Genomic DNA, 56,812 nt, shown 5'->3' on the forward strand with positions numbered 1-56,812 from the left:
TGCACGCAGGTGAAGAGCGCACCCAACACGACGGTGAGGATCAGGCCGTATTTCAGGCCCTGACGATCGTTCTCAAGCAGCGCGTGGTGCGCCCAGGTCACGGTGGTGCCGGAGGTGAGCAGGATCAGCGTGTTCAGGAGCGGCAGATGCCAGGGATCGAAGGTCTCGATGCCCTTTGGCGGCCAAGTGCCGGGAACGGAGCAGGCGCCGGCCTGGGTGCCGAGGCCGCAGCCGAACACGGCATCGCGGGTGGCATGGACAGCGTCCGCGGGGAACAGCGCCGCGTTGAAATAGGCCCAGAACCAGGCCACGAAGAACATCACCTCGGAGGCGATGAACAGGATCATGCCGTAGCGATGATGGAGCTGCACGACGCGGGTGTGGTCGCCCTTGTACTGGGCTTCCTTGATCACGTCGCCCCACCAGCTCGCCATGGTGTAGAGCACGCCGACGGTACCGACACCGAACACGATCGGCGCAGCCGAGAACATGTGATGCATCCAGGCGATCGCGCCGACCGCCATGATGAAGGCCGACAGCGAGCCGACGGCCGGCCAAGGAGAGGGATCGACCAGATGATAGTCGTGATGCTTGGTGTGCGCCGTTGCCATTTGCGGTCTCTCTCCTCAATCCCGTGCCTATCAGGCACTTATCCCCTTGTGTCCAACCCCCGAGCCACGAGCCCAGCGATCAGAGATTTCCCTTGCGTTTGTCGCGTTCGCCGGATGCCAGCGGCTTCACCACGGGATCCTTCACCGGATAGAACGTGTAGGACAGCGTGATCGTGCTCAGCCCGTCATTCTCGTGGTCGTCGGCGATCGATGGATCGACGTAGAACACGACCGGCATCTCCCGTTTCTCGCCGGGCGCCATGGTCTGCTCGGTGAAGCAGAAGCAGTTAATCTTCTGGAAATATGACCCGACCGTCAGCGGCGCGACGTTATAGGCGGCCTGGCCCGCGGTGGTGCGCGCGGCCTGGTTGGTCACGGTGTAGTAGATGGTCGTGACCTGACCGATGTTGACCTCGATCTCGCTCTGCTCGGGCTCGAACTTCCAGGGCAGGCCCGGCGCGACGTTGGAATCGAAACGCACCGAGATTTTTCGCGCGATCGGGCCGGTCGCCGGCGCGGAGGTCGCGACCTGGGTGGTGCCGTTGAAGCCGGTAGCGCGGCAGAACCAGTTGTAGAACGGCACCGCCGCGTAGGATGCCCCCACCATCAGCGCCACCACGCCGCCGCAGATCGAGGCGACCACCACATCGCGACCCAGCCCGCGGCGCTTGGCCGGCTTGGCGCTGACGTCCTGCGATATGGTCGGCTCGTGATCCATCTTCCTACATCGGCCGCACTAGAACTGCCGGTCCCTTGACCATGGTGACGGCGAAGAACAGCACCACGAGCACGCCGAGCGCCAAAGCAATGGCGATCGAGCGCTGACGACGGCTCTTCTTCTGCGCCTCGGTGAGGACGATTCCATCTGGCTCGGGTTTGTCGGCCATCCCTGCCTCATGCGCCCCATGCCATCGGAGCAAGCGCCCGGAACACGACCTCGGCCAGCAAGGTTGCGAATAGCGCGAACAGATAAAGGATGGAGAAGGCAAACAGCTTGCGGGTCGCGCGCAGCGACTGGCTGCGCTCGCGGCGCATGTAGACGTTGATGGCGAGCACCAGCATGCCGGCACCAAGGATCAGCGAGACGATGCCGTAGATGGCGTCGAAATAGCCGAGCGCCCAGGGCGCGGCGGCGACCCCGATCAGCACGATGGTGTAGAGCAGGATCTGGAGGCGCGTCGCGTCGGGACCGGCGACATTGGGCAGCATCGGAATGCCGGCACGGGCGTAATCGTCCGAGCGGAATAGCGCCAGCGCCCAGAAATGCGGCGGCGTCCAGAAGAAGATGATGGCGAACAGCAGCAGCGGCTCGACGTCGACCGTGCCCGTCACGGCGGCCCAGGCCACCACCGGCGGCAGCGCGCCGGCGGCGCCGCCGATCACGATGTTCTGCGCGGTCCAGCGCTTCAGACACATCGTGTAGATCACGACGTAGAAGAAGATGGTGAAGGCGAGCAGCGCGCCCGCGATCCAGTTGACGAGGATGCCGAGCGTCATCACCGAGAAGAAGGCGAGCGTCATGCCGAACGCCATCGCCTCGGGACGGGTGATGCGGCCGCGCGGGATCGGCCGGTTCGCCGTGCGCGACATCTTGGCGTCGATGTCGCCTTCGAGCGCCATGTTGAGCGCGCCGGAGGCACCGGCACCGACTGCGATGCAGAGCAGCGAGGTGATCGCCAGCACGGGGTGGAAATGCCCGGGCGCCATCGCCATCCCGACCAGCGCGGTGAAGATCACCAGCGACATCACCCGCGGCTTGAGCAGCGCGATGTAATCGCCGACCTCCGCTTCGGAGATGCGGGGATTGATGTCGATGGCGTTGTGGTCGAGGACGGACACTTAATTCAACTCGCTTCGTGAAGAGCCGCGGCGCCCGTCACGGGCGCCCCGGACGATGACTTACTGCACGCGAGGCAGCACTTCGAACTGGTGGAACGGCGGCGGCGAGGACAGCGTCCACTCCAGCGTGGTTGCGCCCGCACCCCACGGATTGTCGCCAGCCGGCACCTTGCGGGCGAAAGCGTCGATCACGCAGTAGAGGAAGATCAAGACGCCGAAGCCGGAGATGTAGGAGCCGACCGAGGAGACCAGGTTCCAGCCCGCGAACGCATCGGGATAGTCGACGTAGCGGCGCGGCATGCCCGACAGGCCGAGGAAGTGCTGCGGGAAGAACACCAGGTTGACGCCGATGAAGGTGACCCAGAAGTGCAGCTTGGCAAGCCACTCATTGTACATGTAGCCCGACATCTTCGGGAACCAGTAGTACCAGCCGGCGAAGATCGCGAACACGGCGCCGAGCGACAGCACGTAGTGGAAGTGCGCGACGACGTAGTAGGTCTCCTGGAGCACGCGATCGACGCCCGCGTTCGCCAGCACGACGCCGGTGACGCCGCCGACCGTGAACAGGAAGATGAAGCCCACGGCCCAGATCATCGGCGCGCGGAATTCGATCGAGCCGCCCCACATCGTGGCGATCCAGGAGAAGATCTTCACGCCGGTCGGGACTGCGATGACCATCGTGGCGGCGACGAAATAGGCCTGCGTCGCCGAGGACATTCCGACCGTGTACATGTGGTGCGCCCACACCACGAAGCCGATGCCGCCGATCGCGACCATGGCGTAGGCCATGCCGAGATAGCCGAACACGGGCTTGCGCGAGAAGGTCGAGACGATCTGGCTGATCATGCCGAAGCCGGGCAGGATCAGGATGTACACCTCGGGGTGACCGAAGAACCAGAACAGGTGCTGGAACAGCACGGGATCGCCGCCGCCGTCGGGCGCGAAGAACGTCGTGTGGAAATTGCGGTCGGTGAGCAGCATGGTGATCGCACCGGCAAGCACCGGCAGCGACAACAGCAGCAGGAACACCGTCACCAGGATCGACCAGACGAACAGCGGCATTTTGTGCAGGGTCATGCCCGGCGCGCGCATGTTGAAGATCGTGGTGATGAAGTTGATGGCACCGAGGATCGACGAGGCACCGGCAAGGTGCAGCGACAGGATCGCGAAGTCGACGGCCGGGCCCGGATGGCCCGAGGTCGACAGCGGCGCGTAGATGGTCCAGCCGGCGCCGACGCCGTTGGCGCCCGGCTCGCCCTCGACGAAGGTCGAGCACAGGAGCAGCGCGAAGGAGGCCGGTAGCAGCCAGAACGAGATGTTGTTCATGCGCGGGAACGCCATGTCCGGCGCGCCGATCATCAGCGGCACGAACCAGTTGCCGAAACCGCCGATCATCGCGGGCATGACCATGAAGAAGATCATGATCAGGCCGTGGCTGGTCACGAAGACGTTGTAGGTGTGCGTCTCGTGGAAGATCTGCACGCCCGGATACATCAACTCGGCGCGGATCGCGATCGACATCGCCGCACCAATGAGGCCGGCGATGACCGCGAAGATCAGGTACATCGTGCCGATGTCCTTGTGGTTGGTCGAATAGACGTAGCGCCGCCATCCGGTCGGATGGGCGTGCTCGTCATGATGCGCGTGATCGCCGTGTGCCGCTGCGCTCGTTGCCATTTTCAAATCCTGCCTTGCGTCCCATTCGGACCTTATGCGGTCCCGCCCTTCATGTCGCTTTCAGTCCCTCGAGCCTGCGCCCGGCGCTTACTGCGTCGGGCCGGCCGCGGAGGCGTAGGTGCTGGTGCCGCCGCTCGCAAATTTTTTCTTCGCGGTCTCGACCCAGGAGGCGAACTCCTGGTCGTCGACCACGCGGATCGCGATCGGCATGAAGGCATGATCCTTGCCGCACAGCTCCGAGCACTGGCCGTAATACATGCCGGTCTTGGTGGCCTTGAACCAGGTCTCGTTCAGCCGGCCCGGAATGGCATCGATCTTGACGCCGAAAGCCGGCAGCGCGAAGGCATGGATGACGTCCGCGCCCGTGGTCTGGACCCGAATCACCTTGTTGACCGGCACCACCATCTCGTTGTCGACGCCGAGCAGGCGGGGCTGCTTGTCCTGGGCCATCAGCGAGTCGAACTCGAACTTGCCGTTATCAGGATAGGCATAGGACCAGTACCATTGCTTGCCCGTCGCCTTGACGGTCAGATCCGCCTTTGGCACGTCGAGCTCGAGGAACAGGAGGCGGAACGACGGCACCGCGATGCCGACCAGGATCAGCACCGGAACCAGGGTCCACACCACCTCGATCAGCGTGTTGTGGGTGGTCCGCGACGGCACCGGATTGGCCCTCGCATTGAACTTGATGACCACGACCACGAGCAGCGCCAGGACGAACAGCGTGATCAGGGTGATCAGCACGAACAGGAAGTTGTGGAACCAGACGATGTTGTCCATCACCGGCGAGCCGGATTGCTGGAGCGTCCACTCCCACGGCGCCGGTTGCCCGAGCTCGGCGAATGCCACACCGCCCGTCGCCAGCGTCAGACCCGCCACGGCCAATCCCAGCAACTGCCGGCCCATCCGGCCCATCGACATCCTCATGCCGTTCGCGCTCCCCTTACGAAATCACCCCACGTGCATTCCCCTGTTTCCGGGAAACGCTTATTCGATCCGCCCGTCTGACAAACCGCCGCGCAAGAATACCTCTAAGAGGAATTGGGGCCAGATCGCTAGAACGCCGTAATCAAGCCTCTCAAACCATAATTCTTGATCTATCGCAATGCAGTCTTGGGCCTCATCTGCCAGGCATCACCCGCAAGATATTTCCTAGTAACATCAGACAAAAATGCCGTTTCCCGGCACGCTGCGACTTGACAGCGGAATTGCCCGCGGTAGGCACTGGCAAACAGCCGCGCAGGATCCTGATTCGTGCGGGCGATGGTGGCGCGCGGCGGCGCGGAATTTGCTTGGGAATTGCCTTCAAGACGCCGTCATTCCCGTATCAGTCCGCCAGGTGCGAGCGACCCAGGCGAGCAGAGGGACCGACCCGATGGGGCTTTCGAGATGCATGGCAAGGCAGGCTGGCGGCCTCACGATGCTGGCCGCCCTGCTGGCGGTTGCCTTCCTGGCGCTGCCCGGTCTTGCCCATGCGCAGGGCGCGGTGCGCTCCGTCCATGGCGACTGGCAGATCCGCTGTGACACGCCGCCCGGCGCCCAGACCGAGCAATGCGCCCTGATCCAGAGCGTGGTGGCGGAGGACCGCTCCAATGCCGGCCTGACCGTGATCGTGCTCAAGACCGCCGACCAGAAGAGCCGCCTGATGCGGGTGGTCGCCCCGCTCGGCGTGCTCTTGCCCTCCGGCCTCGGCCTCAAGCTCGACAACCAGGACGTCGGCCGCGCCGGTTTCGTCAGATGCCTGCCTAACGGCTGCGTCGCGGAAGTGGTGATGGACGACAAGCTGCTGGGCCAGCTCCGCAGCGCCAAGACTGCGACCTTCATCATCTTCGAGACCCCTGAAGAAGGCATCGGCTTCCCGCTCAGCCTGAACGGGCTCGGCGAGGGCTACGACAAGCTGCCGTAGGACGGCTCGACGACCGGGCGATTCTATTGTTTCCGTAATGTGAGGCTTGGCGCCCTCGCGGAACCGGTCCGAAACCATTATCTTGCCCCACATCCCCCGATAATGGACGGACGCATGACCAACCCTGCCACAACCTCCCTGCTCGACCGTGCCAATCTCGACCGCGACCAGGTTCGCAACGAGGTCGCGCGCGGGCTTGCCGGCGCCGACGATGGCGAACTGTTCCTGGAGTACAGCCAGACCGAAGCGCTGATGTTCGACAATGGGCGGCTGAAGCAGGCGACCTATGACACCTCGCAGGGCTTTGGCCTGCGCGCCGTCAAGGACGATGCGGTCGGCTATGCGCATTCCTCCGACGTCTCGCTGCCGGCGCTGATTCGCGCCGCCGATGCAGTCGCAGCCGTGCGCGGTGGCTATTCCGGCAGTTTTGCCGCCCCGCCAGCGCATACCAACGTGCGGCTTTACAGTGACGACAATCCGCTCGATGCCCCCGGCTTCGAGACCAAAGTAAAGCTGCTCGCCGAGATCGACGCCTATCTGCGCGACAAGGATCCGCGGGTGCGGCAGGTCAGCGTCAGTCTGGGCGCGACCTGGCAGGTCGTCGAGATCCTGCGGCCCGACGGCGAGAGCTATCGCGACATCCGCCCGCTCGTGCGCGTCAACATCTCTGTCGTCGCCGGCCAGGGCGACCGCCAGGAGAGCGGCAGCAAGGGCTATGGCGGTCGCGCCGGCTATGGCGAATTCATCGAGAGCAGGTCCTGGCGCGAAGCCGCCGACGGCGCGCTGCGCGAAGCGCTGGTCAATCTGGAATCAATTCCGGCTCCAGCCGGCGAGATGGACGTCGTGCTGGGCGCCGGCTGGCCCGGCGTGATGCTGCATGAAGCGGTCGGCCACGGCCTCGAGGGCGACTTCAACCGCAAGAAGACCTCGGCCTTTGCCGGCCTGATGGGCCAGCAGGTCGCTGCCAAGGGCGTCACCGTGGTTGACGACGGCACCATCGCCTCGCGCCGCGGCTCGCTCTCGATCGACGACGAGGGCACGCCGACCAATCGCACCGTGCTGATCGAGGACGGCATCCTGGTCGGCTACATGCAGGACCGCCAGAACGCGCGCCTGATGAACATGAAGCCGACCGGCAACGGCCGCCGCCAGGGCTACGCCCATGTGCCGATGCCGCGCATGACCAACACCTACATGCTCGCGGGCGACCGCGATCCCGCCGAGATCCTCGCCTCCGTGAAGAACGGCGTGTTCGCCGCGAATTTCGGCGGCGGCCAGGTCGACATCACTTCGGGCAAATACGTGTTCCAGTGCACCGAGGCCTACAAGATCGAGAACGGCAAGCTGGGGGCGCCCCTGAAGGGCGCCATGCTGATCGGCAACGGGCCGACCGATCTGCACCGCATCCGCATGGTCGGCAACGACCTCGCACTCGACACCGGCATCGGCACCTGCGGCAAGAACGGCCAGGGCGTGCCTGTCGGCGTCGGCCAGCCATCGCTGTTGATGGAGCGCATTACAGTAGGTGGAACGGGCGCATGAGCGTGGAAGAAAAGGTGACTGTCACCACCAAACGGAAGAGCAGCGGCTGGGGCGGGCAGCTGATGCAGCTGGCCGGCATCGTCGCCGCCGTGTTCATTGCCAAGGGCGCGCTGGCCGAACCGTTCTACGTGCCGTCAGGCTCGATGGAGCCGACGCTCTTGATCGGCGATGCGCTGCTCGCCTCGAAATTCCCCTATGGCTACGGCACTTCGTCGCTGCCGATCCAGATCAACCTGCCGGAGACCGGCCGCGTCTTCGCTGAGACGCCGAAACGCGGCGACGTCGTCGTGTTCCGCTGGCCCGGTGATCGCTCGCAGGCCTGGGTCAAGCGTGTCGTCGGCTTGCCCGGCGACCGCATCCAGATGCGGCAGGGCCAGCTCTTCATCAACGACCGCCCCGCTGAGCTGAAGCCCGATGGCGTTGGCGCTGCCGAGGACGACAATGGCGGCCGCGAGCCCGCCTACCGCTATATCGAGACGCTGCCGAACGGCGTGTCGCACCTGATCTTCAAGATGCGCGACAACGGCCCGCTGGACAACACGCCGGAAGTGACGGTGCCAGCAGGCCATCTGTTCGTGCTCGGCGACAACCGCGACAACTCCGCCGACAGCCGCGTGCCGCTGCGCTCCGGCGGCGTGGGCCTGTTGCCGATCGACAATCTGGTCGGCCGCGCGGACGCCGTGCTCGGCTCCTGGGATCTCGGCATCCGCGGCCAGCCGGTGTGGACCTGGCTCTCCGGCTTCAGGCTCGCGCGGTTCTTCACCGCCGTGCATTGAGACTCCTCATCTCACGATGAACCGTGACGAATTCCTCGCACTTGCGCTGAGAAATCCCGTCAACGTCGCGATCATCGATGAACTGCATCGCCTCGCGCTGCCGGATGCATGGCTGGTCTCTGGATGCCTGGTGCAGACAGTGTGGAACGTGCTCACCGGCCGCGCGGTCGATCACGGGATCGCCGATTACGACGTGTTCTATTTCGACTCCGACACCTCATGGGAGGCGGAAGACGCGGTGATCCGGGATGTATCTGCGCGGCTCGGTCATCTCGGCGTCAAGGTCGAGACCCGCAACCAGGCGCGCGTGCATCTTTGGTATCCCGGCAAGCACGGCCTGCCCTATCCGCCCCTGACGCGCGCGTCCGATGGCATCGACCGCTTTCTCACGCAGAACACGCAAGTCGGCGTGAGACGCACAGATGATGGCCATGAGGTCTACGCACCGCACGGCTTCGATGATGTGGCGGCGTTGATTACGCGTCCCAATCCGGGCGCGAATTTCTCTGCGACGAACTATGCGGCGAAGGCTGCGCGATGGAAGGCGCTGTGGCCGGAGCTTACGGTGATCGCTGCGGAGTGAGGTGCCGTAGGGTGGGCAAAGCGAAGCGTGCCCAGCAACCCCGCGCTGGCGGGAAGATGGTGGGCACGGCGCTTCGCGCCTTTGCCCACCCTTGTAATAGCGCAATCAGATATTGTCGGCGTGTTCCGTGAGGAATGGCCTGCCGCGGCTGCAACCCGCGGCAGGCCGCTGGCGATCGGATCGCGCCCACCCTGAGCAGTTTGTGGCTGCCCCGTAGCAGGATCGCGCCAGCACCTTCATCGGACCCGGATGGTTGCCGGAACAATCAGGTTCGCTTCACAAGGCAGGGTCGACGAAGATGGCACAGACTAGCACGACGACAGCGGGAATCGATACGTCCAAGGCGAAGCTCGACATTGTAGTTCATGGTCGAGACGAGGGTTGGGAGGTCGCCAACGACCTTCCCGGTTGGCGGAAGCTGGTGCAACTGCTGACCAAAGCTGGCGTCAAGCGAGTCGGGATCGAAGCGACCGGCGGTTACGAGCGTGGGTAGTGGAGCATTTGCGTGCGGCCGGCGTCATCGTGCTGGTGCTGCAGCCGATCCAGGTCAAGGCGTTCGGCCGCTCCCGATTGCGTCGCGCCAAGAACGATACGCTGGATGCCGCGCTGATTGCTGCCTGCGCGGCATCGCTCGAAGAGGTGAGGAGTGCGCCGGATCCGCGCTTGGCGGAGCTCGCCGAGCAGCTCACCTTCCTCGAGCAGATCGAGGACGACATCAAGCGCTTCAAGACCCGGCTCGAGCATCTCGATAAGCCTGGGCTACGCCGCATCGTGCTGGATGACATTGCCCGGTTGAAGGCAAGGCGGCTCTCCCAAATCCGTCACATCGCCAAGCAACTACGCGCTCACCACGATCTCGCTGTCCGCCTTGACCTCGTGATGAGCATTCCCGGGATCGGTGAGCGCACGGCACTGGCCCTCCTGGTCCGCATGCCTGAACTCGGCCGTGTCAGCCGGGAGGAAGTCGCAGCCCTTGCCGGGCTGGCTCCCTTCGACAACGATAGCGGGCAGTACAAGGGCCAACGCCGTATCGCCGGCGGCCGCGCTCGCCTGCGTCGCTCTCTGTTTGCGGCAGCCCTGCCTGCGGCCTTCCGCTGGAATAAGGCCGTCATGGCCCTCTATGCCCGCCTGACTGCGGCCGGAAAGGCTCACAATGCCGCTCTCATCGCATGCGCGCGCAAGCTGCTCATCTATGCCAACACCGTCGTGCAACGCGGAACGCCGTGGACTGAAAAACTCCTCGGCGTTTAATGGTTGCTACCGGGATCCTGCTTATCTCACCACGCCCGACGTGAATCCCGCCTTCCGCCGCGGCGGCTTGATTTCCTTTTTCAGGAAGCAGCGCGCCTCGCGCCCGGTGTAGCCGGGACGGGCATAGGTGAAGGCGCGGCATTTGTTGTCGGCGGTGCAGGCGGCCTTGCAGGCCTCCTCGCCTTCGCCGACCTTGAGCTCGAAATTGCGCAGGTCCCCACCCGGACGATCGATCGAGGTTTCCACGCCCTCGATGCGCGGCTCGATCACGCCGGCGCCGCGGACGCCGGAGATGCAGCAATTGCCCGGCACGCGCGCCGGCACCGTATTCTTGAGCCAGCACACCGCCGAGCCGCCTTCGACGTCGGGATAGTTGAAGCTCCAGGAGCGGCAGCGGCGGTCACGCTCGCAGAGCAGCGCACAATCCTCAGGGTCACCCGAGGTGACCGGCGTGTTGAAATAGTCGCCGCCCGGGCGGTCGAACGCCGTCTGCGCGGGCGCCGGCACGCTCGCAAACACGAGCGAAAGCAGCGCGGCGCATGCCACGACGCTTGCGATGACGCCCCCGGACAGGCGACCCTTCCCCATCGGAACAGCTTTCGAGTTATTGACGACGCTCAGGTTTTTTCAGCCGATCATTTGATGGCCGCAAACCTGTACGTGCGATGAACGCTCAGTTCCCGATCGTTAGCCTATTGGTCTAGAAAGCGTATTCCGCGTAGGCCGGTTCCACAGAACCCTTCCAGGGACCATTAAACTTGTCCAGCATCTCCTCGGCCGGCGTGCGGCCGGAATCGATGATGCGATCGAGCGGCTCCAGATGCCGGGTCTCGTCGCGGCCGAGCTGGTCGATCCGACCGCGCCGGCGCAGGCCGGCATGTGCCAGAACGAGGCACTCCTTGGCGATCTCGAAGAGATAGCGATCCCTGATCCGCGACTTGAAGCCGAAGCGCGGCACATCGTCGCGCAAGGCCTGACGTTCAGGCGCGCTCCAGTGCTTCACGATTTCCCAGGCAGCGTCGAGCGAGACGTCGTCGTAGAGCAGCCCGACCCAGAACGCCGGTAGCGCCGGCAACCGGCCCCACGGGCCACCGTCGGAGCCGCGCATCTCGAGATAGCGCTTGAGCCGCACCTCGGGAAAGATCGTCGAGAGATGGTTGGCCCAGTCCGACAGCGTCGGCCGCTCGCCGGGCAGATTGTTGTTGCGGCCGTCGAAGAAGGCGCGGAACGAGGAGCCCGACACGTCGATGTAGTCCTCGCCGCGCTTGACGAAATACATGGGCACGTCGAGCGCGTAGTCCACATAGCGCTCGAAGCCCATGCCGTCTTCGAACGCCCAGGGCATCATGCCCGAACGCGCATTGTCGGTGTCGCGCCAGATCTCGGAGCGGAAGGAGAGGAAGCCGTTCGGCTTGCCCTCGGTGAACGGCGAGTTGGCGAACAGCGCCGTCGCGACCGGCTGGAGCGCGAGCGACACTCGCAGCTTCTTGACCATGTTGGCTTCCGAGGAGAAGTCGAGATTGGTTTGCACCGTGCAGGTCCGGTACATCATGTCGAGGCCGTATTGGCCGACCTTCGGCATGTAGTTGGTCATGATCTTGTAGCGGCCCTTGGGCATCACCGGGATGTCCGCGCGCGACCAGGACGGCGTCATGCCGAGCCCGAGGAAGCCGATGCCGAGCGGCGTTGCGATCTCGCGCACTTGCGCCAGATGCGCCATCAGCTCGCTCTGGGTCTGGTGCACGTTCTCGACCGGCGCACCGGAGAGCTCGAACTGTCCGCCGGGCTCGAGCGAGATGGCACCGCCGCCGGTGACGTCGTAGAGGCCGATGATGTTGCCTCTCTCCATGATCGGCTCCCAGCCGAGCAGAAGCTTCATGCCCTCGAGCAGCGCGCCAATGCCGCGCGCTCCTTCGTAAGGCACGGGTCGATGGCCTTCGAGCGTGAACGGCGTCTTCTCGTGCTCGGTCCCCAGGCGGAATTCGGAGGGGTCCTTGCAGCCGGCCTCGATCCACGCGACGAGCTCGTCGCGCGATTGCAGTGGCGTCATATCGATCTGGTCTCGCGCCATATCAAACTCTAATCAAAAAGCGCTTCGACCGAACGCGCGGGTGACGGGGAGGGTCCGCGAACCCGCCGGGCGCGCGGACGTGCTGGTTTGCCGCGCGATCATCGCGACGGTGTGCTTTCGTTGACGTTGGCGACGGGCGGCAATTTCATCTCGCCGCACGAACAGCCTAGGCGATCAAGCAGACCACTGAGCTTGACGGCGTCGGCGTCCGATAGTTTCGAACCGACATATTTCTCGATTGCGGCTGAATAAGCGCCCCACATCCGCTTCTGTAACTCGCGGCCGGCTTCCGTGATCTCGACGAACTGGCCGCGCTTGTCGATCTTGCATTCGCGCCGCGAGGCGAGACCTTCGTCGACCAGGCGGTCGATCAGCCGCGAGGTCGAGTATTGCGGGATCAGCATCTGGCGTTCGAGCTCCACCGGCCGCAGCTCGCCAGAGGGGGCGCGGGACAATTCGAGCAGCGCGTCATACCAGGCGAGCGGCGGGAACCCCGCTTTCTTCAGGTCCTGCTCGACACAGTCGAGCACGCGGCTCTGCACCCGCATCAGGCGGATCCAGGCCGAAGTTGCCTCGGTCGATGGTTTGCGTTTCATGGTCGCGCTCAAGCTCGTCGCCCGCTCTTTACCCCATTCGATGCAGCTGCATCAATCTTGACTATTTCATGCAAGCGCATGTAGTCGTTCTTTCGCCCTCGCCAAGCGTCACGAGAAGGAAATTCCATGAAACTGTACTATTCGCCCGGCGCCTGCTCCCTGTCCCCCCACATCGCGCTCCTGGAAGCCGGCCTGCCCTATGAGCTGGTCAAGGTCGATATCCGAGCCAAGAAGCTCGAAAATGGCGAGGATTATCTGAAGCTGAACCCCAAGGGCCAGGTTCCTGCGCTGGGCCTCGATAGCGGTGAGATCGTGACCGAAGGCCCCGTGATTGTCCAGATGATCGCCGATCAGGCATCAAGCAAAGCGCTGGCCCCCGCCCGCGACAGTTCCGAGCGCTACAAGCTGCTCGAATGGCTCAACTTCCTCACCTCGGAGGTGCACAAGAGCTTTGGCCCGCTGTTCGCCCCGGCGCTGAACGACGAGGCCAAGGCCTTCTTCAAGGATCGCGTCATGGGCAAGCTGAAATATATCGACAGCCAGCTCGCTGGCCGCGACTACCTCATGGGCAAGCAGTTCACGGTCGCCGACGGCTATCTCTTCACGATGCTGACCTGGGGCGACCGGATGAAGTTCGACCTCTCGGCGATGCCCAACCTGACCGCCTACAAGGCCCGCGTCGCGGCGCGGCCGCAGGTGCAGGAAGCGCTGAAGAAGGAAGGATTGGTCCAGGCAGCGTAAGGCCAGACCACAACAGGCGAGATGATGAAGAGCCGGATCGATGATCCGGCTCTTTTGCTTGAACCGCTCAGGGAAACCCGGAGGTTCGAGATGTCTTGATATCAATTTTACGAGCATTGTCGGAGTTAACAATAGCTCTGCCTTGCGTGCTCGGCGGAGGTCACCATCCTTGTGAGAGCAATCCGGTTGGCTCTACTTCAGCTAGGGCCCGCGATGCGGGCCCCGAACTGGGAAGCTCTCGTGACAACCGTACTCCTCCTCTTGCTCGCGAGTGCAATCACTGGATTAGCGACGGGGCTATTCTTCCGAGTCTGGGCTTTGTCGCTGGTCTCGCCGGCGACCGCGATCCTTGCCGCAACCGTCCTTCAGACCTCAGGCTTCGGATTTTGGACCGGGATTCCGATCGTCGTCGGCTGTCTCGTTACCGGCCAGCTCGCCTATTTGGCGGCAACGTTCCACCTGCACAGAGGGAAGCTCTCAATGCAGGACGAGATCGACGGCGAACCAGGCGAGCATCGCCATCGCCATATCGAAGAAGAGAGCGAGTAGGGCCAGGCCGGCCCACGAGGGAATTTTTCTACGCCGCCGGAGGAGCCCGCGGCGCGGCCACAGCCGCCCCACCAGAAATAGCGGCGCGTGTCTTATCGCAACGCCGGCTGCGCTGTCTTGGGACACCGTCGGGATCATTGCGGGACACCTTCAATGCTAATGGTCATCCGGTGATTCATTAGCAAGAGCGGTGCCAGGGCGGAGCGAGCGTGGCTGGGATTTGAAGCGGCGCCGGTGACCCGATATCGGGCCGCGCATTCTCGCCGTTCGATCACGGAGAACAAAAAAAGGCCGGATCGATGATCCGGCCTTTTGTTTCTGCGCAGTCTGCGTAGCCCGGATGGAGCGAAGCGCAATCCGGGTAACTCCAGCATCCGAGGAGATGCTGTCCCGGATTTCGCTTTCGCTCCATCCGGGCTACTGGCTCTCTTAGGCCGCCGCCTTCTTCGGCGCGAACCGGCCGTAGAAAGTCTCGCCCTTCGCCGCCATCTCTTCCAGCAACTTCGGCGGGGTGAAGCGCGAGCCGTATTTGGCCTCTAACTTGTGGCAGAGCTCGACGAACTTCTTCGTGCCCATGAAGTCGATGTAGGACAGCGTACCGCCGGTGAACGGCGCGAAGCCGAAACCGAGGATCGAGCCGACGTCGGCCTCGCGCGGATCCGTGATGACGCGGTCCTCGACCGTGCGCGCGGCTTCCACCGCCTGCACCACCAGGAAGCGCTGCTTCAGCTCCTCGACGTCGAGCGTATCAGGGTCGAGCTGCTTCGGCTGCAACGCCGACAGGCCTGGCCACAGGCTCTTCTGACCCTTGCCCTTCTCGGGATAGTCGTAGAAGCCCTTGCTGTTCTTGCGGCCGAGCCGGCCCTGCTTCTCGACCATCTCGACCATCAGCTTCTTCTGGTCGGGGTTGATGGCGTTGGGGCCGAGATCGGCTTCCGTCGCCTTCATGATCTTGAGGCCGAGGTCGAGCGCGACTTCGTCCGACAGCGAGAGCGGGCCGACAGGCATGCCGGCCATCTTGGCGCAGTTCTCGATCATCGCCGGCGGCACGCCTTCGAGGAACATCTCGTTGCCTTCGGCGACGTAGCGGCCGACGCAGCGGTTGGCGAAGAAGCCGCGGCTGTCGTTGACGACGATCGGCGTCTTGCCGATCTGCCGGACGTAATCGAGCGCGGTCGCGAGCGCGACATCGCCGGTGTTCTTGCCGAGGATGATCTCGACCAGCATCATCTTCTCGACGGGCGAGAAGAAGTGGATGCCGACGAACTTGCCCTGGTCCTTGAAGCTCTCGGCCAACGAGGTGATCGGCAGCGTCGAGGTGTTGGACGCGAAGATCACGTCGGGCTTCAGGTATTCCTGCGCCTTGGCGAAGGTCTCCGCCTTGACCTTGCGGTCCTCGAACACGGCCTCGATGACGAGGTCGACGTCCCTCAGCGCGGCATAGTCCGCCGTCGCCGTGATGCGCGCGAGCAGCGCTTCGGCATCGCCAGGCTTGGCGCGGCCTTTCTTGATCTGCTCCTCGATCACCTTCTGCGCATGCGCCTTGCCCTTGTCGGCGCTCTCCTGGTCGCGATCGATCAGGACGACGTCGAGGCCGGCGCGGGCCGAGACGTAGCCGACGCTCGCGCCCATGAAGCCGGCGCCGATCACGGCGATCTTCTTGACCTTGGTGGGCGGCACGTCCTTCGGACGGCGGGCGCCTTTGTTCAATTCCTGCATCGAGAGGAACAGGCTGCGGATCATTGCAGCCGCTTCCTTCGAGCGCAGCACCGAGGTGAAATAGCGCGACTCGACGCGAAGCGCGGCGTCGATCGGCAGCTGCAGGCCTTCATAGACGCAGCTCATGATCGCGCGCGCGGCCGGATAATTGTCGTAGGTCTCGCGGCGATAGATGGCGTTGCCGGCGGGGAACATCATCATGCCGGCCTTGGAGAACACCGGGCCGCCGGGGAGCTTGAAACCCTTCTCGTCCCAGGGCGCGACCGCTTTGCCACCGCCCTTGATCCAGTCCTTGGCCGCCTTGATGAGATCGGCGGCGGGAACGATGGCGTGGATCAGATTCAGCGCCTTCGCTTTCTCCACCGTGACAGGATCGCCCTTGAGCAGGATCGTCATCGCGTCCTGCGGCGGCACCAGGCGCGGCACGCGTTGCGTGCCGCCCGCGCCGGGAAACAGGCCGACCTTGACTTCGGGCAGGCCGAGGCGGGTCTTGGGATTCTCCGCGGCCACGCGATAGTGGCAGCATAGCGTGATCTCGAAACCGCCGCCGAGCGCGAGGCCGTTGATCGCGGCCGCCCACGGCTTGCCGGAGGTCTCGATCGAGCGCAGCACCTGCGAGAAGCGGCGGCTCTGGTCGAACAGCATCTGGTTCGCCGCGGTCTCGCCCTGCTCCTTGAACACCTTGGCATAAGCCTGGTTCATGCCTTCGAGCATCGACAGGTCGGCGCCGGCGCAGAATGCTTCTTTCGCCGAGGTGATGACGACGCCCTTCACCGCGGCGTCTGCCGTGGTCGCCATGACGATGGCGTCGAGCTCGTTGGTCGAAGTCTCGTCGAGCACGTTCATCGAACGGCCCGGGATGTCCCAGGTGACGAGCGCGATGCCGTCGGAATCGGTCTCAACCCTGAAGTTCTTGTACGACATGTTGGTTGCTCCTCGGTGCCGCAAGCCGATGCCAGGCGCGGCGGTTGACTTAAGGTCTCGTAGGGTGGGTAAAGACGACTTTGCGCCGTGCCCACCCTCGTTTGCGGAGACAGCGGTGGTGGGCACGCTTCGCTTTGCCCACCCTACGGCAGCTCATTACACGCGCTCGATGATGGTTGCGGTGCCCATGCCGCCGCCGATGCACAGCGTCACCAGCGCGGTGGACTTGTTGGTGCGCTCGAGCTCGTCGAGCACGGTGCCGAGGATCATCGCGCCGGTCGCCCCGAGCGGATGGCCGAGCGCGATCGCACCGCCATTGACGTTGATCTTGGCGTTGTCGATGTCGAAGGCCTGGATGTAGCGCAGCACGACCGAGGCGAAGGCCTCGTTGAGCTCGAACAGGTCGATGTCCGACTTCTTCATGCCCGAGCGCGCAAACAGCTTCTCGGTGACGTCGACCGGACCGGTCAGCATCATCGCCGGCTCCGAGCCGATGTTGGCGAAGGCGCGAATCTTCGCACGCGGCTTCATGCCGTATTTCGCACCCGCCTCCTTGCTGCCGAGCAGCACGGCGCCGGCGCCGTCGACGATGCCCGAGGAGTTGCCGGCGTGGTGCACGTAGTTGACGCGCTCGATCTCCGGATGCGACTGCAGCGCGACGCCATCGAAGCCGCCCATCTGCGCCATCATCGTGAACGACGGCTGCAGCTGCGCCAGCGACTGCATCGTCGTCGAGGGACGCATGTGCTCGTCCTTGGCGAGGATGGTGAGGCCATTGATGTCCTTGACCGGCACCACCGACTTGTTGAAGCGGCCCTCGTCCCAGGCCTTGGCCGCGCGCTGCTGGCTCTGCACCGCGTAGGCATCGACGTCGTCGCGCGAGAAACCGTATTTGGTGGCGATCAGATCGGCGGAAACGCCCTGCGGCATGAAATAGGCCGGCACCGCCATCGAGGGATCCATCGGCCAGGCGCCGCCGGAGGCGCCGATACCGACGCGGCTCATCGATTCGGCGCCGCCGCCGATCACCAGCTCATGCTGGCCGCTCATCACCTGCGCGGCGGCAAAGTTCACGGCGTCGAGACCTGAGGCACAGAAGCGGCTGATCTGCACGCCGGGCACGGCTTCGCCGAGACCAGCCTTGAGCGCAGCGAAGCGCGCGATGTCGGAGCCCGCTTCGCCGACGGGATCGACCACGCCGAGCACGACGTCATCGACGGAATCCTTGGGCAGGTTGTTGCGATCCTTCAGCGCCTTCAGCGGCACGGTGGCGAGCGCAAGCGCCGTGACTTCGTGCAGCGCGCCGTCCGGCTTGCCGCGGCCGCGCGGGGTGCGAACGTGGTCGTAGATGAATGCCTCAGGCATGACGCCCTCCTGGTGTGATGTTCAGATCGATTGGGAGCGGGCAGCGGAAGCAGGCTCAGAACGCTTCCGCCGGCAATTCCATGATGGTGGCGCAGCCGGCCTGGATGCGCGCGAGATTGGCGGCGGTCTCCGGCAGCATCCGCTCCATGAAGAAGCGGCCGGTGACGAGCTTGGTCGAGAGATAGGGCGTCGCCCCGCCCTCGGCAATCTTCGCCTGCGTCACCTTCGCCATCTTCGCCCACATGTAGCCGAGCGCGACGAAGCCGAAGAGATGCAGGTAATCGGTTGCGGCAGCGCCCGCATTGTCCGGCTTCGCCATCGCGTTCTGCATCAGCCAGGTGGTGGCCTGCTGGAGATGGCCGAGCGAGGTCGAGAGCGGGGTGATGAAGGGTTTGAGCGCCTCGTCGCCGCCGTTCTCCTTGGCGAAGGCCATGACCTCGCCGAAGAAGGCCATGATGGCGCGGCCGCCGTCGCGCGGCAGCTTGCGGCCGACGAGGTCGAGCGCCTGGATGCCGTTGGCGCCTTCATAGATCATCGCAATACGCGCATCGCGCACGAACTGCTCCATGCCCTGCTCGGCGATGTAGCCGTGGCCGCCATACATCTGCTGCGCCTGCACCGCATTGGCAAAGCCGTAATCGGTGAGGAAGCCCTTCAGCACCGGGGTCATCAGGCCCATGTGATCGTCGGCGGCCTGGCGATCCTTGGGATCCTCGGAGCGGTGGGCGACGTCGCTCTTCAGCGCGGTCCAGATCACGAAGGCGCGCGCGGCTTCATTGAAGGCGCGGATCGAGAGCAGTGTGCGGCGCACGTCGGGATGCACGATGATCGGATCGGCTTGCTTGTCCGGCGCCTTGGCGCCGGTGAGTGCGCGACCCTGGATGCGCTCGCGGGCATAGGCGACCGCGTTCTGATAGGCGACCTCGGACTGCGCGAGGCCCTGCACGGCGACGCCGAGGCGAGCCTCGTTCATCATCACGAACATGCCCTGCATGCCCTTGTTCTCTTCGCCGATCAGCCAGCCGGTGGCGTTGTCGTAGTTCATCACGCAGGTGGAATTGCCGTGGATGCCCATCTTGTGCTCGATCGAGCCGCAGACCACGCCGTTGCGCTGCCCGACCGAACCATCGGCATTCACCAGGAATTTCGGCACCACGAACAGCGACACGCCCTTGATGCCGGCGGGCGCGCCCTCGATGCGGGCGAGCACGAGGTGGATGATGTTGGAGGCGAGGTCATGCTCGCCGGCCGAGATGAATATCTTGGTGCCCGTGATCTTAAAGCTGCCGTCGGCCTGGCGCACCGCCTTGGTGCGCAGCATGCCGAGATCGGTGCCGCAATGCGGCTCGGTCAGGTTCATGGTGCCGGTCCATTCGCCGGCGACCATCTTCGGCACATAGGTCTGCTTCTGTTCGGGCGTGCCGTGCACCAGCAATGCCGCGGTCGCGCCCATGGTGAGACCGCCATACATCGAGAACGCCATGTTGGCGGAGATCTGGAATTCGTTGACCGCCTGGCTCAGCGTCACCGGCAGGCCCTGGCCGCCATATTCCGTCGGCGCCGACAGACCGAGCCAGCCGCCCTCGACGACCTGCTTGAAGGCATCCTTAAAACCCTTCGGCGTGGTGACGCTGCCGTCATCGGCACGCTTGCAGCCTTCGAGATCGCCGACGCGATTGAGCGGCTGCAGAACCTCTTCGGCGAGCTTGGCGGCCTCGCCGAGGATCGCCTCGCGCACGTCGCTCGACGCGTCCGAGAAGCCCGGCAGATTGTCGTAGCGATCGATCTGGAAGACGTCGTTGAGCAGGAAGTTCACGTCTTCGACAGGGGCTTTATAGATCGGCATGGCGTTCTCCCGGCGTGGGGCTTGAAGTGGTGATGTCGTGTATTCCTGCGGCGCAGCCTTGCCCGCGAGCTTAGCGGGTTCCGCAACCTCAGGGCAGTGTCATGATTGGGCGGCAAGCTGCTCCGCCATCAGGCGATGCAGCATGTTGATGGCCTTGAGCGGACGCACCATCACCTTGAAATGGGTGATGCGTCCTTCGCTGTCGAAGCTGATGATGTCGACACCGTTGATCTCGATGCCGTCGATGATGGTCTTGAATTCGAGCACGGCGCCATTGTCGCTGCGCCATTCACCGACATAGGTGAAGCCGGGACCGCCAAGCACCTTCTCGGCGCTGGAGAGGTATTTGAAAGTGATGTCGCGCCCGCGCTGCGGGGTGTGCACGACGGGGCTTTCGAACACGGCATCCGGGTGCAGAAGGTCCCAGAGCGCGGCGCGGTCGTGAGACTTCATGTAGGCGTACCAGGAATCGAGGCCGGTCATTCTCAGGTGCCTCCCTAGGGCAAGGGCATAAATGCGAAAACAACCCCATGCACAGTAGCGAGAAGGTTGATTCCGCTGGATTTTCGGTCGGGGTCTTGGACCCCGTCCGCAAGCTGCCTCATATGCACATTGACGCATATGCGCCGATGCGCATAAAGTCAAGCAGGTTGGTCAGACCTAAAGGGAGGCCGGTCATGGCACTCGGCGACGCAATCCTCGCATGCCTGACGGAACGTCCGATGACGGGCTACGAGCTCGCCAAGACGTTCGATTCTTCGATCGGCTTCTTCTGGAAGGCCGACCATCAGCAAATCTACCGCGAGCTCTCCAAGCTGCGTGACCGCGGCTACATCCAGGGCCGCGAGGTCGTGCAGACGGGCAAGCCGAACAAGCTGGTTTATACGCTCACCCCCGAGGGCAGAACAGCGCTGCGGCACTGGGCCGCGCGACCAAGCACGCCGGCCTCGACCAAGGACGACCTCCTGGTGCGGCTGCATGCGCTCGACAGCATCGACATCGAGCCGCTGCGCACTGACCTGATGGCCCGCCTGGAGCATCACCGCGACCGCCACGCCAATTACGAGCGCATCCTGAAGAAGCGCTTTCCGGACGGCACGGCGGAAGGCCGGCTCGATCTCGGCAACCTGCTGCTGCTCCGCTTAGGGGCCCGGCACGAGCAGATGGTGGCCGATTTCTGCGAGGAGACGCTGGAGGCGCTGTCGGCGATGAGCGGCAAGGCAACGGTGGTGCCGATCGACGAGGGCAAGCGCGAGGGGAAGGGTTAAGTCGGGCACCCGCTCAGGCAGTCCCCTGAAGGCAACATGTGACTTGTAAGGCCCAGACCTCGTTTGAGGCGAGGGCATCCCGGACCGCGAATCGATCCGCCGGCGGCGCGGCTCACCGCGTCTGCGGAGGAGCGATCCCGCCGATGCGGGCCTTGAACTCGGGGCACTCGACCAGCGGCGTATGTGTGCAAATCGCAGCGTGCCTGAGGCTATCCCGCATGCGGGTCAGGCGAGAAATTTCCTGATCCAGTTCCTCGGCTCGTTCGGCCATTCGCGCGCGCAACACGGAGTCGCTCGGTGTCGCAACGAGAAACCGTCCGATTTGTGCGAGCGAGAACCCTGCCAGTCTCGCGCAGCTTATGAGCGCCAGCCGGTCCAGCGTCTTGGCGTCATAAGTGCGACGCAAGCCGTTGCGACCGCTCGACTCGATCAAGCCACGCTTTTCGTAGAACCGGAGTGCGGAGGGCGCGAGCCCCGATTGCCGGGCGACATCGGCGATGTCCAACAGCATCACATCCCTCTTGACTTGAACTGTACTTCAAGTGGCACGATCGCCGCCGTCACGTCAATTGAATTTCGGAGATTATCGTCATGACGTTGGATCCGCAGGTCGAAGCGCACCTCAAGCGGCTCGCTGGAACGGGCTTCGCCGATCTACACAAACTGCCCCCGGACCAAGTGCGCGCCGGAATGCGGCGAATGTCCAATGCTCTGGGCAAGCCCGAATCCGTCGCGCAGGTCGAGGATCGCGCGATCCAAACCGTCACAGGCGATTGCCGCATTCGCGTGTATCGCCCGGCCCCCAGCCAGGTCCGTCCAATCATCGTCTTCTTTCATGGCGGAGGCTTCGTGCTTGGCGATCTCGACACCCATGACGGACTCGCACGCGCTTTGGCCAATGCCACGGGCAGCGTCGTGGTTTCGGTCAACTATCCGCTCGCACCCGAAAACAAATATCCAGCCGCGCGCAACGCAGCCTACGCTGCGACCAAATGGATCGCCGACCATGCGGCCGAGATCGGCGGCGACGCCTCGCGGTTGGCGGTCGCGGGCGACAGCGCAGGAGGGAATTTAGCCGCGGTCGTCGCGCTGATGGCGAGGGATGCGGGAGCGCCCAAGATCGCCTTTCAACTGCTGATCTATCCGGATCTCGACTTCCGGCGATCAAACACGTCGATACGGGAGTTTGCCGGGAAATGGGGCAACATCAGCCGCGAAACGCAGGACTGGTTCATGAATCACTATCTCAACAAAGACGAAGAGAAGCTCGACCCTTTGGTGTCGCCTTTGCTTGCGCCAAGTTTGGCAGGCTTGCCTCGGACGTTCATCATCACCGCCGAGTACGATGCCCTCCGCGACGAGGGGGAAGACTATGGCCGGCGGCTCCAGGGCGCTGGCGTCGACGTTGTCGTGCGACGGTACGACGGAATGATCCATGAATTCCTGCGATGGCCGTTCGACGGCAGCAGGCAAGCATTGCGGGACGCTGCCGACGCCTTGGCGACCGCCCTCGGTTCCTGATCTTCGAACTGTCCGAGTGGAGCAAGCTGCCACCCGCTGCGCTCGAAGAGCACAGCGACCGCAGCCTCACACCCCCGGTTTCCGTCGCCCAACTTTAAGACACCCGCGCCGGCGTTCCTTAACTCGTTATTTACCGTAACAGGAAAAAGTCGGTTTTCGAGGCAGACGACCTGCGCCAAATTCGGTTGTGTTTACAACCGGGCACGCGTGGGGAGGCTGGAGGCGCCGGGTGGGCGCCGGAGTCGGAACCGGACAGAGTCATGAATTCGCGCGTATCGTGGAGTGTTGACGGCATCGATCCCTCCGTCCGGGAGCGGGCCGAAGCTGCTGCGCGCAGAGCCGGCATGTCACTCAACGATTGGCTGAACTCCACGCTCGGCGAGACAGCGCCACCGAACTTTCGCGGACCATACGACCAGCGTCCGCACCACATCCCGCAAGGACCGAGCCAGGAAAGCCGCGACGTCGCCGACATCCACCAGCGGCTCGATGCGATCACTCAGCAGATCGAACGGATTTCAAAGCCTGCCCAGCGCCAGGATACTTCGCGGCAGGACATGTCGCGCGAGCAGGGCGTCGCGCGCCAGCTCAACGATGCGATCTCGCGGCTCGATGCGCGGCTGTCGCAGATCTCGAAGCCGCAGCCGCAGCAGCCTCAGGCCCAGCGGCCAGCACCGTCACCGGTCGAGACGCGCCAGCGCCAGGCCGATGCGGTCGAGCGCGCGGCAGCCCAGGTCTATCGCAATTCGCCACCCCTGAGCCCCGCGTCCTTCGACGTCGCGGTCGCCGAGATCACGGCGCGACAGAGCGAGCTCGACGGCTTTACGCCCAGGCAGATGCCGCCACGCGCCGCGCCGTCGATTGCGCCGATGGCGGCGCCACCCGCCCCCGCCTACGCGCCGCCGCCCCCGCAGCCGGACTTCTCGTCGCTCGAGCGCCATCTGCTCAAGATCACGAGCCAGATCGAGTCGCTGCAGCGCCCTGACAATACCGAGCAGGCGATCACCGCCTTCCGCAGCGAGCTTGCCGAGATCCGCCACGCCATCACCGAGGCAATGCCGCGGCGCGCGATCGAATCGATCGAGAACGAGATCCGCTCGCTGCATCGTCGCATCGACGAGACCCGCTCCAACGGCACCGACGGCCAGGTTCTCTCCGGCATCGAGCGTGCGCTGTCCGACATCAAGCAGGTGCTGCGCACGCTCACGCCGGCCGAGCAACTCACCGGCTATGACGAGGCGATCCGCAATCTCGGCGCCAAGCTCGATCTGATCCTGCGCGCCAATGACGATCCCTCGACCGTGCGCCAGCTCGAAGACGCGATCTCGGCGCTGCGCAGCATCGTCTCCAATGTCGCCTCCAACGAAGCGCTCGCGCGTCTGTCCGAAGACGTGCAGCTGCTGTCGTCCAAGGTCGACCAGATCACCCGCGCCTCCGGCCCCAGTGACAGCTTTGCGGTGCTGGAGCAGCGCATCGCGGCGCTCACCGCCGCGCTCGAGACGCGGGAGCGGCCTCAGCCGTCCGAGAGCACCGAGCATCTGGAAGCTGCGATCCGCGCGCTGTCGGACCGCTTCGACCGCATGCAGGTCGGCAACGACTCGGCCTCGACCTTCGCCCATCTCGAGCAGCGCGTCTCCTATCTGCTGGAGCGGATCGAAGCCGCCTCCGATCCGCGCAGCGGCAATTTGAGCCGCGTCGAGGACGGGCTGCACGATATCCTCAGGCACCTGGAACGGCAGCAGGCGACCTATTCCGCGCTGGCCGAGAGCCGCAATTCGGCGCCGACTGCCGATTCCGGCATGGTCGATCTCGTCAAGCGCGAGCTCTCCGACATCCGCTTCAGCCAGGCCGAGACCAACCGGCATACGCAGGATTCGCTCGAAGCCGTTCACAACACGCTCGGCCATGTCGTCGACCGCCTCTCCATGATCGAGGGCGATCTGCGCGCGGTGCGCACCGCGCCGCCCGCCCCTGCGCCGCAGATGCCGATGCCCGCTCCGATGGAGCCCGCGCCGATGGCGCGCGAGCCGCGGCCGCCACAGCAGCAGCCGAAATACGATCCGAAGCCGGAGCTTCCGAACCCGGCCGCCGCGCATGCAGCGCAGGCCGCTTTCGTCGCCGCGCCGCGCGAATTCCATGCCGCTGCCCCCGCCGCGCCACCGCCGGTGCCGGCGGCGCCGCAAGTCACATCACCCTTGCCGCCGCGCGCGATCAGCGAAATCCTGGAGCCGCATACCGCGCCTGCACGGGCTGCGCTGGCGCCGGAATTGCCGCCGGATCATCCGCTCGAGCCGGGTACACGGCCGGGTGGACGCGTCGCCACGCCGTCGGAGCGCATTGCCGCCTCCGAGAGCGCGATCAGCGGAATTCCCACTGCTCCGAAAGAGCCGGTGTCGTCGTCGAGCTTCATCGCCGCTGCGCGCCGCGCCGCCCAGGCCGCCGCCGCGCAGCCAGAAAAGACCGGCCGCGCCGCCAAGGCCGGGGCCGATCGCTCCAAGGACAAGGGCAAGGACGGCGGTTCGACCATCACCGCGAAGATCCGCTCGCTGCTGGTCGGCGCGAGCGTGGTCGTGATCGTGCTCGGCACCTTCAAGATGGCGATGAACCTGCTCGATGGCGGCAGCGTGCCGCCAGCGCCGCAGGCCATGGAGAATACGTCGAGCCAGCCCCCCCCGCTGGCTCCCCCGCCCCCGGTCGAGAGCAAGCCCGCCACGCCCGAGCAGGTCACGCCGTCGATGACCTCGCCGACGCCGATCGGACGACAATCCCAGAACAATGCCGCGCCGACGCCGGCCGCCAATCCGGGCAGCTCGGCCTCGGTCGAAATCCCGCCCGCGCCTGCCGTGGCCCCGCCGCCACCTGCCTCCAGCGACGTCACTGGCGCGCTGTCGGGCACGAGCCGCGTCAAGCTCGGCCTCATCCAGGTGCCGCCGAGCGAGAAGCTGCCTGATGGCATCGGCGGTCCGGGCCTGCGCACCGCCGCGATGAAGGGCGATGCGACTGCGGCCTACGAGATCGGCGTGCGCTTTGCCGAGGGCAAGGGCGTCGCTACGAACTACGATGAAGCCGCCAAATGGTACGACCGCGCGGCGCAGGCCGGCGTGGTCCCCGCGACCTTCCGCCTCGGCACGCTCTATGAGAAGGGCCTCGGCGTGAAGAAGGACGCCGACATCGCCCGCCGCTACTACACGCAGGCCGCCGAGCGCGGCAACGCCAAGGCGATGCACAATCTGGCCGTGCTCGATGCCGACGGCGGCGGACGCGGCGCCAATTACAAGAGCGCAGCGCAGTGGTTCCGCAAAGCCGCCGATCGCGGCGTCGCCGACAGCCAGTTCAACCTCGGCATCCTCTATGCCCGCGGCATCGGCGTCGAGCAGAACCTCGCCGAATCCTACAAATGGTTCAGCCTGGCGGCAGCCCAGGGCGATGCGGATGCGGCGGGCAAGCGCGACGACGTCGCCAAGCGGCTCGATCCGCAATCGCTCGCCGCAGCCAAGCTCGCGATCCAGACTTTTAGCGCCGAGCCGCAGCCAGATGACGCCGTCAATGTCGCGACGCCCGCCGGCGGCTGGGACAGCGCGCCGCAGTCGAGCGCCAAGCCCGCACCGAAGCAAGTCGCGACCAAGCGCTCGGCCTCGGCGGCGCATTGAGCGCGGTCGCACTCTCCTCTTGTCGTCGCCCGGCTTGCCGCCTTCGCTGAAGCTTCGGCGGCCGAGCACCCTTGTGGCCCCGGCGTAGCCTTGGCGGAGCCGGGACCGGGCGACCCAGTATTCCAGAGACGCCGGTGTGGTGCGGAGAAGCCGCGGTGTACTGGATGCCCCGGTCAAGCCGGGGCATGAAAGCGGAGAAGGTGGACACTCAAGGTTCAGTCGATCGACCACGGGCTCGGTGCACCTCTCCCGCTTGCGGGAGAGATCGGCGCGTGCCGGGCGAGGCGAAGCATCGTCCCGCGCGCCGGGTGAGGGCTTTGTCCTCTTGGGGAGTCCCGCTGCGGAGGCACCCTCTCCCCCGCCCTCCCCCGCACGCGGGGGAGGGAGCGCACCTCCGTTGCGGCGACGATCACGGATATCATCACGCTCTCACCGCACCCATTCACCACGCCCAAAATTCCTGATCCACCCCTGCGGCGAATTCCGCTATTGAGGGGGGCGGCAATCGTTCCGACCTTCCCGCGAGCAATCCGCGTTAGTCGATCCGTCCCGCCCGGCGCGTGGTTCAATGCAGCTCTACCTTCCGATCGCCGATCTTCCGGTCAACGTCTTCCTGGTGCTCGCCATGGGCGCCGCGGTCGGCTTCGTCTCCGGCATGTTCGGGATCGGCGGCGGCTTCCTGATGACGCCGCTACTGATCTTCATCGGCATCACGCCGGCGGTCGCAGTTGCCTCCGTCACGAGCCATATCGCGGCCTCGTCCTTTTCGGGCGCACTGTCCTATTGGCGGCGGCGCGCGATCGATCCGGCGCTGGCGAGCGTCCTGCTCTGCGGCGGCGTCACCGGCACGGCGCTGGGGGTGTGGACCTTCACCCAGCTCCGCGCGCTCGGCCAGCTCGACCTGATGATCGCGCTCTCTTACGTCGTGCTGCTCACCACCGTCGGCAGCCTGATGTTCTCCGAAGGCCTGCGCGCCCTGATGCGGACCCGGCGCGGCGCGGTGCCGCCGCGCCGCACCCACAATTGGATCCACGGCCTGCCGCTGAAGATGCGGTTCAAGCGCTCCAAGATCTACCTGTCGGTGATTCCCGTGGTGGTCGTCGGCATCGTGATCGGCTTCATCGGCGCCATCATGGGCATCGGCGGCGGCTTCATCCTGGTGCCGATCATGATCTATCTCTTGCGGGTGCCGACCTCGACGGTGATCGGCACCTCCATGGTCCTCACCCTGGTCACGATGCTGTTCGCGACCATGCTGCATGCGGTGACCAATCACCTCGTCGACGCCGTGCTGGCGCTGATCCTGATGGTCGGCGGCGTCACCGGCGCGCAATTCGGCGCCCGCGCCGGGCAGAAGATCCGCGGCGAGCAGCTGCGGCTGCTGCTGGGCCTGTTGATCCTCTCGGTCGGGGTCCGCTTCGCGATCGAGTTGGTGATCCGCCCCGAGGACCTCTTCACCATCCGCGAGCTGGGAGTGAGCACCTGATGCGCGCGCTGCTCGCCCTCCTTCTCGTCCTGCTGCTCGGCTCGGCCGCGCGCGCCGAGCGGCTGATCGTGTCGGTCTCCAACCACCGCGTCACCGTGACGCCGAATTATTCGGGCGAGGAGCTGGTGCTGTTCGGCTCGGTGGAGAAGGACGCGACGACGCCAGCCAACCGCACCAGTTACGATCTCGTGGTCACCGTGATGGGCCCGCGCGCCGACATGGTGACGCGGCGGAAAGAACGCACCTTCGGCATCTGGATCAACACCGACTACCGGCAATTCCTGCAGGTGCCGAGCTATCTGGCGCTGTTCGCCAACCGTCCCTTCGACGCCATCACCTCGCCCGAGATCGCGCGCCGGCAGCAGATCGGGCTCAACAACGTGCGGCTGACCCAACGGGTCAGCGGCGACTATGCCGACGTGGTGCCGAACGACGCGTTCCGCTCCGCCTTCATCCGCCTTCGCACCCAGCACGGCCTTTATCGCGAGGATGCGAGCGCGGTGACGTTCCTGACGCCGACGCTGTTCCGCACCGGCATTCCACTGCCGGCGGAGGTGCCGATCGGCACCTATGAGGTGGAGATCAAGCTGTTTGCGAACGGCGCGTTCATCGGCAAGACCGAGACCGCGTTCGAAATCGTCAAAGTCGGCTTCGAGCAGTTCGTCGCCACCAGCGCGCGGCAGAACGGGCTGATCTACGGCCTGGCCACCGCGGCGATGGCGCTGATGACGGGATGGATGGCATCGATCGTGTTCCGGAAGGACTAACGGCATATTCCGTCATTGCGAGCGAAGCGAAGCAATCCAGACTGCCGCCGCGGAAGGATTCTGGATTGCTTCGTCGCAAGGGCTCCTCGCAATGGCGACGTGGCGAAATCACGGCGCCTCGATCACCGTCGGCACGCCTGGCTCCAGCAGGCGTAGCCGCGTCCCGAAGCCGAGCACGTCGAAGGTCTTGCGCAGATCCTCGCTGTTCTGGCGGAAATGCGCCCAGCCTTCGGTGTGCACCGGCACGATCATCGCATCGGGAAAGGCACGCGCAGTCTCGATGGTGTCGTTGGTGTCCATGGTGAGATGAAACGGCCCGCGCGTTTGCGCCGCGCCCGCGAAGGGCAGCACCACCCCGCATTTGAAGCGGCGCGCGACTTCGGCGACGCCGTCGAACCAGGTGGTGTCGCCGCTGATATAGACCGGACGCGTGTCCTTCCGGCTCGACGACACCACGAAGCCGATGACGTCGCCGGACAAGGGCTCGATGCCGGCCGGGCCGTGGCGCGCGGGCGTCGCGGTGATCGTCAGCGTATTGCCGTCGTCGTCCCTCAGATGCGCGGCGCTCCAGGGCGCAAGGCCCTCGACATGGCCGCCGAGGCGCTTTGCGCCCGCCTCGGTCGTCAGCACGCGCTTGACCTTGAAGAGGTATTCGCGGCCGGAATTGTCGAGATTGTCGGAGTGCTGGTCGTGGCTGAGCAGCACCGCATCGACCGGGCCGATCGCGTCAGGCCTCACCGCAGGTCCGATCGTTTTCTCCAGCTTCACATGCGGCAGTTGATAGGCACCGGGCGCATCGAAGGTCGGGTCGGTGAGCAGGCGAAAGCCGTCGATCTCGATCAGCGCCGTGGGGCCGCCGATCAGGGTGATGGAAACGGGCATGATGAACTCCTGTTACGACACGGGCTTTGCCGGCCGCGTCACCAGATAAATGCCGAGCGCGACTGGAATGATCCCGAGCAAATCGCGGGCCTCGACGTGTTCGCCGAGCACGACGAAGGCGAACAGCATGCCGAGCGGTGGCATCAGGAAATGATAGCTGCTTGCCGCCGTCGCTCCGCACACTTTCAGGAGATGAAACCAGAGCAGGTAGGCGAGGATCGAGCCGCCGAGCACGAGGAAGGCAAAGGCGCCGATCAGGCTCGGGGTGAGCACGATCGCGTGAACGTCGGCGAAGGTGAACGCGACCGGCGCCAGCACGATACCGGCGGCGATATTCTGGATGCCGTTGCCGATCCACAACGAACCCTTCGGCGCGAGCAGCTTGAACAGGATGGTGCCGGCAACGATCGAGGCCAGCGAAGCCAGCGTGAACAGGATGCCGTGCAGGCTGTCGGTACCCACCGACAGACGGTGCCAGACGATGAAGGTGACACCGATGACGCCGAGCAGCAGGCCCGCCGCCTTGCGCCAGGTCATGCTTTCGCCGAGCAGCAGCGCGGCGAGCGCAGCCGTGAACACCGGATTGGCCGACACGATCAGCCCGCCGAGGCCGGCGGAGACCGATTGCAGGCCGGTATAGCCAAGCCCGAGATAGAGCGCGTTGTTGGCGATACCGAGCACGGCGAAGATCGCGGCGTCGCGCCAGGGCAGCGACCAGCCGTCGCCGCGAATCCAGGTCGCGCCCAGGATCAGAATGCCGGCGAGCGAGAAGCGTGCCGCGAGGAGGATCAATGGCGGGCAATAGGTGACGCCGATCTTGCCGGCGACGAAGGCGTAGCTCCAGAGCAGACAGAACAGGCCGATAGTGAGCGGCAGCGCATTGAAACGGCTGCGGGGGACGGCGATCGATGGGGCGAGCGACATGAGGGCATTCTCCTGGAGCCCTCGATCTAGGAACGCGGCTTGTCATTTGGAAATTAAATGATTAACTTCTCTTCAGTGGGTTCTCGAATGGAGGCGGCCATGCTCGATCTCGAGCTGCTGCGCAGCTTCGTCTCGGTGGTCGAGGCCGGCGGCTTCACCCGCGCCGGCGAGCGCGTCCACCGCACGCAATCGACCGTGAGCCAGCAGATCAAGCGGCTGGAGGAGGATGTCGGCCAGGTGCTGCTGCACCGCGACGGCAAGGACGTGCGCCCGACCGAAGCCGGCGAGCGGCTGCTGTTCTATGCGCGGCGGCTGCTCTCGCTCGCCGAGGAGGCGCGCGATGTGCTGCGCCAGCCCGACGGCGAAGGCGCGATCAGGCTCGGCATTCCCGAGGATTTTGCCGCGTACCGATTGGCGAAACTGCTTGGTGCGTTCTCGCGCTCGCATCCGCGCCTGCGGCTCGATGTGCGCGCCGACCAGAGCAAGCATCTGGCCCGTGATCTCGAACGCGGCGAACTCGATCTTGCGCTCTATAAGCGCGAGGCTGGCGCGAAGGACGCCATCGCGGTGTGGCCCGAGCGGGTGCACTGGGTCACCAGCAAGAGCCATCCGGTCGACGTCACCGTGTCGTCGGTGCCGCTGATCGGTTTTCCGCTCGGCTGCATCTATCGCGCCGGCGCCATCCACGCGCTGGAAAGCGCGGGCCGCGCCTGGCACACTGCCTACACGTCATCCAGTCTCGCCGGCATCCAGGCCGCGGTCGCCGCCGGCATGGGACTGAGCATCCTGTCGGAGATGGCCATCCAGTCCGACCACCGCGTGCTGACCGCCAAGGACGGCTTTGCGCCGATCAACCGCACCGAGGTGGCATTGATGGCCGCACCGGGCGCCAGCCCCGCGACGCTGCGGCTGGCGGATCGGCTCGCCGAGTTTTGCGATGATGTGCAGGCGAAGGCGGCGTGAACTTGCGGGATGCGTAGGGTGGGTTAGCCGAAGGCGTAACCCACCACTGTCTGTCTCAACGGATGCAAAAGAGGTGGGTTACGCTTCGCTAACCCACCCAACGAAGCGCGCCCTTCAATAACACCGCGACGCGGCAATCGCGTGGACGCGGCGGTGGCCGAGCAGATGGGCGACAAAGCCGTTGGTCGGAAAGATTTTCGCGAACGCTTCATCGCGGATGCTGAGGCCGCCGGCATAGGCGCCGAAGGCCGGCATCACGGCGCGCATCCCGTCACTGGCGAAGCAGCGGCGCTCCATCGAGCGGCCGCGCGCGGAGACGCGGGCCTTGGGATGCAGATGGCCGGCGATCTCGCCGCTTGCGCCGGTCGGCTCGTGGCGGAAGGTGATCGGGCCGATCGCGACCTCGTCGGCGACGGTGCCGCCGAGATCGCGCGGCAGCATCGGATCGTGATTGCCTGAGATCCAGATCCAGTCGCGGCCGGCCTGGAGTGCGGCGACGGCGTCGCGATCCTCTGCGGAGAGGCGCTCATGCGCCGTGCGATCGTGAAAACTGTCGCCGAGCGCGATGACGATACTTGGATTGTGGCGGGAGATGACTGCAGCGAGACGGCTGAGCGTCGCCAGCGTATCGTAAGGCGGCAGCAACACGCCGCGCGTGGCGAAGCTGGAGCCTTTTTCCAGATGCAGATCGGAAACGACCAGCAGGCGCTGCTCTTCCCAGAACAAGGCGCCGGAGAGATCGGCGTGGAGCGAGATGCCGGCGACGTCCAAAGTGCGAGTTGAAGAAATCGAGAGTGCCACTTGCTCCGTCATGGCCGGGCCTGTCCCGGCCATCCACGTTCTTGCTGCGGCAAAAAAGCCGTGGATGCCCGGGTCAAGCCCGGGCATGACGTTGTGGATGGAGTTGCGCCCCGGAAATACATTCTTGCCGTCTACGACATCGCCTCTTTGACCAGCTCATTGGCGGCCTCCGCCAACAGCTCGTCTGCAGCTTCGCCATAAACTGACTCGCGGCCGATTTCCAGCATCACGGGGACGGCGAGCGGGGAGACGTGATCGAGTTCCCGATGGGTGATGTGGCCCTGGATGCGTATCAGCATATCGCTGAGGCGGCGCAGGTCGAGCAGGCCGGTGGCGGCATCGGCGCGCGCGGCGCGCAAGAGCACGTGGTCGGCCTGGTGCTTGCGCAGGACGTCGTAGACGAGATCGGTCGAGAACAGCACCTGGCGGCGGCTTTTCTCTTCGCCGATATGCCGCCGCGCGATCAGGCCGGAGATGATCGCGCAATTGCGGAAGGTGCGCTTCATGAGCGCGGACTCGGCGAGCCAGGCTTCGAGATCGTCGCCGAGCATATCAGGGTCAAACAGCGCGTCGAGATCGATCCGGCCGTCGCGGATCATGAAGGAGAGATCGCCAAGCCCCCAGATCGCCACGGCATATTCGTTGGCGACGAAGCCGAGCGGCCGGGCGCGGGCGCGCTCCAGCCGCCGCGTGAGCAGCATGCCGAGGGTCTGGTGCGCGAGACGGCCTTCGAAGGGATAGCAGACGAGATAATGCTTGTTGGCGCGCGGAAAGCTCTCGACCAGGAGCTCGCGCACCGCAGGCACGCGCGAGACGTCCTTTTGCAGCGACAGCCAGTCGCGCACCTGCTCCGGCAAGCCGCCCCATGCGCTGAAATCATCGAGCAGCCGGCGCACGCGCTCGGCGAGATAGGTCGAGAGCGGGAATTTGCCGCCCATATAGGATGGCACCTTCGGGTCTTTGTCATGCGCGCGCGAGACATAGACCTGGTCCTCGACCAGGGTCTCATAACGCACCACCTCGCCGCTGAACACGAAGGTGTCGCCGGGGCTCAAGCCCTCGATGAAGGCCTCCTCGATCTCGCCAAGCAGCCTGCCGCCGCGCGCGATCACCCCTGTCGAACCGCCTGCTTTTCCTTGGCCGCCGCGCGAGCGCACCAGGCGCACCTTCAGCATGTCGTCCTCGACGATGGTGCCGACATTCATGCGGTAGCTCTGCCGCACTTTTGGGTTGGCGACGCGCCAGCGCCCTTCCTTGTCCTGCTTGATGCGGGCGAAGCGCTCATAGGTCTTCAGCGCGTAGCCGCCGGAGGCGACGAAATCGACGACGTCGTCGAAGTCCTGGCGCGACAGGTTTGCGTAGGGCGCGGCGGTGCGCACCTCCTCGTAGATCTCGTCCGAGAGGAAGGGCTGGCCGCAGGCGCAGCCGAGCACGTGCTGAGCCAGCACATCGAGCGCGCCCGTGCGCAAGGGCGGTGTGTCCTGCGCATTCTCGGCGATGGCATCGATGGCGACGCGGCACTCCAGCACCTCGAAGCGATTGGCCGGCACCAGCACCGCGCGCGAGGCCTCGTCGAGACGGTGGTTGGCGCGGCCGATGCGCTGCATCAGGCGCGAGGATCCCTTGGGCGCGCCGATATTGACGACGAGATCGACATCGCCCCAGTCGACGCCGAGGTCGAGCGAGGAGGTGCAGACCACGCCGCGCAGTCTGCCCGCCGACATGGCGTCCTCGACTTTGCGGCGCTGGGCGACGTCGAGCGATCCGTGATGCAGCGCGATGGCGAGGCCGTCGTCGTTCATGCTCCAGAGATTCTGGAACAGCATCTCGGCCTGGCTGCGGGTGTTGACGAAGACCAGCGTGGTCTTGTTCGCCTTGATCAGCTCGTAGATTTCAGGGAGCGCGTGGCGCGCGCTGTGGCCGGCCCAGGGCAGGCTTTCGCGGGTGTCGAGCATCTCGACCTCAGGCGGCGCGGCGCCGCCTGCGATGACGATGTCCGCAGCGGTTTGCTTGCCTTCGGGCTGCGGCACCAGAAAGCGCGCGAGCTGCTCCGGCTCGGCCACCGTCGCCGACAGGCCGATCGCGCGCAGCTGCGGCGCCAGCCGCCACAGCCGCGCCAAGCCGAGCGAAAGCAGATCGCCGCGCTTGGAGGTCACCAGCGCATGCAGCTCGTCGAGCACGATGCGCTTGAGCGAGGAGAACAGGAACGGCGCGTCGTCGGAAGAGAGCAGCAGCGCGAGCTGCTCCGGCGTGGTCAGCAGGACGTCCGGCGGATAGCGCCGCTGGCGCTGCCGGCGCGACACCGGCGTATCGCCGGTGCGGGTCTCGACCTTGACCGGCAGCGCCATTTCGGCGATCGGCCGCTCCAGGTTGCGCGCGATGTCGACGGCGAGCGCTTTCAGCGGCGAGATGTAGAGCGTGTGCAGGCCGCCGGTGCGCTGCAGGCTGCGGCCGGTGGAGATGAGGCTTTTCTTCGGGCCAGTCTCCCGCTGAGCTGCATCAGAGGACAGCTCCACCAGCGTCGGCAGAAATCCCGCCAGCGTCTTGCCGGCGCCGGTCGGCGCGATCAAGAGCGCCGAGCGGTCCTCGCGCGCCTTCTCCAACAGCGCCAATTGATGCGCGCGCGGCGACCAGCCGCGGGCCGCGAACCACGCATTGAAGCGGTCGGGCAGCAGCGCAGGCGTCTCGGCCGGGGATTTGAGGATGCGGGGCGGCACGGCATAAGAGGTAAGCCGTGGCGGTGGGTTCGTCGAGGGGTTGAAGCGGCCGTAGGGTGGGCAAAGCGAAGCGTGCCCACCATCCAAGCCCAGCTGCCTGAGCAGGTGGTGGGCACGGCGCAACAGCGCCTTTGCCCACCCTACGGTCTTCGTGGTCGCGGAGAGAGCCCCTACTCCGACATCGGCTTGTCGGAGATGTCCCAGTCCTTGCCGGTGAAGGTGGAGATGAACAGCGTCTTCATCGGTGTGTAGTCCGCGGGCGTGTAGCTGTAGGTGACGCCGTCGAGGAAGTAGGGCGAGTGGAAACCGTTGAGGTTTGATGCCTGCTTCAGCACGTTGGCGCGGGTGAGATCGTCGCCGCAGCGGCGCAGGATCTCGCCCATGGTCACGGCCTGGCCGTAGCCGGCGAAGGCAATGGTGTTGTCGGGATCGATCGCCGGCGTGTACTTCTTGCGCAGCTCCTCGAACGCCATCACGTCCGGATCCTTCTCCCATTTGGGCAGGCCGACTTCCTTGTTGTAGCGGATGGCGACGATGCCGGTGGCGTTCTCCAGGCCCGCGGCGCTGAGGATGGAGCGGCCGGTCGAGCCCGCCGACAGCAGCTGCAGCGGCTTCCAGCCGAGCTCGGCCACTTTCCGGATCGACTGCGACGACGCCTTGCCGGTGGAGATGTTGTAGAAGACGTCGGCGCCCGATTTCGAGAGGTTGATGAGCTGGGAATCGACGGTCGGCTCGGTGAGATCGTAGGTCTGCTCCATGATCACCTGCGCGGTGCCGCCGGCGTCAGTCAGCACCTTCTTGAACGGACCTAGGAAGTCGCGGCCGAAATCGTCGTTCTGGTAGAGGATGCCGATCTTGGCGTTCGGCTTCACGCTGACGACGTGCCGCGCGAGAATGCGCGCCTCGGTCGGATAGAGCGGCAGGCCCGCCATCGTCCATTTGAACTCTTTCGGGTTATTCCACTTCGACGCGCCGGTGTTGAGCAGGAGCTGCGGCACGCCCTTGGAGTTCAGGTATTTGTGCACGGCGGTCTGCGGCGCGGTGCCGAGCGAGCCATAGAGCGCCAGCACCTCCTCCTGCTCGACCAGGCGCCGCGTCGCCTCGACGCATTTTGGCGCGCTATAGGCGTCGTCCATGGTGAGGAACTTGATCTTGCGCCCGTTGATGCCGCCCTTCTCGTTCAGCATCTGGAAATAGGCTTCGCCGATGCGACCGAGCACGCCATAGAGCGAGCCGGGGCCGGAATGCGGCACGGTCTGGCCGATCTTGATCTCGGTGTCGCTGGCGCCCGCATCGTATTTCTTCTCCGCGGCCCAGACATATGGCGCGGGCAAGGTGGATGCGGCGATGGTAGCGAGCGCGGCGGCGCTGAAATCGCGCCGCGATGGATTCTTGGTCATTATTATTTTCTCCCTGGTGCGCGCATTGTGCTGGCATCGCAGCACGGCTCGCAAGTGGGAAGTCGCAGCTTTGCGACGCAATGACGCTCAAATTACTGGTTGGCTAGCGCCTAGACTCAAGTTTTCTCGGCGACGACGACGAGGCCGCGTACCGGCTCGTTGTTCTCGTTGCGCGGCGAGGCCGACTCCAGCGTGAGAAGTTTGAGCCCGGCCTTCGCGATGGCGCCGCGCGCATATTCCGCGGAATGGGCATAGCGCAGGCCTTCGCCGAGCACGATGCCGCTACCGTCATGCGTCTCCAGCGTGAAGACGAGCACGCCGCCGGCTGCAAGCACGCGCTTTATCTCGGTGAGCACCGGCGCAAGATCGGAGAGATAGACGAAGGCATCCGCGGCGACGACGAGGTTCGCGCTCGCATCACTCTTGCCGCGCAGGCCATCGATCATGTCGGCGACTTCGAGCTCGGCATAGAGGTTCGTCGCACGCGCCTGCTTGATCATGCCGGGCGACAGATCGATGCCGATGAAATGATCGACCTGCTTGGCGAAGGCGGCGGCCGCGAGCCCGGTGCCGCAGCCGAGATCGATGGTGCGCTTGAAGAAGGCGGGCTTCTTGGCGGCAACGCGTGAGGCCAACACCGCCTTGAAGATCAGGCTCGGAGCGCGATAGCCGAGATCGTTGATCAGCGTGTGCTCGAAGCGCGGAGCATATTGGTCAAACAGGGCCTGCACATAGGCCTTCGGCATCTCCGCGATCTCTGCCTCGCCGAGCCGCATCAAATGCAGGCCGGCTCCGTGCTGATCCCCAGGATCGGATCGGCACGCTTCTCGAAACGCCGCGATCGCCTTGTCGCGTTCGCCGAGCTGCTGCCGGATTTCGCCGAGCGTGAACCAGGCCGAGGTGAAATCAGGCGCGAGCTCGATCGCCTGCTCCAGCAGGTCCGCGGCCTCCGGCAGATCACCCTTGAGCTGGAGGTCGCGCGCGAACTCGAAGCGACGGTCGGCCATGAGATCGCCGGAGGTCAGGAATAGGCGCAAGGGCATCTTGGAACCAACACTTATCGTGCCGGGTCACCGGCAATCGATCAAAAAAAGCACTGTTTAAGTGGATGGATGCGTGGGTCAAGCCCGCGCATGACGGATGAATATCGGAGCACCGGTCCCTATATGACCACCATGCGCCCGCAAGACATCCTGCTGCCAGTTGCTGCCGGCCTGTGCTGCAAGCCCGGCGGCTTCCATATCGACCCTGTGCGCCCGGTCGAGCGGGCCGTGATCACCCACGGCCATTCGGATCATGCCCGCGCCGGCCACGGCGCGGTGCTGGCGACGCAGGAAACCCTGGACATGATGCGGCTGCGCTACGGCGAGAATTTTGCCGGCTCGACCCAGACGATCCGCTATGGCGAGGAGATCCGGCTCGGCGACGTCACCGTCAAGTTTCACCCGGCTGGCCACGTCTTGGGCTCGGCGCAGATCGCGGTGACCTGCAACGACACCTGCATCGTTGCTTCCGGTGACTACAAGGACGCGCCCGACCCGACCTGCACCCCGTTTGAGCTCGTGCCCTGCGACGTCTTCATCACCGAGGCCACCTTTGGGCTGCCGGTGTTTCGTCACGGCGATGCGGCCGACGAGGTCAAGAAGCTGCTGGCCTCGGTCGCGCTGTTTCCGGAGCGTGCGCATCTCGTCGGCGCCTATTCGCTCGGCAAGGCGCAGCGCGTGATCGCGCTGCTGCGCCAGGCCGGCTACGACGCGCCGATCTACCTCCATGGCGCGATGGAGACGATCACGCATTACTATCAGAGCCGCGGCATCGAACTTGGCGAATTGCGGCCCGTGAAAGGCGTGAAGAAAGCGGCGCTCGCCGGCACCATCACGCTGGCACCGCCGTCGGCGACATCCGATCTCTGGACACGGCGCTTTCCCGATCCCGTCACCGCCTTTGCCTCGGGGTGGATGCGCGTGCGCGCTCGCGCGCGGCAGCGCGGCATCGAACTGCCGCTTGTGATCTCCGACCACGCCGATTGGGATGGCCTCACCGCCACCATCGCCGCGACCGGCGCCGGCGAGATCTGGGTCACCCACGGCCAGGAAGACGCGCTGGTACATTGGTGCCAGAGCAAAGGCCTGAAAGCGCGGCCGCTCGATCTCGTCGGCTATGGCGACGAGGAGGAGAGCGAGACGCCGATTCAAGACGAGGCCGAAGCATGAACCGCTTCGCCGAGCTTCTGGACCGTCTCGCCTACGAGCCCGGCCGCAACAACAAACTGCGGCTGATCACCGGCTATTTCCGCGAAGTCGGCGATCCCAATCGCGGCTATGCACTGGCCGCACTCACCGGCGCTCTGAGCTTCAAGCACGCCAAGCCCGCGTTGATCCGCGATTTGATCGCGGCGCGCACGGATGAGGTTCTGTTTGGATTGTCGTACGATTATGTCGGCGATCTCTCGGAGACGGTGGCACTGATGTGGCCGAAGGCGGCGATGACCGCTCACAACAACCCGCCGCCTCCGACCCTGACCGAAGTCGTCACCACACTGCGCACGCTCGGCAAGATCGAGCTGCCGAAGCAGCTCGAGCGCTGGCTGGACGAGCTCGATGAGACCGGCCGCTGGGCGCTGCTGAAGCTCGTCACCGGCGCGCTTCGCATCGGCATCTCCGCGCGTCTCGCCAAGACCGCGGCCGCCGCGCTCGGCGACAAGGACCCGCATGAGATCGAGCTGATCTGGCCCGGCCTTTCGCCGCCGTATCTCGACCTGTTCGCGTGGCTGGAAGGCCGCGGCGAAAAACCGGTCAATCGCGATCCCGCGCCGTTCCGGCCGGTGATGTTGGCGCATGCGATCGAGGACATGGATTTCGCTGCACTCGATCCCGCCGACTACATCGCCGAATGGAAATGGGACGGCATCCGGGTGCAAGCCGTCGCAGGGCGTGATGATCGCGGCCACATCACGGCGCGGCTCTATTCGCGCACCGGTGAAGACATCACGGGAAGTTTTCCGGACCTCGTCCCCTCGCTGCACCTGCCTGGCGCGATCGACGGCGAGCTGCTGATCCTGCGCGAGGGCCGCGTGCAGAGCTTCAACGTGCTGCAGCAGCGACTGAACCGCAAGGTCGTCTCGCCAAAGCTGATCAAGGAATTTCCGATCCACTTGCGCGCCTGCGACTTGCTCGGCGACGACGAGAACGATTTGCGCGAGCTGCCGTTCGCGGAGCGGCGCGAGCGGCTGGAGACCTTCATCAGGAAGCTCGACGATCCCCGCATCGATCTGTCGCCCACCGTCCCGTTCGCAAGCTGGGAGGCGCTGACCGCCGCGCGCGCCGATCCTGCCAGTGCCGGCGCCGGCGGGGATGCGGACGCGGTCGAGGGCGTGATGCTGAAGCGACGCGATGCGCCTTATCTTCCGGGGCGGCCGAAGGGCCAATGGTGGAAGTGGAAGCGCGATCCGCACATCATCGATGCCGTGCTGATGTATGCGCAGCGCGGTCACGGCAAGCGCTCGTCCTATTATTCCGACTACACGTTTGGCGTCTGGACCGAGGGCGATAGCGGCGACGAGCTGGTGCCAGTCGGAAAGGCCTATTTCGGCTTCACCGACGAGGAGCTGTTGCAGATCGACCGCTTCGTCCGCCGCAACACCACGGAAAAATTCGGCCCCGTCCGCCATGTCGTGCACGAGCCGGACAAGGGGCTGGTGCTGGAGGTCGCCTTTGAGGGCCTCCAGCGCTCACCGCGGCACAAATCCGGCGTCGCCATGCGCTTTCCCCGCATTAGCCGCCTGCGCTGGGACAAGCCGCCGCGCGAGGCCGACCGGCTGGAAACGTTGGAGAGGATGTTGAAGGCGGAACCAGCGGAGATTGAGGCGTGAAGTGTGCTGGACTGAGGCTCGCTTAGCGCCCAGGCGGAGGTGCGCCCCCTCTCCCGCCTGCGGGAGAGGGTTGGGGTGAGGGTTTCTTCGCATTGGGATTCCCCAAGAGGATAGAACCCTCACCCGCGCGCGGGACGATGCTTCGCATCGCCCGGGGGCGCGACCTCTCCCGCGAGCGGGAGAGGTTGCACCGAGCCCGAGGCCAGCCGCGCGCCACTATCGAAGCTCTGGCGTGCTCACCCGAATTAAAATGCGGTAAGCTGATTGACGCATGGTTGCGGGTTCCCCATGTGCCCCGCCGTGACCTATAATGGGGTCGAATCCGCCCAAGGAGTTTGCGATGGCCCACGACGTCAGAGATTTGCCGGCCGGCCGCGGCGATGGCCTGAACCGCTTTCTCGGCGGCACGCCGCTGGCGGTCGCGTTTCGCCTGGTCCTGCTCTCGATCCTGGTCGGTGTCGTGCTGGCCGCGATCGGCTTCGACCCCTGGAATATCATCCACAGCATTCGCCTGTTGTTCCAGCGTCTCTGGGATCTCGGCTTCGATGCCGTGAACTGGCTGTGGCGCTACTTCCTGCTCGGCGCTGTCATCGTGATTCCGATCTGGCTGCTCTCGCGCGTGTTCGGCGCGCCGCGCGGCAGGTAAGGATTTGGGAGTCCGCAGCCGATGCAATTACGCTTTGTCGGCTGCGGCGACGCCTTCGGCTCAGGCGGCAGGCTCAATACCTGCTTCCACGTCTCGGGGCGTGAAGCCCACTTCCTGATCGATTGCGGTGCGTCGGCGCTGCCGGCGCTGAAACGGCTCGAGATCGATCGCAACGACATCGACCTCATCCTCATCACGCATTTCCACGGCGACCATTTCGCCGGGCTGCCATTCTTCCTGCTCGACGCGCAATTCTCGCGGCGGACGCGGCCGCTGACGATTGCGGGCCCGCAAGGCATCGAGATGCGGCTTCGTGTCGTGATGGAGGCTCTGTTCGAGCACTCCTCAAAAACCAAGCAGCGCTTCGACCTCAATGTCGTGGAGCTCGCGCCTCAGCAAAGCCAAAGTTTTGGCGCGGTGGCGGTGACACCCTACCCGGTCGTGCACGGCGAATCCGGCGGGCCCTTCCTGGCCTATCGCGTCGAGGCCGAGGGCCGTACGCTCGCCTACAGCGCCGATACCGAATGGACGGACACGCTCATTCCGCTGGCGCATGGCGCGGACCTTTTCATTGCGGAAGCCTACATGTACGAGAAGGTGGTCAAGAACCATCTCAGCCTGAAGACCTTGGAACAGCATCTGCCCGCGATCGGCGCCAAGCGGCTCGTGCTCACCCATATGAGCGACGACATGCTGTCGCGCCTGGATGACATCGAGCATCTCGCCGCCGAAGACGGCATGGTGCTCGTGTTCTGACATGCACGCGCCCGTTCATCCCAGGATAGGCTCCCGCCAGGTGTTCGCCATCGCAGGTCCCGCGATGGTCGCGAACCTCACCACACCGCTGATCGGCGTGGTCTCGACCACGGCGATCGGGCGGCTTGACGATGCCGCCCTGCTCGGCGGCGTCGCGATCGCGTCAGTGATCTTCGACTGCCTGTTCTGGCTGTTCGGCTTCCTGCGCATGAGCACGCTCGCCTTCACCGCGCAGGCGCTGGGCGCGGGTGACACGCGCGAGCCGACCGCGATCCTAGCGCGCGGCTTCATCGTTGCTGGCCTGATCGGCGCTGCGCTGATCGCACTGCAGCTGCCGCTGGCCGCAGTGCTGTTCGACCTCATGGGCGGCAGCGAGGGTGTGACACGGGCCGCGAAGACCTACTTCAAGATCCGGATCTGGTCGTCGCCGTTCGCGCTCGCCAACTACGTCATCCTCGGCTGGCTGATCGGCCAGGCCCGCGCCAATTCAGCTCTGTTGCTTCAGGTCGTCATCAACCTCGTCAACATGGCGGCGACGATCCTGCTGGTGCTGATCTACGACACAGGCATCGCCGGCGCGGCGATCGCCGCGCTGTTGTCGGAAGCGGTCGGATTCGCGCTCGGCGTGATCGTCTGCCGCCATTATGCCGACAGCGGCTTCGCAGTGCCGTACGGTACTCTGCTCGACCGCGAGAAGCTGTTGCGGATGCTGGCGGTGAATTCCGACATCCTGATCCGCACCGCGGCACTGATCGCCGCGTTCCTGTTCTTCACCGCCAAGGGCGCACAGGCCGGCGACGTGACGTTGGCCGCCAACTCCGTGCTCAACAACTTCCTGCTGGTCAGCGCCTTCTTCCTCGACGGTCTCGCCAACGCAGCCCAGCAACTCTGCGGCCGCACCCTTGGCGCACGCGATCCAAAAGGATTTGCCGATTCGACCCGGCTGGTGCTGCTGTGGGGGCTCGGCTTTGCAGTCGTCGTCGCGGTGCTGTTCGCGCTGTTCGGGCCGGCCCTGATCGACTTCATGACGGCGAGTGACGACGTCCGCCGTACCGCGCGCGAATTCCTGCCATTCGTCGTGCTCGCACCCATACCCGGCGTCTTCGCCTTCGGTTTCGATGGCATCTATATCGGCGCGACCTGGGCGCGCGAGATGCGAAATTTGATGCTGGCCTCGCTCGCAATCTTCCTCGGCACCTGGTGGGCGCTGCAATCATTCGGCAATGCCGCACTGTGGAGCGCGCTGATGGCGTCCTACGTCTCGCGCGGCGGCTTGCAGGCCGCGCGCTATCCGGCGCAATTCAGGGCGACGTTCGCCAAGCGCTAGAAGAATCGTAGCCCGGATGGAGCGAAGCGTAATCCGGGGTCTTCGTGCAGGTGGGCCGATCCCGGATTGCGCTTCGCTCCATCCGGGCTACGCAGCTCGCTCACATCCCCGGCCAGTCTTCCGCGGTGAGCGTCGCAGCATCCGCGCCGACGATCTCGGAGAGTGAATCCCGCCCTGTGCGGAGCAGCGTCGAGGTCAGGTCGCGCTTGATCTCGTCGACGAGACCGAGGCCCTTGTAGACCAGCGACGAATAGAGCTGGATCAGGCTGGCACCGGCGCGAATCTTGGTCAGCGCGGCCCCGCCCGAATCGACGCCGCCGACACCGATCAGCGGGAAGGCGCCCTCGACGCGCACATAGGTCTCCGCGACCATGCGCGTCGACAGGCGGAATAGCGGCCGTCCGGACAGACCGCCCTGCTCCCTGGCGCGCATTTCCTCGCGCAGCGTGCTCGGCCGCGCGATGGTCGTGTTCGACACGATCATGCCGTCGACCCGGCGCGAGCGCGCGACCTGCACGACGTCGTCGAGCTGAGCGAGGCTGAGGTCAGGCGCGATCTTGAGCAGCACGGGCGTGTCGCCGGCCTTCTGCCGCACCCGCTCGCGCGCGTCGATCACCCTGGCGAGGAGATCGTCGAGCAATGCGCCTTCCTGCAAATTGCGCAGGCCCGGCGTGTTCGGCGAGGAGACGTTGATGGTGAAATAGCTCGCGACCGGCGCAAAGGTCTCGATCAGCTTGACATAGTCGCCGACGCGATCGGGAGAATCCTTGTTGGCGCCGATATTGACGCCGACGATGCCGCCATGCTGCGCGCGCGCAGCTAACCGGCGCAGGGCGAGATCCGCGCCGTCATTGTTGAAGCCCATGCGGTTGATGACGGCCTCGTCGCGCTCCAGACGGAACAGCCGCGGCCGCGGATTGCCGGCCTGGGGTTTCGGCGTCACCGAGCCGATCTCGACGAAGCCAAAGCCGAGCCGCAGCAGCGCATCCGGCACCTCGGCGCTCTTGTCGAAGCCCGCGGCCATGCCGATCGGATTGGGGAAGTTGAGCCCGAAGGCGCGCACCGCGAGCTTGGGATCGTCAGCGCGCGGCTTGACCGGCGGCAAAAAGCGCAGGCCCTGGATCGCGAGGCGATGCGCGTCTTCCGGATCGAGCCAGCGCAGCACCGGTAGCGAAAAGGCGTCGAAAGCGCGGATCACGGCAGCAGCTCCGGAACATCGTGGCTACCGTCGGAGCGGATGTTGAGGTTCATCACCGCGATCACCGCGCCGAGATCGAGCTCGCCATAGAGATGCGGAAACAGCTCGTCATTGCGCGAGCGCTCCCAGCGCAATTCGCTGCCGAGCGCATCGCCGTCGACCTCGACCAGGAACAGCGCGCGCTGCCCGGCATAGTGCTTGCGCAAGGTCTCGGGAACCTGGGCCGCGGTCGAGAAATGGATGAAACCGTCGCGCGCATCGTCCGCGCTGCCGCGGTAGACACCCTGCCGTTCCGCCTCGCGCCAGGCCGAGGCCGGACAGATTTTGTAGATCTTGACCACCGCTTACGCAGCCCTGTTTGCTCTTTGAGTCTTTTGGGTTTTTTCGTCTCTCGCGGGTCCTTAAAACCCGGGCGCGACCGTAAAGGCGGCCCCTGCCGAACTCAAGACCTAGAGCCCTTTCCGTTCCGATGAAATCGGAATGGGGCTCTAGATTCCTGTTTTGACGCGTTTTCTTGACGCGAACCGGTACCCACTTCGCTTGAAAACGCTTTCGTCCGCCGCCTCTTGCACGGAAAGCGGAAAACCGGTTGATTTGAGGACAGTTTTCCTGAGTTGCGACGGGCTGGACCTTCCATGGTCAAACAGGCCAAAGCGCAGAGGATGCTGACTCACGACCAGATCTGGGGCGCGCTGGATCGGCTGGCTGCGCGCGCCGGGCTGTCGCCGTCCGGCCTTGCCAAACGCGCCGGGCTCGATCCCACCACCTTCAACAAGTCCAAGCGCGTCACCTCCGACGGCCGCGAGCGCTGGCCCTCGACCGAATCGATCGCGAAGGCGCTGGCGGCGGCGGGCTCCTCGATCGACAGCTTTGCGAGACTGATCGACGAGGACGCCGACGACGGTCGCTCGGTGCCGCTGCTCAGCTTCGCACTCGCCGGTACAAGCGGCGCTTTCGACGAATCCGGCGTTCCATCCGGCAAGGGCTGGACCGAAATCGCGCTTCCCACCGCCGAGGACGGTCACGCCTTTGCGCTGGAGATTTCCGGCGATGCGCTACAGCCTGCCTATCGCAACGGCGATATCATCCTGGTCTCGCGCGGCACGCCGATCCGCAAAGGCGATCGCGTGGTGGTGAAGACCAGAGCGGGCGAGGTGGTGATCGCGACGCTGAAGCGCCGCACGGCGAAGGCGCTGGACTTGCAGCCGCTCGATGCGCCACGGGCGGAGCGGACGATCGCGATGAGCGACGTCGCCTGGATCGCGCGGATCGTCTGGGCGAGCCAGTGATTGCGTTCCGCCCGGCGTGGTGACCGGGCGATGACATCACCCGCGCCGCGTTTCGCAGCGGGCGAGCTTGCGACTCACCGGCCCTCTCGCATAGGTTGCGCACCGATTGCCGATCAAATTCATCTCGGGGGAATATGATGAATCGCCGTCACGCATTGAAGGCCCTGGCGGGTCTCGCGCTTTGTCCGCTCTGCAAGCCGGCCTTCGCCGCCGAAGGCGTGCATTGGAGCTATGAGGGCGCCGGCGGTCCGGCCAAATGGGGCGATCTCGACGCGGCCAACAAGGCCTGCGCGGTCGGCCTGCAGCAATCGCCGATCGACATCGAGGGGGCGATCAAGTCGCAATTGCCCGCTCTGAAGCTGAACTGGGCTAAGAGCGCCGACACCATCGTCAACAACGGGCACACGATCCAGCTCAACTTCGCCGAGGGCAGCACGCTCATGCTCGGCAACGTCAAGTACAAGCTGCTTCAGGTGCACTTCCACCGGCCGAGCGAGCACATGATCGGCGGCAAGAATTTTCCGATGGAGGCACATTTCGTCCATCGCAACGATGCCGGCGGGCTCGCCGTGATCGGCGTGCTGATGGCCGAAGGCAGGCCGAACGCAGCCTTCAGCAAGATCGTCAAGACTATGCCGGCGGCCGAAGGTCCCGCGGTGAAGGCCGATGCGACCATCGATCCTCACGCCATGCTGCCGCAGCGACTCAGCTATTTCCGCTATCCCGGCTCGCTGACGACGCCGCCCTGCTCGGAGGTGGTCGAATGGCTGCTGCTGACCGACCCGATCCAGGTGTCAGCCGCAGATGTCGCCGCGTTCGCAAAGCTCTATCCGATGAACGCGCGCCCGGTGCAGAAGGACAACCGGCGTTACGTGCTGCGCTCGATCTAGGCGGGCGTCACTCCGCAACTTCGCTACGTTGTTCAATGTCATTCCACGCGAAGGCGGGGAATCTAGTACACCGCGGCCTCTCGGCTCTATCACAACCGCCTCTGGAATACTGGATCGCCCGCCTTCGCGGGCGATGATAGCGGGAGTGCGCTCACGCGCTTCGCGCCAGCGCGCCGTCGATCATGTTGACTGCGTTCTGGATGCCGTACACAGCGACGAACGAGCCGAAGCGCGGGCCCTTCTCCTGGCCGAGCAGCACCTGGTAGAGCATGTTGAACCAGTCGAGCGTGACGCCGGGACGGCCATCCTTGCCCTTCTTGACCTGGTCGAGGAACGGCTCGCGGCGGCCGACCTCGTAGACGACGTTCTGGATGTCCTCGGCCGATGCGTCCTGCGGCAGTTGCGACAGCGCATCGCGCAGGTCCTGGAGCGCGGCGCGCTCTGTGTCCGTGGGCACGCGGAACTGCTTCGTGGGCGCGACGAAGTCGCGATAATAGTTGATGGCATAACCGACCATCGCATCCAGCTTCGGATGCGTCTGCGGGCTCACGCCGGGGCGGTAGCGGCCAATAAAACCCCACAGCGTCTCGGCATTCTCCGCGTTCGACGACGACACCAGCGTGAGCAGGAGCTGGAAGGTGACGGGCATATCGCCCTTCGGCGGCTTGCCGTTGTGGATGTGCCAGACCGGATTGCCGAGCTGCTGCTTGCCGTCCTGCTTGGCAAAGCCGTCGATGAATTGCTGGTAATCGTCGACATTGCGCGGGATGACGTCGAAATACAGCCGCTTGGCCGCTTTCGGCTCGCGATACATGAACAGCGACAGCGATTCCGGCGAGGCATAGCGCAGCCATTCGTCGATGGTCAGGCCGTTGCCCTTCGACTTCGAGATCTTCTGGCCCTTCTCGTCGAGAAAGAGCTCGTAGTTGAAGCCTTCCGGCGGCGTGGCGCCAAGCGCCCGGGCGATCGCGCCGGACAGCTTCACCGAATCGATCAGATCCTTGCCGGCCATCTCGTAGTCGACGCCGAGCGCGACCCAGCGCATCGCCCAATCGGCCTTCCATTGGCATTTGACGTTGCCGCCGGTCACGGACGTCTCGACTTCCTGGTTGGTATCGGGGTCGACATAGGTCACCGTGCCGGCGGCGACGTCGCGGCGGATCATCGGCACCTGCAGCACGACGCCCGTCGTCTTGCTGATCGGCAGGAACGGCGAATAGGTGGCGCGGCGATCGGGGCCGAGTGTCGGCAGGATGATGGCCATGATCTTGTCGTAGGCGGCCAGCATCTTGAGCAGCGTCGCATCGAAGCGGCCCGATGTGTAGTAGTCGGTCGAGCTCGCGAACTCGTAGTCGAATCCGAAATGATCGAGGAAGGCGCGAAGCCGCGCATTGTTGTGATGCCCGAACGACGGGTGTTCGTTGGAGAACGGATCCGGCACCCGCGTCAGCGGCTTGCCAAGATGCGCGGCCAGCATGTCCTTGTTGGGGACGTTGTCGGGCACCTTCCGAAATCCGTCCATGTCGTCGGAGAAGGCGAGCAGGCGCGTCTTGATCTTGTCCTCGGTCAGCACGCGGAAGGCATGCCGCACCATCGAGGTGCGCGCGACCTCGCCGAACGTGCCGATATGCGGCAGGCCGGAGGGACCGTAGCCGGTCTCGAACAGCACCTCGTCCTTCGGGCTTTTCTTCAGCCGCGCGACAATGGCCTTCGCCTGCTCGAACGGCCAGGCGTTGGATTGTTCGGCGAGCGCGCGCAGGTCGCTCGGGTTCGCAGCAAGATCGATAACGGACATCAGGGGCCTCCGGGCCGCGGAAAATAGCGATTTCCGGGCAGAATGCAATTTTGTAGGCGGTATTGCCTCTTGCACCGTCATTGCGAGCGAAGCGAAGCAATCCAGACTGTCTCCGCGGTGACAGTCTGGATTGCTTCGTCGCATCAGCGCAAAATTGCTGCGCAATTTTGTCGCGAGCTCCTCGCAATGACGGCGGAGGGAGCAGCGACGCTAGTTAGAACGGGCTCACCGAAAAATACCGCAGCCACAGATCGGTGTAGCGGCCTTTTTCCCAGACGCGGAACAGGGCCCAGTTCAGGGCCTGGCGCAGCACGTCGTTGCCCTTGCGCACGGCGATGCCGATGCCCTCGCCGAAGAAGCGGCTCTCGACGAAGGGGCCGCCGGAGAAGGCGCAGCAATCGCCGGAATCGGTGCCGTTGATCCAGAACGCGAGCGAGATGGCGTCGCCGAAGATGAAATCAACCTCGCCCTTGCGTAGAGCGCTGCGGAGCGCATCGTCGTTGGGATAGGCGTGCAGCTCGGCGTCGGTGAACATCGCCTTGAGATACGCCTCATGCGCGGAGCCGGCGATGACGCCGACCTTCTTGCCCTCGAGATATTCGGGACGGATCTCCGGCATCACTGCGTCCTTGCGCGAGACGAAACGCGCCGGCACCCGATAATAGGGATCGGTGAAGTCGACGCGGGCGCGAAGCTGTGGGCTCACCGCCATCGAGGCGATGATGGCATCGCCGCGGTTGGAGGTGAGCGCGTCGACCAGCGTCTCGAAGCGGCGCATCTGCACCGTGCAGGTGACCTTGATCTCGTCGCACAGGCTGCGTGCGAGATCGACGTTGAAGCCGGCCGGATTGCCGTCGGCGCCGGTGAAGTTGAAAGGCGGATAGTCGGTCTCGGTCAGGAAGCGGATCACGGTCAGGCGGGACAAGTCCGGCCGCTCCGGCCGGCGCCGTGGGTCCCAGAAGCCCGGCACGGCCTGTGGGGCGGCCTGGGGCGCGGTTTGCGGCGTGGCCTGGGGCGCCGTGGGCGGCCGCTTGGCTGGTGTCTGGGCATTCGTGGCGCCGAGCCCTGCGAGCAGGCAAGCACCGATGGCCAACCCCATCAGCAAGCCACGGGCAGATTTTGACGATTTCGCCTGTTGCGATGGAGCCATCGGCCGGAAATGAACAAATTGCGTTGAGATCGGAGGGCCTTATAGACCATTCGGCCCGGAACGCGAGCGCCGATTGTGGCTGGTTGCGCTCCCTCCCCCGCAAGCGGGGGAGGGTCGGGGAGAGGTGCCTCCTCTGGGCGAGAACCCCCAAGAGGAGAGAACCCTCACCCGCGCCTTCGGCGCGACCTCTCCCGCAAGCGGGAGAGGTTGCAGCGGAGTTCGCGGCGGATTGATCGCCTCTCAGAGATACCGCTTCAGCTCGGTCGCGGCCTCCTCCGGCGTCCGCTTCAAATTGAACGGCGAGACGAAGCGGCCGTCGCGGTCCATCAGATAGATCAGCGCGGTGTGGTCCATGGTGTAGTCGCCGTCCTTGGTCGGGACCTTCTTGGCGTAGACACGGTAGGACGTGATCACCTTGGCGACCTCGGCGGGATCGCCGGAGAGGCCCTCAAGATGCGGATCGAAGCTCGTCAGATAGTCCTTCATCGCCGCCGGCGTGTCGCGCTCGGGGTCGACCGAGATGAAGATGGCATTGACCTTGTCGGCATCCTTGCCCATCGCGCGCAGCACTTCCGAGATCTCGAACAGCGAGGTCGGGCACACGTCGGGGCAATGGGTGTAGCCGAAGAAGATCAGGGTCGGCTTGCCCTTCAGGCTCTTGTCGGTGACGGCCTTGCCGTTCTGGTCGGTGAGCTGGAACGGGCCGCCGATCGCGGCCGGTTGCGCCACCTTGCTCACCCCGCCCATGGCCCAGAACATCACCAGCAGCCCGACAATGAGGCTTGCGGCGAAGGCGGTTGCGATCACCAGCGGACGGGCGATGGGGCTCATTGTCGGAACACTTCCTATCGGGATCAGAAGCAGGCGGCGAAGCCGGTCCTGATCATTTCGAAGAACACCTGGGTGCCATAATGGAACCAGAGCGCGAGGGCGCCGACCACGACGAGCGCGCCGAAACCTGCGCCCGCCCACAGCAGCACGGACGGCATCCGGCCGGCAGTGGGCGAATTGTCCGATACAGGATGAGCCGGATGCAGTGGTTGAGCCATGGCAATGATCGGGGCGAAGGCCCCGATTCCCAGGCTTTCAGATAGGCTTTGGGCCGCCCGCGGACAAGACGCCCGCGTCGGCCCAAAAGGATCCCATCATGCTGCGAAGATCAGTGAAGCAGCTGGCCCCGAGCGGATTCGAGTTGCTCCGCTTGTGGGAGAGATCGGCGCAACGGCCTGTTGCTCGAGGCTTGCGCGTCCAGGTAGCAGGGCTTGTACATGGCCTCGAGCTGCTTGCCCCTCAGGAAAAGCATGCGTGGGGTCAGCCCGCCCCGCTGGCCGATCCAGCGCCTCACTTGCGAGGGATACATCGCATAGAGCATCTGGGTCGCTTCGGGATTGGTGACGGCGCGGCCATTGCTGCCGAAATCCCAGGCGGCGTGGAAACCGAGCGTTGCATGCGAAGTCACGCAGATGCGGTCGCGCGGGATGGCGCCGAGGACGATGGTACAGGCGGAGGCGCAGAGGCCGTCGATAATGACGGTTTCGCCTGACTGACGCAGGTCCTGGTACCTGTCGACGTAGGTTCCGATCCTGCCGCCACGGTCATCCGCGATACGAACCACCGCGTGAGAAGCCCCCATGCCGGCGATCAGGAGAATCACCGCAAGCAACCCCGTCAGAAACTTCATTGTCCCCCGCCCCAGTCGGATTCGAATCTGCGTGTCAGGTGGTGATGCACGGCTAGCGTCTGTTGACTCTGTGGTTTTGTCTAGGCGCGCCCGCTCTGTCAAAACAAATTCAAATACAGTGTTGCGTCCGCGCTGCACTTGGCCAGTCTCTATCCCGAAGTGGAACAAGTTAATGTTGTCTTACGGGCCGCGCCCTTGATCTCAGTTGCAACCGCTGGCTTCAATCCGGGTAACTACAGGGGGGAACCCGTGGAGGGGGAGATACATGGCGGAAGAAACTGACGTCATCGTGGTCGGCGCGGGACTATCGGGCCTCGTGGCCGCAACCGAGATCGCGGACGCGGGCAAGCGCGTGATCGTGGTCGACCAGGAGGGCGAGCAGTCGCTCGGCGGCCAGGCGTTCTGGTCGTTCGGCGGATTGTTCCTGGTCAATTCGCCGGAGCAGCGCCGGCTCGGCATCAAGGACTCCTACGAGCTCGCGCTCCAGGACTGGATCGGCACCGCCGGCTTCGACCGCGACGAGGATTTCTGGCCACGGCAATGGGCCGAGGCCTATGTGGCGTTCGCGGCCGGCGAGAAGCGCGACTGGCTGCGCGCGATGGGCCATCGCATCTTTCCCGTGGTGGGCTGGGCCGAGCGCGGCGGCTATGACGCGATGGGCCACGGTAATTCGGTGCCGCGCTTCCATGTGACCTGGGGCACCGGCCCCGGCATCGTCGAGCCCTTCGCGCGCCGCGCGCGCCAAGCCGCCCGAAGCGGCCGGCTGACCTTCAGGTTCCGCCATCGCGTTGATGCGCTCTCCATCACCAACGGCACCGTCGATGGCGTCAGCGGCGCCATTCTCGCCCCCGACACTATCGAGCGGGGCAAGAGCTCGTCACGCAACGTCGTCGGCGAGTTTGCGTTGAAGGCGCAAGCCGTGATCGTCGCCTCCGGCGGCATCGGCGGCAATCATGAGCTGGTGCGGCAGAACTGGCCGAAGCGGCTCGGCGAGCCGCCGAAATTCATGATCTCGGGCGTGCCCGAGCATGTCGATGGCCGCATGATCGGCATCACGGAAAAGGCTGGCGCGCGGCTGATCAATCGCGACCGCATGTGGCATTACGTCGAGGGCATCCAGAACTGGAATCCCATCTGGCCGCGCCACGGCATCCGCATCCTGCCCGGCCCGTCCTCGATGTGGTTCGACGCCACGGGCACGCGGCTGCCGGCGCCGCTATTCCCCGGCTCCGACACGCTCGGCCAGCTCAAATACATCATGTCGACGGGCTATGATTATTCCTGGTTCATCCTGACGCAGAGCATCATCAAGAAGGAGTTTGCGCTGTCGGGCTCGGAGCAGAACCCCGACCTCACCGGCAAGAGCTGGCGCATGACCTTGCGCCGCGCCACCAACAAGGGCGCGCCGGCGCCGGTGGAGGCGTTCAAAAGCCACGGTGTCGACTTCATCGTGCGCGACACGCTCGATGAGCTCGTTGCGGCCATGAACGAGCTCGCCGGCAGCGATCTCCTCAGGCTCGAGCACATCAGGATGCAGATCGAAGCGCGCGACCGCGAGATCGCCAACCCCTACGTCAAGGACGCGCAGGTGATGAACATCCACAATGCGCGCCGCTATATCGGCGATAAGCTGATCCGCACCGCCTCCCCGCACAGAATCCTGGATCCCGCGCATGGACCGCTGATCGCGGTGAAGCTCAACATCCTCACCCGCAAGACGCTGGGCGGCTTCGAGACCGATCTCGAGTCGCGCGTATTCGGGGAAGAGGGCAGCGTCATCCCCGGCCTCTATGCCGTCGGCGAAGCCGCCGGCTTCGGCGGCGGCGGCGTGCACGGCTACCGCTCGCTGGAGGGCACTTTCCTCGGCGGCTGCCTGTTCTCGGGGCGCAATGCCGGCCGCTCCGCGGCGAAGGCGGTGGGGTGACCGACGAGGCTGGCGGGTGCGCGGCGGCGCACCGGCCTCAGCCGCGGCGAAGCATCTCCTGCAACAGGCGTTCGGTCAGCGAGAGCTGATCGAGCCGCAGAGACAACAGCTCGTTCAGCTCGGCCATGTGGGCTCGAAGTCTCTCGGCCTCCGGCCCGTCATCGAGATTTCGGACAAAGTCGCCGAGCGCCCTGAGACATTGCTGCATTGTCACGATGCTTTGCTGCAGCGATTTGCAGTCTCTCCTGGTGTTAGCGACCAGGCTGGTTGGGCTGAGCGGCAACGCGATAACGTTATCGATCGCGCCCGCTCGCGTTTCTTTCTTGATTCGATCGGCCATCGCGTTCCCTCATGCGGACATGGCAGGACACTCGCCTATTCGAGTCAGGCGGCGCGCACGGTGGTCAGGAACTGCTCGACCTCGGAGTGCAATCGCGCGCTGTCCTTCGACAGCATTTGCGCCGAGGCAAGCACCTGGGTTGAAGCCGAACCAGTCTCCGCCGCTCCGTGCTTCACGTCACTGATGTTGGCTGCGACCTGATCGGTGCCTTGCGCCGCCTGCTGGATGTTGCGGGCGATCTCCTGCGTCGCGGCTCCCTGCTCTTCGACTGCCGATGCGATCGCCGAAGAAATGTCCGAGATCCTGCCGATTGTTCCGCTGATCTCCTTGATCGCGACCACGGATTCCTGGGTGGCGGCTTGAATGTCGGCAATCTGATGACCGATCTCCCCGGTCGCCTTCGCTGTCTGCTCGGCCAGCGCCTTGACCTCGGACGCAACCACAGCAAAGCCGCGCCCCGCTTCGCCGGCTCGCGCCGCTTCGATCGTGGCGTTCAGAGCAAGCAGATTGGTCTGCCCCGCGATCGTGTTGATGAGTTCGACGACGTCGCCGATGCGGGTGGCCGCCTGCGACAGCTTGTTGACCCGATCATTGGTCCTCTGCGCCTGCTCCACCGCCGCGCCGGCAATTCTGGCGGCGTCCTGCACCTGGCGGCCGATTTCGGTCACGGATGAGCTCATCTCTTCGGTGGCGGAGGCAACCGACTGAACATTGGTCGATGCTTCCTCGGAGGCGGCAGAGACGACGCTCGAGAGCTCCTGGGTGTTCTCCGCGGTCTTGCTCAGCGTCCGGGCCGCCGCTTCGAGCTCGGTCGATGAGGACGACAGCGTCCTCACGATGTCGCCGACCGCGTCCTCGAACTGACCCGCGAGCCTGTGCATGTCGGCCTTGCGTTGAGCGGCCGCGCGAGCCTCCATTTGTGCCTGCTCGGCGCGCAGACGATCGGCCTCGATCATGTTGTCTTTGAAGACCTGGACCGCAATGGCCATCTCGCCGACCTCGTCGGTACGGCCCACGCAGGGAACGTTCGTGGAGGTGTCGCCGCCGGCGAGCTTGCCCATGGCAAGGGTCATCGCCCGGATCGGAGCGGCGATCGAGCGGGACGTGAACAATGCGATTGTCCCGCCGAGGCCGACTCCCGCGGCCAACAGAGTCCACAGGACCAGCTTCAGCAGCGAGATGCTCTCCTGCACGCCACGCGTCTCCTCGACGAGCATCCGCTTCTGATTGGACTTGATGCCTCCCGAGCGGGTGCCGTCGACGCCCTTGGGCCCGTCGAGCAGGTCGAGAATCCTTGCGGCGCGCGGCGCGGCTTCGGTCACCAGCAGATAAACCGGCGCGTTCCAGTCCGGGGACTCGCGAAGCGCGAAGATCCTTTCATAGAGGCGCGCGAACTCGCTTTTCGCCTTTGCGATCTTATCGAAGGACGCCTGTTGCGAGACGGTGAGCAGGTCCTTTCGCGCATTGACTCCGGCATAGCCTTTCTCAAACGCCTCCCACGGCTTCACGAATTTTTCCTTGTCGGTCTTTTCGCCCGAGAGCAGGTACATCCGGAGCTGGGCCGTGGCAGCGGCAAAATTGCCCCGCGTATCCGCCATCGCCTTGAGCAATTTCTTCCGCTCCGACGTGGCTTCCTGTGCCTCCTCCTGATCGATCATCTTCGTGATCTCGGAGAAAATCACGTCTGCGCGCGGGCCGGCCTCTCCGACCATGAGCTTGGTCGCGGGATAGGCGTCAGGGGTGAAAGCAATCGCTTCGGCCTTGTCCTGCGCCGCGCGAAACTCGGCGAGCAGCAGCTTGGCTTGCTCCCATTTTTGCCTGTTCTCGGGATTGGTGAACTGCGCCGCCTGCTCGTCGAACGCAGCCACTGTCCTATCCATCTCCTTCCACATCGACATACGATCGAGCTTGCCTTGCGGATTCCCGCTGAGCAAATAGCCGCGCAGGGTCGCGAGCGTGGAATAGAGATCGCCGATCAGCTCGGTGCTCGCCAGCGCGACCGGCGTGCGCAGGTTCGTCATGCGATTGACCGTCGTTGAAATGCGCCCGACCTCGAACATGGTGTAGCCGACGGAAAGCGCGATGATGGCGCAGACTGCAGCAAATCCCGCGATCAACCGGCCACCGATACGAAATTTGAAATAAGACATTGGCAAATACTCCGCAGCTATGGCCGCTATGGCCTAAGACGTCGCATGAAAATTCCCGCGTGGCGATGCCGCAGACCGAAACGATCGTTTGACATGACCAGATTGGGCGATACCCCACCATTCCGATCGCGACAGCGTTGGCGCACCCGGCTGGCAATGATCCCAGACAGATCGACGCGCGCCGCTTGAGCAATCCTGACGACGATGCAGCGCCCCGTTACCCCGCTACTACCGTCAGTTTTTACGCCTCTCCGACTCTAACTTTGACGTGTGTGACCAAGGTGACCAAAATTGCTTATTGCGACATTAAGAAAAATTTGTTCGCGAGGTCTCTCAACGCACAAAAATTGAGCGCTGCTTCTGCAGCCGGAATTAAAGTGCGAGGCCTTGCCAGGATCTTGTTGTCTCTCAATCGACAGAGCGCTGCGCCAACATCAAAACTGGTGAGAAGTGGGCTCGACCTCACCTCGATCTCCGCAAAAATCGATGGCGGTCGCGACTGGCTGCTTGACGATTATCTCGGCCTCACGCCAGGTTTCCCGGCTCCGAAGATGAACTCGATGCCCGCAGACGAGAGCGTGGCGCAAAGGGTCGTCAATGTCTCGTCGGGCAGGCGCAGGAGACCGTTCTGCTCCTCAAGCCGGCGAATCACGGCAGCAGAAATCCCGGTTCGCGCGGCGAGCTGTTTCACCGACCAGTTCAGCATGCCGCGGGCGGCGCGCAATTGCGCACCCGTCAACCTCCACGTCGCCACGTGTTGGGTCGAGAGTCGCTGCTCGTGCACGTCCGTGGAGATTCCCAACCACTCCCGAACACTACCATCCGCGTCCGGGACGGCACAGCCCGGCAATGGTACCAGCGGTAGGAGCCGTCGGACTGGCGCAGCCTATGCTCGACATCGTAGGGCTGTCCCGTTTCGGCGGCAGCCGCCCAGATCCGCAAAGCCGTTTCGCGTTCCTCTTCGGGAAGCAGATCGAGCCAGCCTTTGCCGAAGAACCGGTGCGCGTCCGGCTTGTCCTCCGCGTTCAAGAGCGCGGTAATCCGGCCGTCCTGACTGCCGACCCACAGCAACCCGCCTGCGACCTGCGTCAGCGCCGCGTAGCGACCCGCATCTGTCTTGAGAGGCTGCAGCGCTCTGCGTTGTTCGGTGATGTCGATGGCGACGCCGACCACGCATTCCGGCTCGCCGGCCGAGTTCAAAAAAGTCTCGGACTGGATACGGATCCAGCGCAGTGCACGATTCGGCCGGATGATGCGAAACTCGCCGTCGAGCAAAAATCGGTCGAAGGCCAATTCGCGCGGATCGCGCTGCGGACGGCGATCCTCCGGATGAATTCGTCTCTCGATCTCCGCATAGCTGGGCGCGACGGCATTGGGATCGAGACCCAGCAGGCCGTAGAAGCCACGCGACCACTGCATC

Annotated in this window: 53 protein-coding genes (2 of these 53 cut by a window edge); 22 read left to right on the plus strand and 31 right to left on the minus strand. The window is 64.8% G+C overall.

What is annotated here, in order from left to right:
- From XH85_RS43330 to coxB, 6 genes are all read right to left on the minus strand, one after another.
- Positions 1-611, minus strand: partial view of a cytochrome c oxidase subunit 3 gene (locus tag XH85_RS43330; RefSeq protein ID WP_091885221.1) — the 5' portion only. The gene continues 286 nt to the left of window position 1, outside the view; the window shows 611 of its 897 coding nt (coding positions 1-611); it begins with the start codon at positions 609-611; the stop codon falls past the left edge of the window.
- Between the two features lie 79 nt (positions 612-690).
- Entirely contained in the window at positions 691-1,329 is a 639-nt protein-coding gene (locus XH85_RS43335) for a cytochrome c oxidase assembly protein (protein WP_128936819.1), read from the minus strand.
- Between the two features lie 4 nt (positions 1,330-1,333).
- Entirely contained in the window at positions 1,334-1,498 is a 165-nt protein-coding gene (locus tag XH85_RS43340; protein ID WP_018644977.1) for a hypothetical protein, read from the minus strand.
- 7 nt (positions 1,499-1,505) lie between these two features.
- Positions 1,506-2,450, minus strand: a complete 945-nt coding sequence (locus XH85_RS43345; RefSeq protein ID WP_128936820.1) for a heme o synthase — start codon at positions 2,448-2,450, stop codon at positions 1,506-1,508.
- A gap of 60 nt (positions 2,451-2,510) precedes the next feature.
- Positions 2,511-4,127, minus strand: coding sequence for a cytochrome c oxidase subunit I (ctaD, locus tag XH85_RS43350; protein ID WP_128936821.1), 1,617 nt, complete (start codon positions 4,125-4,127; stop codon positions 2,511-2,513).
- 87 nt (positions 4,128-4,214) lie between these two features.
- Entirely contained in the window at positions 4,215-5,054 is an 840-nt protein-coding gene (gene coxB / locus XH85_RS43355) for a cytochrome c oxidase subunit II (RefSeq protein ID WP_128936822.1), read from the minus strand.
- 448 nt (positions 5,055-5,502) lie between these two features.
- Here coxB and XH85_RS43360 point away from each other — a divergent pair, with 448 nt between their 5' ends.
- The 6 genes from XH85_RS43360 (at position 5,503) to XH85_RS43380 (ending at position 10,185) form a co-directional block, all read left to right on the plus strand.
- Positions 5,503-6,033, plus strand: coding sequence for an invasion associated locus B family protein (locus tag XH85_RS43360; RefSeq protein WP_091885207.1), 531 nt, complete (start codon positions 5,503-5,505; stop codon positions 6,031-6,033).
- A gap of 114 nt (positions 6,034-6,147) precedes the next feature.
- Positions 6,148-7,575, plus strand: coding sequence for a metalloprotease TldD (gene tldD / locus XH85_RS43365; protein WP_128936823.1), 1,428 nt, complete (start codon positions 6,148-6,150; stop codon positions 7,573-7,575).
- Positions 7,572-8,351 (plus strand): signal peptidase I, encoded by a 780-nt coding sequence (gene lepB, locus XH85_RS43370; protein ID WP_091885205.1) that lies wholly within the window; start codon positions 7,572-7,574, stop codon positions 8,349-8,351. The genes tldD and lepB overlap by 4 nt, the downstream gene beginning before the upstream one ends.
- A gap of 16 nt (positions 8,352-8,367) precedes the next feature.
- Positions 8,368-8,934 (plus strand): nucleotidyltransferase family protein, encoded by a 567-nt coding sequence (locus XH85_RS43375; RefSeq protein ID WP_128936824.1) that lies wholly within the window; start codon positions 8,368-8,370, stop codon positions 8,932-8,934.
- A gap of 298 nt (positions 8,935-9,232) precedes the next feature.
- Positions 9,233-9,427, plus strand: coding sequence for a hypothetical protein (locus XH85_RS47205; RefSeq protein WP_245473870.1), 195 nt, complete (start codon positions 9,233-9,235; stop codon positions 9,425-9,427).
- On the plus strand, positions 9,427-10,185 hold the full coding sequence (locus XH85_RS43380) for a transposase (protein ID WP_245473871.1): 759 nt from the start codon (positions 9,427-9,429) through the stop codon (positions 10,183-10,185). Before XH85_RS47205 ends, XH85_RS43380 begins: the two co-directional genes overlap by 1 nt.
- A 21-nt stretch (positions 10,186-10,206) precedes the next feature.
- Here the strand turns inward: XH85_RS43380 and XH85_RS43385 are convergent, their stop codons facing one another.
- The 3 genes from XH85_RS43385 to XH85_RS43395 all read right to left on the minus strand — a co-directional run bounded on the left by XH85_RS43385 (position 10,207) and on the right by XH85_RS43395 (position 12,852).
- The gene (locus tag XH85_RS43385) at positions 10,207-10,773 is read right to left on the minus strand and encodes a PAN domain-containing protein (protein ID WP_128936825.1); all 567 of its coding nucleotides are present in this window, start codon (positions 10,771-10,773) and stop codon (positions 10,207-10,209) included.
- Positions 10,774-10,885: 112 nt separating this feature from the next.
- Positions 10,886-12,256, minus strand: a complete 1,371-nt coding sequence (locus tag XH85_RS43390; RefSeq protein WP_128936826.1) for a glutamate--cysteine ligase — start codon at positions 12,254-12,256, stop codon at positions 10,886-10,888.
- 98 nt (positions 12,257-12,354) lie between these two features.
- Entirely contained in the window at positions 12,355-12,852 is a 498-nt protein-coding gene (locus XH85_RS43395) for a MarR family winged helix-turn-helix transcriptional regulator (RefSeq protein ID WP_018644966.1), read from the minus strand.
- A 126-nt stretch (positions 12,853-12,978) separates the two neighbouring features.
- On the opposite strand from XH85_RS43395, the gene gstA reads away from it, so the two are divergent.
- Together gstA and XH85_RS43405 are read left to right on the plus strand one after the other, a co-directional pair.
- Positions 12,979-13,593 (plus strand): glutathione transferase GstA, encoded by a 615-nt coding sequence (gstA, locus tag XH85_RS43400; RefSeq protein ID WP_128936827.1) that lies wholly within the window; start codon positions 12,979-12,981, stop codon positions 13,591-13,593.
- Between the two features lie 240 nt (positions 13,594-13,833).
- Positions 13,834-14,142 carry a hypothetical protein gene (locus tag XH85_RS43405; protein WP_245473872.1) on the plus strand — a complete coding sequence of 103 codons (309 nt, stop codon included), beginning with the start codon at positions 13,834-13,836 and terminating at the stop codon, positions 14,140-14,142.
- A 429-nt stretch (positions 14,143-14,571) separates the two neighbouring features.
- Here XH85_RS43405 and XH85_RS43410 read toward each other — a convergent pair whose 3' ends face one another.
- From XH85_RS43410 to XH85_RS43425, 4 genes are all read right to left on the minus strand, one after another.
- Entirely contained in the window at positions 14,572-16,785 is a 2,214-nt protein-coding gene (locus XH85_RS43410; protein WP_128936829.1) for an FAD-dependent oxidoreductase, read from the minus strand.
- Between the two features lie 156 nt (positions 16,786-16,941).
- Positions 16,942-18,150: an acetyl-CoA C-acetyltransferase gene (locus XH85_RS43415; protein WP_128936830.1), complete on the minus strand. Its 1,209-nt coding sequence runs from the start codon at positions 18,148-18,150 to the stop codon at positions 16,942-16,944.
- 55 nt (positions 18,151-18,205) lie between these two features.
- Positions 18,206-19,996: an acyl-CoA dehydrogenase C-terminal domain-containing protein gene (locus tag XH85_RS43420; RefSeq protein ID WP_128936831.1), complete on the minus strand. Its 1,791-nt coding sequence runs from the start codon at positions 19,994-19,996 to the stop codon at positions 18,206-18,208.
- A gap of 99 nt (positions 19,997-20,095) precedes the next feature.
- The gene (locus tag XH85_RS43425; RefSeq protein ID WP_128936832.1) at positions 20,096-20,479 is read right to left on the minus strand and encodes a nuclear transport factor 2 family protein; all 384 of its coding nucleotides are present in this window, start codon (positions 20,477-20,479) and stop codon (positions 20,096-20,098) included.
- Between the two features lie 194 nt (positions 20,480-20,673).
- On the opposite strand from XH85_RS43425, the gene XH85_RS43430 reads away from it, so the two are divergent.
- Positions 20,674-21,264, plus strand: coding sequence for a PadR family transcriptional regulator (locus XH85_RS43430; RefSeq protein ID WP_128936833.1), 591 nt, complete (start codon positions 20,674-20,676; stop codon positions 21,262-21,264).
- Between the two features lie 112 nt (positions 21,265-21,376).
- Here the strand turns inward: XH85_RS43430 and XH85_RS43435 are convergent, their stop codons facing one another.
- Positions 21,377-21,775, minus strand: a complete 399-nt coding sequence (locus tag XH85_RS43435; RefSeq protein ID WP_128936834.1) for a MerR family transcriptional regulator — start codon at positions 21,773-21,775, stop codon at positions 21,377-21,379.
- Between the two features lie 80 nt (positions 21,776-21,855).
- Here XH85_RS43435 and XH85_RS43440 point away from each other — a divergent pair, with 80 nt between their 5' ends.
- The 4 genes from XH85_RS43440 to XH85_RS43460 all read left to right on the plus strand — a co-directional run bounded on the left by XH85_RS43440 (position 21,856) and on the right by XH85_RS43460 (position 28,688).
- A complete protein-coding gene (locus tag XH85_RS43440; RefSeq protein WP_128936835.1) occupies positions 21,856-22,785 on the plus strand; it encodes an alpha/beta hydrolase in 930 nt (309 codons plus the stop codon).
- Positions 22,786-23,045: 260 nt separating this feature from the next.
- The gene (locus tag XH85_RS43445; RefSeq protein WP_128936836.1) at positions 23,046-26,435 is read left to right on the plus strand and encodes a tetratricopeptide repeat protein; all 3,390 of its coding nucleotides are present in this window, start codon (positions 23,046-23,048) and stop codon (positions 26,433-26,435) included.
- A gap of 568 nt (positions 26,436-27,003) precedes the next feature.
- Entirely contained in the window at positions 27,004-27,921 is a 918-nt protein-coding gene (locus tag XH85_RS43455) for a sulfite exporter TauE/SafE family protein (protein ID WP_128936838.1), read from the plus strand.
- Positions 27,921-28,688, plus strand: coding sequence for a TIGR02186 family protein (locus tag XH85_RS43460; protein ID WP_164939628.1), 768 nt, complete (start codon positions 27,921-27,923; stop codon positions 28,686-28,688). The genes XH85_RS43455 and XH85_RS43460 overlap by 1 nt, the downstream gene beginning before the upstream one ends.
- A gap of 108 nt (positions 28,689-28,796) precedes the next feature.
- Here XH85_RS43460 and XH85_RS43465 read toward each other — a convergent pair whose 3' ends face one another.
- On the minus strand, positions 28,797-29,570 hold the full coding sequence (locus tag XH85_RS43465) for an MBL fold metallo-hydrolase (RefSeq protein WP_128936839.1): 774 nt from the start codon (positions 29,568-29,570) through the stop codon (positions 28,797-28,799).
- A 12-nt stretch (positions 29,571-29,582) separates the two neighbouring features.
- Complete coding sequence (locus XH85_RS43470) at positions 29,583-30,494, minus strand: DMT family transporter (RefSeq protein ID WP_128936840.1); 912 nt, start codon at positions 30,492-30,494, stop codon at positions 29,583-29,585.
- Between the two features lie 99 nt (positions 30,495-30,593).
- Here XH85_RS43470 and XH85_RS43475 point away from each other — a divergent pair, with 99 nt between their 5' ends.
- Positions 30,594-31,457 (plus strand): LysR family transcriptional regulator, encoded by an 864-nt coding sequence (locus tag XH85_RS43475; protein WP_164939629.1) that lies wholly within the window; start codon positions 30,594-30,596, stop codon positions 31,455-31,457.
- 114 nt (positions 31,458-31,571) lie between these two features.
- Here the strand turns inward: XH85_RS43475 and pdeM are convergent, their stop codons facing one another.
- The 4 genes from pdeM to XH85_RS43495 all read right to left on the minus strand — a co-directional run bounded on the left by pdeM (position 31,572) and on the right by XH85_RS43495 (position 37,418).
- Positions 31,572-32,270: a ligase-associated DNA damage response endonuclease PdeM gene (pdeM, locus tag XH85_RS43480; protein ID WP_128936842.1), complete on the minus strand. Its 699-nt coding sequence runs from the start codon at positions 32,268-32,270 to the stop codon at positions 31,572-31,574.
- 119 nt (positions 32,271-32,389) lie between these two features.
- Entirely contained in the window at positions 32,390-34,975 is a 2,586-nt protein-coding gene (locus tag XH85_RS43485; RefSeq protein WP_128937628.1) for a ligase-associated DNA damage response DEXH box helicase, read from the minus strand.
- A 170-nt stretch (positions 34,976-35,145) separates the two neighbouring features.
- Positions 35,146-36,375: an ABC transporter substrate-binding protein gene (locus XH85_RS43490; RefSeq protein WP_164939716.1), complete on the minus strand. Its 1,230-nt coding sequence runs from the start codon at positions 36,373-36,375 to the stop codon at positions 35,146-35,148.
- 116 nt (positions 36,376-36,491) lie between these two features.
- Positions 36,492-37,418 (minus strand): class I SAM-dependent DNA methyltransferase, encoded by a 927-nt coding sequence (locus tag XH85_RS43495; protein WP_128936843.1) that lies wholly within the window; start codon positions 37,416-37,418, stop codon positions 36,492-36,494.
- Between the two features lie 132 nt (positions 37,419-37,550).
- Here XH85_RS43495 and XH85_RS43500 point away from each other — a divergent pair, with 132 nt between their 5' ends.
- The 5 genes from XH85_RS43500 (at position 37,551) to XH85_RS43520 (ending at position 42,975) form a co-directional block, all read left to right on the plus strand.
- Entirely contained in the window at positions 37,551-38,588 is a 1,038-nt protein-coding gene (locus XH85_RS43500) for a ligase-associated DNA damage response exonuclease (RefSeq protein WP_128937630.1), read from the plus strand.
- Positions 38,585-40,246 carry a cisplatin damage response ATP-dependent DNA ligase gene (locus XH85_RS43505; protein ID WP_128936844.1) on the plus strand — a complete coding sequence of 554 codons (1,662 nt, stop codon included), beginning with the start codon at positions 38,585-38,587 and terminating at the stop codon, positions 40,244-40,246. Before XH85_RS43500 ends, XH85_RS43505 begins: the two co-directional genes overlap by 4 nt.
- Before the next feature lie 340 nt (positions 40,247-40,586).
- Complete coding sequence (locus XH85_RS43510; protein WP_128936845.1) at positions 40,587-40,892, plus strand: DUF6460 domain-containing protein; 306 nt, start codon at positions 40,587-40,589, stop codon at positions 40,890-40,892.
- 21 nt (positions 40,893-40,913) lie between these two features.
- On the plus strand, positions 40,914-41,648 hold the full coding sequence (locus tag XH85_RS43515; protein ID WP_128936846.1) for an MBL fold metallo-hydrolase: 735 nt from the start codon (positions 40,914-40,916) through the stop codon (positions 41,646-41,648).
- Position 41,649: 1 nt separating this feature from the next.
- Positions 41,650-42,975 carry an MATE family efflux transporter gene (locus tag XH85_RS43520; RefSeq protein WP_128936847.1) on the plus strand — a complete coding sequence of 442 codons (1,326 nt, stop codon included), beginning with the start codon at positions 41,650-41,652 and terminating at the stop codon, positions 42,973-42,975.
- Between the two features lie 100 nt (positions 42,976-43,075).
- Here the strand turns inward: XH85_RS43520 and XH85_RS43525 are convergent, their stop codons facing one another.
- Together XH85_RS43525 and XH85_RS43530 are read right to left on the minus strand one after the other, a co-directional pair.
- Positions 43,076-44,173 (minus strand): quinone-dependent dihydroorotate dehydrogenase, encoded by a 1,098-nt coding sequence (locus XH85_RS43525; RefSeq protein WP_128936848.1) that lies wholly within the window; start codon positions 44,171-44,173, stop codon positions 43,076-43,078.
- A complete protein-coding gene (locus XH85_RS43530; RefSeq protein WP_128936849.1) occupies positions 44,170-44,514 on the minus strand; it encodes a DUF952 domain-containing protein in 345 nt (114 codons plus the stop codon). The genes XH85_RS43525 and XH85_RS43530 overlap by 4 nt, the downstream gene beginning before the upstream one ends.
- Positions 44,515-44,808: 294 nt before the next feature.
- On the opposite strand from XH85_RS43530, the gene XH85_RS43540 reads away from it, so the two are divergent.
- Entirely contained in the window at positions 44,809-45,462 is a 654-nt protein-coding gene (locus XH85_RS43540) for a S24 family peptidase (protein ID WP_128936851.1), read from the plus strand.
- A gap of 137 nt (positions 45,463-45,599) precedes the next feature.
- Complete coding sequence (locus tag XH85_RS43545) at positions 45,600-46,352, plus strand: carbonic anhydrase (protein WP_164939718.1); 753 nt, start codon at positions 45,600-45,602, stop codon at positions 46,350-46,352.
- 151 nt (positions 46,353-46,503) lie between these two features.
- Here the strand turns inward: XH85_RS43545 and XH85_RS43550 are convergent, their stop codons facing one another.
- The 5 genes from XH85_RS43550 to XH85_RS43570 all read right to left on the minus strand — a co-directional run bounded on the left by XH85_RS43550 (position 46,504) and on the right by XH85_RS43570 (position 50,978).
- Positions 46,504-48,147, minus strand: coding sequence for a lysine--tRNA ligase (locus XH85_RS43550; protein ID WP_128936853.1), 1,644 nt, complete (start codon positions 48,145-48,147; stop codon positions 46,504-46,506).
- 214 nt (positions 48,148-48,361) lie between these two features.
- Complete coding sequence (locus XH85_RS43555; RefSeq protein WP_128936854.1) at positions 48,362-49,297, minus strand: transporter substrate-binding domain-containing protein; 936 nt, start codon at positions 49,295-49,297, stop codon at positions 48,362-48,364.
- A gap of 240 nt (positions 49,298-49,537) precedes the next feature.
- Positions 49,538-50,128, minus strand: a complete 591-nt coding sequence (locus XH85_RS43560) for an SCO family protein (RefSeq protein ID WP_128936855.1) — start codon at positions 50,126-50,128, stop codon at positions 49,538-49,540.
- Between the two features lie 23 nt (positions 50,129-50,151).
- Positions 50,152-50,346: a hypothetical protein gene (locus XH85_RS43565; RefSeq protein ID WP_128936856.1), complete on the minus strand. Its 195-nt coding sequence runs from the start codon at positions 50,344-50,346 to the stop codon at positions 50,152-50,154.
- Between the two features lie 110 nt (positions 50,347-50,456).
- Positions 50,457-50,978 carry a Clp protease/crotonase-like domain-containing protein gene (locus tag XH85_RS43570; protein ID WP_164939715.1) on the minus strand — a complete coding sequence of 174 codons (522 nt, stop codon included), beginning with the start codon at positions 50,976-50,978 and terminating at the stop codon, positions 50,457-50,459.
- Between the two features lie 265 nt (positions 50,979-51,243).
- Between XH85_RS43570 and XH85_RS43575 the strand changes: the two genes are divergently transcribed.
- Complete coding sequence (locus XH85_RS43575; protein ID WP_128936857.1) at positions 51,244-52,902, plus strand: FAD-binding dehydrogenase; 1,659 nt, start codon at positions 51,244-51,246, stop codon at positions 52,900-52,902.
- A 37-nt stretch (positions 52,903-52,939) separates the two neighbouring features.
- On the opposite strand, the gene XH85_RS43580 is transcribed toward XH85_RS43575, so the two are convergent.
- From XH85_RS43580 to XH85_RS43590, 4 genes are all read right to left on the minus strand, one after another.
- Positions 52,940-53,242: a hypothetical protein gene (locus XH85_RS43580; protein ID WP_128936858.1), complete on the minus strand. Its 303-nt coding sequence runs from the start codon at positions 53,240-53,242 to the stop codon at positions 52,940-52,942.
- 44 nt (positions 53,243-53,286) lie between these two features.
- Complete coding sequence (locus XH85_RS43585) at positions 53,287-55,392, minus strand: methyl-accepting chemotaxis protein (RefSeq protein WP_128936859.1); 2,106 nt, start codon at positions 55,390-55,392, stop codon at positions 53,287-53,289.
- Positions 55,393-55,906: 514 nt separating this feature from the next.
- On the minus strand, positions 55,907-56,131 hold the full coding sequence (locus XH85_RS47210) for a helix-turn-helix domain-containing protein (RefSeq protein WP_245473873.1): 225 nt from the start codon (positions 56,129-56,131) through the stop codon (positions 55,907-55,909).
- Positions 56,128-56,812, minus strand: partial view of a PAS domain-containing protein gene (locus XH85_RS43590; RefSeq protein WP_245473874.1) — the 3' portion only. Its footprint extends 128 nt past the window's final position; 685 of the gene's 813 nt are visible here — the last part of the coding sequence; its start codon lies off the right edge, out of view; the stop codon is at positions 56,128-56,130. The genes XH85_RS47210 and XH85_RS43590 overlap by 4 nt, the downstream gene beginning before the upstream one ends.

Source organism: Bradyrhizobium zhanjiangense, from assembly GCF_004114935.1.
Taxonomy (GTDB): domain Bacteria; phylum Pseudomonadota; class Alphaproteobacteria; order Rhizobiales; family Xanthobacteraceae; genus Bradyrhizobium; species Bradyrhizobium zhanjiangense.

Bases quoted from the DNA above. Each gene is read 5' to 3' on its own strand.
- XH85_RS43555 (WP_128936854.1), bottom strand. From the start codon at position 49,297: ATGGCTCCATCGCAACAGGCGAAATCGTCAAAATCTGCCCGTGGCTTG.
- XH85_RS43395 (WP_018644966.1), bottom strand. From the start codon at position 12,852: ATGAAACGCAAACCATCGACCGAGGCAACTTCGGCCTGGATCCGCCTG.
- XH85_RS43570 (WP_164939715.1), bottom strand. From the start codon at position 50,978: ATGAAGTTTCTGACGGGGTTGCTTGCGGTGATTCTCCTGATCGCCGGC.
- XH85_RS43565 (WP_128936856.1), bottom strand. From the start codon at position 50,346: ATGGCTCAACCACTGCATCCGGCTCATCCTGTATCGGACAATTCGCCC.
- XH85_RS43490 (WP_164939716.1), bottom strand. From the start codon at position 36,375: ATGACCAAGAATCCATCGCGGCGCGATTTCAGCGCCGCCGCGCTCGCT.
- XH85_RS43550 (WP_128936853.1), bottom strand. From the start codon at position 48,147: ATGTCCGTTATCGATCTTGCTGCGAACCCGAGCGACCTGCGCGCGCTC.
- XH85_RS43580 (WP_128936858.1), bottom strand. From the start codon at position 53,242: ATGGCCGATCGAATCAAGAAAGAAACGCGAGCGGGCGCGATCGATAAC.
- XH85_RS43375 (WP_128936824.1), top strand. From the start codon at position 8,368: ATGAACCGTGACGAATTCCTCGCACTTGCGCTGAGAAATCCCGTCAAC.
- XH85_RS43540 (WP_128936851.1), top strand. From the start codon at position 44,809: ATGGTCAAACAGGCCAAAGCGCAGAGGATGCTGACTCACGACCAGATC.
- XH85_RS43470 (WP_128936840.1), bottom strand. From the start codon at position 30,494: ATGTCGCTCGCCCCATCGATCGCCGTCCCCCGCAGCCGTTTCAATGCG.
- XH85_RS43585 (WP_128936859.1), bottom strand. From the start codon at position 55,392: ATGTCTTATTTCAAATTTCGTATCGGTGGCCGGTTGATCGCGGGATTT.
- XH85_RS43390 (WP_128936826.1), bottom strand. From the start codon at position 12,256: ATGGCGCGAGACCAGATCGATATGACGCCACTGCAATCGCGCGACGAG.
- XH85_RS43545 (WP_164939718.1), top strand. From the start codon at position 45,600: ATGAATCGCCGTCACGCATTGAAGGCCCTGGCGGGTCTCGCGCTTTGT.
- XH85_RS43440 (WP_128936835.1), top strand. From the start codon at position 21,856: ATGACGTTGGATCCGCAGGTCGAAGCGCACCTCAAGCGGCTCGCTGGA.
- tldD (WP_128936823.1), top strand. From the start codon at position 6,148: ATGACCAACCCTGCCACAACCTCCCTGCTCGACCGTGCCAATCTCGAC.
- lepB (WP_091885205.1), top strand. From the start codon at position 7,572: ATGAGCGTGGAAGAAAAGGTGACTGTCACCACCAAACGGAAGAGCAGC.
- XH85_RS43505 (WP_128936844.1), top strand. From the start codon at position 38,585: ATGAACCGCTTCGCCGAGCTTCTGGACCGTCTCGCCTACGAGCCCGGC.
- XH85_RS43515 (WP_128936846.1), top strand. From the start codon at position 40,914: ATGCAATTACGCTTTGTCGGCTGCGGCGACGCCTTCGGCTCAGGCGGC.
- XH85_RS43420 (WP_128936831.1), bottom strand. From the start codon at position 19,996: ATGCCGATCTATAAAGCCCCTGTCGAAGACGTGAACTTCCTGCTCAAC.
- XH85_RS43460 (WP_164939628.1), top strand. From the start codon at position 27,921: ATGCGCGCGCTGCTCGCCCTCCTTCTCGTCCTGCTGCTCGGCTCGGCC.
- XH85_RS43360 (WP_091885207.1), top strand. From the start codon at position 5,503: ATGGGGCTTTCGAGATGCATGGCAAGGCAGGCTGGCGGCCTCACGATG.
- XH85_RS43495 (WP_128936843.1), bottom strand. From the start codon at position 37,418: ATGCCCTTGCGCCTATTCCTGACCTCCGGCGATCTCATGGCCGACCGT.
- XH85_RS43340 (WP_018644977.1), bottom strand. From the start codon at position 1,498: ATGGCCGACAAACCCGAGCCAGATGGAATCGTCCTCACCGAGGCGCAG.
- XH85_RS43335 (WP_128936819.1), bottom strand. From the start codon at position 1,329: ATGGATCACGAGCCGACCATATCGCAGGACGTCAGCGCCAAGCCGGCC.
- XH85_RS43500 (WP_128937630.1), top strand. From the start codon at position 37,551: ATGCGCCCGCAAGACATCCTGCTGCCAGTTGCTGCCGGCCTGTGCTGC.
- XH85_RS43430 (WP_128936833.1), top strand. From the start codon at position 20,674: ATGGCACTCGGCGACGCAATCCTCGCATGCCTGACGGAACGTCCGATG.
- XH85_RS43385 (WP_128936825.1), bottom strand. From the start codon at position 10,773: ATGGGGAAGGGTCGCCTGTCCGGGGGCGTCATCGCAAGCGTCGTGGCA.
- XH85_RS43510 (WP_128936845.1), top strand. From the start codon at position 40,587: ATGGCCCACGACGTCAGAGATTTGCCGGCCGGCCGCGGCGATGGCCTG.
- gstA (WP_128936827.1), top strand. From the start codon at position 12,979: ATGAAACTGTACTATTCGCCCGGCGCCTGCTCCCTGTCCCCCCACATC.
- XH85_RS43575 (WP_128936857.1), top strand. From the start codon at position 51,244: ATGGCGGAAGAAACTGACGTCATCGTGGTCGGCGCGGGACTATCGGGC.
- XH85_RS43475 (WP_164939629.1), top strand. From the start codon at position 30,594: ATGCTCGATCTCGAGCTGCTGCGCAGCTTCGTCTCGGTGGTCGAGGCC.
- XH85_RS43435 (WP_128936834.1), bottom strand. From the start codon at position 21,775: ATGCTGTTGGACATCGCCGATGTCGCCCGGCAATCGGGGCTCGCGCCC.
- XH85_RS43410 (WP_128936829.1), bottom strand. From the start codon at position 16,785: ATGTCGTACAAGAACTTCAGGGTTGAGACCGATTCCGACGGCATCGCG.
- ctaD (WP_128936821.1), bottom strand. From the start codon at position 4,127: ATGGCAACGAGCGCAGCGGCACACGGCGATCACGCGCATCATGACGAG.
- XH85_RS43520 (WP_128936847.1), top strand. From the start codon at position 41,650: ATGCACGCGCCCGTTCATCCCAGGATAGGCTCCCGCCAGGTGTTCGCC.
- XH85_RS43455 (WP_128936838.1), top strand. From the start codon at position 27,004: ATGCAGCTCTACCTTCCGATCGCCGATCTTCCGGTCAACGTCTTCCTG.
- coxB (WP_128936822.1), bottom strand. From the start codon at position 5,054: ATGAGGATGTCGATGGGCCGGATGGGCCGGCAGTTGCTGGGATTGGCC.
- pdeM (WP_128936842.1), bottom strand. From the start codon at position 32,270: ATGACGGAGCAAGTGGCACTCTCGATTTCTTCAACTCGCACTTTGGAC.
- XH85_RS43465 (WP_128936839.1), bottom strand. From the start codon at position 29,570: ATGCCCGTTTCCATCACCCTGATCGGCGGCCCCACGGCGCTGATCGAG.
- XH85_RS43445 (WP_128936836.1), top strand. From the start codon at position 23,046: ATGAATTCGCGCGTATCGTGGAGTGTTGACGGCATCGATCCCTCCGTC.
- XH85_RS43560 (WP_128936855.1), bottom strand. From the start codon at position 50,128: ATGAGCCCCATCGCCCGTCCGCTGGTGATCGCAACCGCCTTCGCCGCA.
- XH85_RS43415 (WP_128936830.1), bottom strand. From the start codon at position 18,150: ATGCCTGAGGCATTCATCTACGACCACGTTCGCACCCCGCGCGGCCGC.
- XH85_RS47205 (WP_245473870.1), top strand. From the start codon at position 9,233: ATGGCACAGACTAGCACGACGACAGCGGGAATCGATACGTCCAAGGCG.
- XH85_RS43425 (WP_128936832.1), bottom strand. From the start codon at position 20,479: ATGACCGGCCTCGATTCCTGGTACGCCTACATGAAGTCTCACGACCGC.